The organism is Pseudomonas sp. NPDC090233, from assembly GCF_044772285.1.
Lineage (GTDB): Bacteria > Pseudomonadota > Gammaproteobacteria > Pseudomonadales > Pseudomonadaceae > Aquipseudomonas.
In genome coordinates this window covers 169,067-226,737 of the sequence record NZ_JBIVYQ010000006.1, presented here as the reverse complement: position 1 = coordinate 226,737, position 57,671 = coordinate 169,067, and the positions used below count along the sequence as shown (strand labels likewise).

Here is a 57,671-nt window from a genome sequence, read left to right as displayed (position 1 = left end):
CAGGCTGTCCAGGGTCTCGCGGGCGTACGGGAACAGGATGTTCGGGCAGAACGCGCCGAGGGTGTGGCTCATCGAGGCCGCGTCGAGATTCTTGATCAGGAAGATACCGGCCTGCTGAACTTCAGCGATGAAAGCCACTTCGTCACCGTTCTTGACGGTTACCGACAGGGTCAGCACCACTTCATGGAAGTCGCCTTCCAGGGCTTTCTGCTTGGTGTTCAGGTCCAGGCCAACGCTCGGCTCCCAGGTCTGGCGGAAGATCTGCGGGCTTTTCGGGGCCTCGAACGACAGGTCGCGCACGTAGATGCGCTGCAGGGAGAACTGAGGGCTGGTGTCTTCGGCGGCGGCGCCGTTGGTCTGTTGGTCAGTCATGGCAGATCCTTATCCTAATGTTTTTGAATGCAGTGCAAATCAGGCCGCCAGTAGCGCGTCGAGCTTGCCGGCGCGCTCCAGGGCGTAGAGGTCATCGCAGCCACCGACGTGGGTACTGCCGATCCAGATCTGCGGCACCGAAGTACGGCCGGCCTTCTGGCTCATCTCGGCGCGAACCTGCGGTTTGCCGTCGACCTTGATTTCCTCGAAGGCCACGCCCTTGCTCTCGAGCAGGTACTTGGCACGCATGCAGTAGGGGCAGTAGTCGCTGGAGTAGACGATGACGGGCTTCATATCACTTCACCAGGGGCAGGTTATCGGCTTTCCAGCTGGAAACGCCACCGCTCAGCTTGGCGGCGGTGTAACCGGCCTTGAGCAGCTCGCGGCAGTGGCTGCCGGACTGCTGGCCCATCGCGTCGACGACGATCAGGGTCTTCTCTTTGTGCTTGTCCAGCTCGCTCATGCGCGCGGCCAGTTTGTCCTGCGGAATGTTGATCGCACCGACGATGTGGCCAGCGGAATATTCCTTGGCGGTACGGATGTCGACCACCAGGCCCTTGTCGGCGTTGACCAGAGCAGTCAGCTGGCCATTGCTCAGGCTCTGGCCACCCCGTTTGAGTTCATTGAGCAGCAGCAGAACCAGCAGAACAACGAAGATCGCAACCAGGATGTAGTGATCTGTCGCGAATTGAATCAGGTGAGCAACCATCAGCGGTGTTCCAGGCGATTGAAAATGCCGGCCAGTATACACAGCCCCCCAGTGCCACCAAAGCCCGACGGGCCGGTGGCAAAGGTACCTTCATGTTGCCGCAGGCGCCGCGCCTGTCAGGGAACAGGACGAATATTCGCCGCACATGGCGCATTTGCCCTAAAATGCGTGTCTTTATCATCTTTGAACAACCGTGAGTTTGATTGATGACGAGTACGCCCAAACCCCTGGTCCTGATCATCCTGGATGGATTCGGCCACAGCGAAAGCCCCGAATACAACGCCATCTATTCCGCCAACACCCCGGTCTATGACCGCCTGCGCGCCAGTCAGCCGAATGGCTTGATTTCAGGCTCGGGGATGGATGTCGGCCTGCCGGACGGGCAGATGGGCAACTCTGAAGTCGGTCACATGAACCTCGGCGCCGGCCGTGTCGTCTACCAGGACTTCACCCGCGTCACCAAGGCCATCCGCGATGGCGAGTTCTTCTCCAACCCGGTGCTGACCGGCGCGGTCGACAAGGCAGCCGGTGCCGGCAAGGCCGTGCACATCCTCGGCCTGCTCTCCGACGGCGGCGTGCACAGCCACCAGGACCACCTGATCGCCATGGCCGAACTGGCCGCGCAGCGTGGCGCCGAGAAGATCTACCTTCATGCCTTCCTCGACGGTCGCGATACCCCGCCGCGCAGTGCACAGTCGTCCATCGAACTACTCGACGCGACTTTCGCCAAGCTGGGCAAAGGCCGCATTGCCAGCCTCATCGGCCGATACTTCGCCATGGACCGCGACAACCGCTGGGACCGCGTCAGCGCTGCCTACAACCTGATCGTCGACAGCGTCGCCGACTACACCGCGGACACCGCCCTGGCGGGCCTGAAAGCCGCTTACGCCCGTGAAGAGAACGACGAGTTCGTCAAAGCCACGCGCATCGGCGAAGCGGTCAAGGTCGAAGACGGCGATGCCGTGATCTTCATGAACTTCCGTGCCGACCGTGCCCGCGAGCTGTCGCGTGCCTTCGTCGAGCCGGACTTCAACGAATTCCCCCGTGCGCGCCTGCCGAAGATGGCCGCCTACATCGGCCTGACCCAGTATTCGGCGAAAATCCCGGCACCGGCGGCCTTTGCGCCTTCCAGCCTGGACAATGTCCTCGGCGAGTACCTGGCCAAGCACGGCAAGACCCAGCTGCGCATCGCCGAAACCGAGAAGTACGCCCACGTCACCTTCTTCTTTTCCGGCGGGCGCGAAGAGCCGTTCGAAGGCGAAGAGCGCATCCTGATCCCGTCGCCGAAGGTCGCCACCTATGACCTGCAGCCGGAGATGAACGCACCGGAAGTCACCGACCGCATCGTCGAAGCCATCGAGCAGCAGCGTTTCGACGTGATCGTGGTCAACTACGCCAACGGCGACATGGTCGGCCACACCGGTGTGTTCGAGGCTGCGGTCAAGGCCGTCGAAGCGCTGGATACCTGCGTCGGGCGCATCGTCGAGGCCCTGGAAAAGGTCGACGGCGAGGCGCTGATCACCGCCGACCACGGCAACGTCGAGCAAATGGAAGACGCCTGCACCGGCCAGGCGCACACCGCCCACACCACCGAGCCAGTGCCGTTCATCTATGTCGGCAAACGTAAGGTCAAGGTCCGCGAAGGCGGCGTGCTGGCTGACGTGGCACCGACCATGTTGAAGCTGCTGGGCCTGGAAAAACCTGCCGAAATGACCGGCACTTCGATCCTCGTCGACGCCTGATAACAGCAATTCCAGACAAACGCCCCACCGCATCTGCCGTGGGGCGTTTTTTTTGCCGCCCCAGGCGGGCATACTAGGCCAGTCTCCATCCTTGGTACGCCAGACCTCATGCTTCGCGCCCTGATCCTCCTAGCCCTGTCTTGCCTGCTCAGCCCGGCCTTCGCCGACGAGCGCGCGCAGACCCAGCAACAACTGGACGCCACCCGCCAGGACATCGCCGAGCTCAAGAAGACGCTGGGCAAGCTCCAGGAAGAAAAGGCCGGTGTGCAAAAGGACCTCAAAACCACCGAAACCGATATCGGTAACCTGGAGAAGCAGGTGGAGGCCCTGCAACAAGAACTAAAAAAGACCGAGGGCGATCTGGAGCGCCTTGATACCGAGAAAAAAAAACTCCAGAGCTCCCGCGTTGAACAGCAGCGCCTGATCGCCATCCAGGCGCGTTCCGCCTACCAGAACAACGGTCGCGAGGAATACCTCAAACTGCTGCTCAATCAGCAGAACCCCGAGAAGTTCGCCCGCACCCTCAGCTACTACGACTACCTGAGCAAGGCGCGCATGGAGCAACTGCGTGCCTTCAACGAGACCCTGCGCCAGCTGGCCAATGTCGAGCAGGATATTTCCCGCCAGCAAGAACAGTTGCTGGCCCAGCGCGCCGACCTCGACAGCCGCCGCCAAGCGCTTGAAGCTGAACGCGGCAAGCGCCAGCAGGTACTGGCCAAGCTCAACAGCGACGTCAAAGACCGAGGCCAGAAGCTGCAGGCCCGCGAGCAGGACCAGGCCGACCTGGCCAAGGTGCTCAAGACCATCGAAGAAACCCTGGCCCGCCAGGCCCGCGAAGCCGAAGAGGCGCGCCAGAAAGCCCTGCTGGCCCAGCAGGAGGCAGAGAAGCGCCGGCAGCAGGAAGCCCTGGCCAAACGCGACGAACCTTCCGAGCCGCCGAAAAAGGCCCGCACTACCCTTGGCCCACTGGTTTCCAGCGACAGCGCCAGCTACGGCGGGGCTTTTTCTTCGGCCAGGGGAAAACTTCCGTGGCCGGTCAATGGTCGACTGCTGGCACGCTTCGGCGATGCCCGTGGCAGCGATGCCCGGGCCAAGTGGGACGGGGTGATGATCAGCGCCAACCCCGGCACCCAGGTGCGCGCCGTTCACGGCGGGCGCGTGGTGTTCGCCGACTGGTTGCGCGGTGCTGGACTTCTGGTCATTCTCGACCATGGTAATGGTTACCTGAGCCTCTACGGCCACAACCAGAGCCTGCTCAAGAGCGCCGGGGACATCGTCAAGGCCGGCGAGGCCATTTCCACCGTTGGCGACAGCGGCGGCCAGGATGCCGCAGGCTTGTACTTCGCCATCCGCCAGCAGGGCCGGCCCACCGACCCTTCGCAGTGGTGCCGAGGTTAAGGCTTAGTTCACTTTTTACGGCATGGCGCAAGGCGCTACGCCGATGCTCCCCCGGGAGCGCCTACAGGATCAGGAGTTCGTTCGACATGCTGCACTCGCCTAGTCTCACCCAGCTGGCCCTGACCATCGCCCTGGCGATCGGCGCGCCCTTGGCCCTCGCCGCCGAGCCGGCGCCGGCCAAGACAGCCAAGCCTGCGGCGGTGCCGGCCACCGAAGTGACCGCCAAGGCGCCGCTGCCGCTGGAAGAACTGCGCACCTTCGCCGAGGTCATGGACCGTATCAAGGCGGCCTATGTCGAACCTGTGGACGACAAGACCCTGTTGGAAAACGCCATCAAGGGCATGCTCAGCAACCTCGACCCCCATTCGGCCTACCTCGGCCCCGAGGACTTCCAGGAGCTGCAGGAAAGCACCAGCGGCGAGTTCGGCGGCCTTGGCATCGAAGTGGGCCAGGAAGACGGCTTCATCAAGGTGGTTTCGCCCATCGACGACACCCCGGCTTCGCGTGCCGGTGTGCAGGCGGGCGACCTGATCGTCAAGATCAACGGCGCCCCGACCCGTGGCCAGACCATGACCGAAGCCGTGGACAAGATGCGCGGCAAGGTCGGTGAAAAAATCACCCTGACCTTGGTCCGCGATGGCGGCAACCCGTTCGACGTGACCCTCGCCCGCGCGGTGATCCAGGTCAAGAGCGTGAAGAGCCAGCTGCTGGAAAACGACTACGGCTACATCCGTATCACTCAATTCCAGGTCAAGACCGGCGAAGAAGTGGGCAAGGCTTTGGCCAAGCTGCGCAAAGACAACGGCAAGAAGCTGCGCGGCGTTGTGCTGGACCTGCGCAACAACCCAGGCGGCGTGCTGCAATCGGCGGTGGAAGTGGCCGACCATTTCCTGACCAAAGGCCTGATCGTCTACACCAAGGGCCGTATCGCCAACTCCGAACTGCGCTTCTCCGCCGACTCGGCCGACGCCAGCGAAGGCGTGCCATTAGTGGTGCTGATCAACGGCGGCAGCGCCTCGGCCTCGGAAATCGTCGCCGGTGCCCTGCAAGACCAGAAACGCGCCGTGCTGATGGGCACCGACAGCTTCGGCAAGGGCTCGGTGCAAACCGTGCTGCCGCTGGCCAACGACCGTGCGCTGAAGCTCACGACCGCGCTGTACTTCACCCCCAACGGCCGCTCGATCCAGGCCCAGGGCATCGTCCCCGATATCGAAGTGCGCCCGGCCAAGCTGACCGCCGAAATCGACACCGACAACTTCAAGGAAGCCGACCTGCAAGGCCACCTGGGCAACGGCAACGGCGGCGCCGACCGTCCGACTGGCAGCAGCAAGCGCAAGGAACGCCCGCAGGACGATGACTTCCAGCTGAGCCAGGCCCTGAGCCTGCTCAAAGGCCTGAACATCACCTCGGGCAAGTGATCATTCCAATGCGTTTTCTGCTGTGCCTGCTGTTCTGCCTTACGGTCGGCGTCGCCCAAGCGGCGCCGACCAGCAAGGCCTACATGAGCATCATCATCGACGACCTGGGCCAGAGCAGCGAGCGCGACAGCCGTACCCTCGCGCTGCCTGGCCCGGTCACCATGGCGATCATGCCCGATACCCCGCATGCCACGGAATTCGCCCGCCAAGCGCACAAGGCCGGCAAGACCGCAATCCTGCACATGCCGATGGACCCGGCCACCGGGCCTTATGCCTGGCATCCCGGTATCCCTGTCGAAACACTGGCCCAGCGCCTCGATGCGGCATTGGCCAAGGTGCCCTTCGCCGCCGGCATCAACAACCACATGGGCAGCCGCATGACTGCCCAACGCGAGCCGATGACGTGGCTGATGGGGGAGCTGCAGCGGCGCCACCTGTTCTTCGTCGACAGCCGCACCAGCGCCGCCACCGTGGCGGCAGCCGAGGCGCAGGCACAAGGGCTGGCGCACGTATCGCGGGATGTGTTCCTCGATGACGTGCGCACCGTCGAGGCGATCGACGGGCAGTTGCAGCAAGGCATAGCCCTGGCCCGCAAGCAAGGCTCGGCAGTGCTGATCGGCCACCCCTACCCACAAACCCTCGAAGTGCTGGCGCGCGAACTGCCCCGCCTGAAAAGCCAGGGCATCACGCTCATCAGCCTGCAGCAGATGATCGCCGAGCGGGGTAACCAGGCCATGCCGGCACACGGCAAGCATGGCCGCTACAGCAACCGCTGACTGAACCCTTCACTTATGTACCGCCTGGCACAGGCGTAGTGCTTTCACCCTGCGTGCTCCATCCCAAGGAGATACGCCATGCATAAGCACATGTTCCTGGCAACGCTGGGCCTGACAGTGTTCAGTCACCTGGCCAACGCCAATGAGGTGCCCAGCCCCACCCGTGCACCCGCAATCCTGCACAACAGCGCTGGCCAGAACAGCCAATGGAGCGGCGTCGGCCGGCTGTCCTTCGGAAACCACCAATGCATCGCGACCTTGCTGGACAGCCGTGACCCACAAGCCCAGGCAGAGGGTCCAGCCTATATCCTGACCGCCGGCCACTGCGCGGGTGGCGTCAATGGCAAGATCCTCGTCGACCAGCCCGTCACCGGCACTATTGCCTTCAACTATTTCGTCGACACACCCGCACAACGCCTCGTTGTCCCCCTCAAGCGTATCGTGTGGAATAGCTCGCAGGGGGCGGACTTGGCATTACTGGAGTTGGATGCAACGCATGAGGGTTTGCTTACGCTGGGCGTCTCACCCATCAAGCTCGGGCCTTCTCCCGCTTCCGGAAGCAGTGTTCAGGTGATTGGTGAACCCAGTGCAATCGGTAAGGGCCTGCGGTTGTCAGCATGCACCGAGCGCTATCAGGACATCTCGCGAGCCGGCAACTGGGTGTGGCGTAATGTGCGGCGCAACGATTGCCAGGGCCTCGGTGAGGGAGCGTCCGGTAGCCCGGTCGTGGAAAGCGGCAGCAATCGCCTGGTAAGCGTAGTCAACAGCCTGCATGACGATGGCGTGGGGGCAATACCCGCCGAGCGGGTACAAGGGTGCTTCATCGCGGGCAAGGCAGACCTCGAACTGGACACCTGCCAATTGCTGCCGGGCTTCCAACTGGAGCAACAAGGCAGCCGCTTCCCCCCCTTTAGAAAAGCCAAGACCTTGGCAGATGGCTCCCTCGAACAGCCAGGCTGGAACTTCGAGTTCCTCATCGACACCCCGCGTTACCGCTACAAGACGAGTACCGACGCACTCGCCTGCGAGGATCCGAACGGCTACAGCGGCACTATCCCTTCCAGTGAAAACGTGATCGATGACCCCATTGGCCCTGCACCGGGAACCCACTATCTATGCCTGGTCGGCGTGCAAGCTCCGGATCAGTTACCTTCCAGTGCCCTTATGGCCAACAGCCTGAGCATTGGCGTCGAGTTGCTTGCTCCCGGCAAACCCAGTGCCCAGGTGACAACCGAGCAGCTGGCCAACGGCAACCTCCGCGTCACCTGGCAGAAAGCGCCCGACGTGGCATTTTATCGGGTCAAACGCGGCGCACCCGAGACGACCGACTGCAACGATCTTGCAGGGTATCGCGTGTTACCTGGCAACACGCGTGAGGTCCAGGCATCTGCATTGCCGGTGAAGCTGTGCAGCGTTGCTATCGACCTGAACCTACAAAGCTCTGATTTTCGCACCGACCTGTTGCAGGCAAACGCACCGTGATATAGCCATGAACCTGCCGCAGCCAAGTGTTACTGCATAGCTGCGGCAGTACCCGGCATCACGTCAGAACGGAATGATGCCTTCTGCCTGCTCGAGCGTCAGTCTACCCCGATGAACCCGTCCGCCCTCGTCTTCGCGCCCACTGCGACGCCGTTGGGACCATTTCTTAAGGTGCCCAACGGTAAATTCACGTGAGTACGACTTACCTGACGGCATATGGAAATGGGCCGCCCACAAGGGACGTCCTTTCTGGTCGCCCGGATTGGCCAGGCGAATTATCTTGTATTCATCGAACGTGCTGCCGTCCTCCATTTCCCGCCTTTCGACGTAGTCAGCCTTGATCAAGCCTTTCGCGTGCATGAACTGCAAACCGTCGGGATAGGGGTAGTGCGTATCGGTATAGAGCTTGATCAACTTCAAACCCTTTTGCGAGCGCAGCTTGTCCAGTTCCTCTTCCAGGCGTTTGACCAGTGCATCTGGCAGGCTCTCCTCGCCCTGCGCAGCGATAGCGTTGCGAAGCTTGTCGATATGCCTGTCGAACAGCAGGGACAGCTTGCGCCCCCTCAAATCGTTCCTGATAAAGTCATCCGCCCTCGCCAATAGCTCATCGCTTTCATCGACCAACGCTTGAACGCTCATGGCAGCGTCAGTCACAACGTCATCGTCCATCGGGGCTGTCGGTGCTGATGGGTCTTGGCGGTCTTGCCAGATACCGTCCTCCAGCTCGTAGATTGAACGCACCTCCTTGCTGACAGGGTCAACGACCTGCAGGATCTCCTGCCCGTTCTCTTGCACTCTGGTGGCGATGACAATCAACCCATCAGCCGTACGCAGCACCTGTTGGTGCTGCATCGTGGGCGGGTACGGCTGACGCTCCGGTTGCGTGTTTGCGCTTTCTTGAGCCTGGATGGCCCTGACCAGTCGCTGCCCGGCATCAAGTTTGAGTATCTCGATGTGTTCGCGATAACGCTGCAGCCAGTGGGAATCGACCACGGAGTCGCCGCGGCTCAGAATGGTCGCGCTGTTGACCAGCGCAGCCGCATACTCGTCCCACGCTTCCTGAAAGATGGAAATCCGATCGTCCAGCGACACATTGGCGAAGGAGAGCTCGCCATGGGCGCTGGCAGCGGCAAGCAGTGACTGGCCCGCCAGGCTCTCTCGAAGTTCAGCGATACGTGCCTGCCGCACAGGGCTATCCATGTGCAGCACCAGATCCGCCAGGTTCATCACGTGGTGCACGCGTAACTGAACCGTACTGTAGCTTCGCAAACCAATGATCTGGTCCACGGTAGGCCCCTGACCTGCGATATCAGCTTCAACCACCATGTTGCCAGGCGCGTCCGTCAATAGCTGGTCAAAGTGGGCTTCCGCCACCAACATCCGCTCTTGATAGGCCACAACATTCTCAAGCGCCTGACGATACTCGGCATACGCGTCTTTGACAGCCCCAACCACTTGGCCCGTAACTTTCGCTCTCAGCCTATCGAGATGAGGATAGTCGACCAGTTCGGTAAACTGGACGAGCATGATGTCGGTATTCCTGATCATGCAAGTCAGATTGAGTGCCTTCATCGATTCCAGGGTGTCCAACTGCGCTGCGCTGCGATAACTGTTGTACTTGTCCTCAAGCAAGCTGCTCAGCAGGGTAAAAAGTTTCTTGTCATACGAGAGGGTCTCCTCGAGGGCTTCTACGGACTGGATGTCCAGTTTCTTTCCAATGCCCCGCAGCTCTGCAATCTTCTCATCCCATATCCCGAGTAACTTCTCATCATCCTGGTTGGCCTTCTGGTTCTCTGCGGTGCGTGCGCGACCATCAAGCCGCGCTTGCACAGCGGCCCTGAGTTTTTGAAAACTATCGAACTTGTTATTGGTCTCGAGCTTCTTGTCTATGACCGCGTTATAGCGTGCCGTCGAAACGCGTGCTTGCTCGGAAATAACCTGGGACTGCTCGTACATACCAGCGAATTTCGTCTTGAGGCGGCTGGCCAACGTATCACGCGGCATTCCCGCCCTCAGGCGCAAGGCACTGTCTATGCGCCACTCGCCGTGTTCGTACTTCAGCCAAGGCCCCCGCTCCCCGCGCGCGCCCACGATTTGCACACCACCAGGCACCTTTTCGACACGATAACTCTCGCCAGCCAGCGCCGCGTAGTAGTGCCCATCCACACGATAAAGCCCTTGGCTGTCGCCACTGGCCACAGGATTCTGGTCGTGCAATGACAGGCTGGATCGCATCGCATTCAAGGCTGCGCGATGGGAAGCGGGCAGCCAATTGACACCCTGGTTCGCACGCCAGGCAAAGTCCAGACGCCGCCGTTGTTCGCCTGCGAAGGCACCGCTGCCCTGCAACGTGCCGGCGTCCGGCGTGATGGCCACTTCGGCAAAAGCGCCCCGCTGTTCCGGCAGCCCCTCGAACTGGGCCGCAAGCGGCGAGCGCGGACGAGGGACGTTGAGGGGAGGCGGCTGCCGTATATGCAACAACGCCATGCCAAGGTTCAACAGCAGGTTGGCGACTGCCGCGCTGCGCGTTACCCCTTCCTCTTGTTCCACTACGGTCATCTCACTTTCAAGTGAGCCGAGCAGTTGCAGCAGCCAGGCAGCACTGGCCACTGGCCCCTGTAGCACGACCGTAACAGTATTGAACAGCAGCCAGGCAAACTCGGCCAAAGACGCCCAGTAGCTCTCGGCATCGGAAGTGGATTGCAAATCCGCAAGTTCGACCAGCAGGTCGCGGTTGGCCGAATAGAGTTTTTCATCCAAGTCCGCGAGCCAAAACTCAGTGGCCAATACCGGGGGCTTCGGTCGTTCAGGGATTGCGTACGGGTCGATGCCGAAGCTGGCGACATGCGGTTCCTTGAAACCACCGTTGGCATAAATATGCCGAACCGCGGGCTCAAGCCATTGCACGATACTGTCCTGCAGCAGCGCCGACTCACCAATGTGCTCCAGCAATGCCGCGAGGCTGGCATATTCGCGAATAACATCCTGTTGGTAGAGAGGGCGGTACAACAGCACCAGCCGGGGCTCCGCGCAATACAGGACATACATGCAGCGAACACGATCCATGTGCTGGGACTTCGGTTGACGCTTGAACGCCAGCGGCATCATCGTAGCCCTGGGCGTCACCTCGTCCATCCGCCCTGCGCAGAAGTCCACCACGCACTGCAACCCCGCCTCCGTCAGTTTGCCGTCGACTTTCGCCTGCAGCGCGCTGAACACCATGGCACTGCGCCACTCACGGGCAAAACGCTTCAGCCGATCGGGGCGCTTGACCGGAGCATCCAACGCATCGGCCACATAGCGTGGGTATCGGCCGCCAATGTCCGCTTCGCTGACGAGCGCCCTCACGCTGTCGGCGTTCAGCCAAGTGGGGCCGTCGCTGCCGTCCTGGTGCTTGATACTCAGGATGGCAGCCCCCTTCAGTGAATTGAGATTGCCGATGGCGAACGCATTCAAGGTTTTCTGGCTGATTTCCAACGGCTCTCCACCGCCACTGCCGGTCGCCGCGCCGCCTGGTATGCCGCGCGCCAGGCCCAGCTCCAGCACAAAGTCGTCCACCGAGCCGTGGTAGCCATGCTTCTCGCGCATCAACTCCGCCAGCCGTTGGCGGGTGTAGCCGGTGAGGTCCTGTATCCCGTCGAGGGTTCCAAGGCCATCAACCTCCATTTGTTCGAGGCCAAGCTGCAGCAGCGCTTCGCAATAAGCGAAACTGTCGCTGCCACGGCTACCGACAAGCCCTGGCGGTGCAGGCACCTTCGCTGTGTCGGTAATGAAACTGGCGAACCACTGGCCGGGGTCGCTCAAGTGATCGAACAGCTGCTCCAACTGCGCCAGGTCAGCAATGGGGGAGTAACGCAGCCGCTCAATCCGCTCAAGCTGGATTTCCAGCAGCAGCCCAGCGTACTGGGCGAAGACATTGCCCTCTATCGGGTAGCGACTCCAGCCCATGCTGTCGAATGAATAGCGCTGCGCCAGCCCATTACGCAGGCCCAGGGAAAATGCCTGCAGTGAGTCGAACCCACGTACGTCGCCAGTGGGCTCACACCACAACAACACACGCTGTTCGTCCCATTCGCCGCTCACCAGCAAACCGGCTTGCGCTTCAACCAGGGTCTCGGTAGCCGAACCCAGCTCTACCTCGACCAGATAGACCTCGGGTTGCTCCCTGCCCCCACGGAGCAATCCGCGCAAGCACGCTTGCTGGTGCAAATTTAGCCCTTGTGAAGGCAGGCGAAAGGCCAGTGCCGCCTTGAGCAGCCATTGCAGCCAAAGGTCGCGGCTGACGCCGGCAGCGCCGAGCTTGCTCCAGTACTCGACTTGCGCCTCGCCAAACAGGGTTGGCAGCCGGCCCAGCAAATCGTTGAGTGGGCCGCTCAGACCGGAGGTCTGGCGCGTATCCAATTCACTCTGCGAACCGGCGAATCGATAGGCCCCGGTAAGCCCCAGGTTGTGATGACGCCCCTCCACAGGCTCGACATCCAGCGGGCTGCTGTCCAGGAGCGCACTCAATACATGATCGACCAGCGATTGCGTGGTCCAGTGATCTGTCCCGGGGGCCGGGCTGTCCAGCATCAGAGGATCAGCAGAGCCCAGCACCGGCTCTACCGCTGCCAACCACGGCAGTTCTTTTAACAGCACCTCAAGCAGGTGCTTGCTGGCAACCTGCCGCAGCGTCGGGCGATCACTGAAATGCAAGGCAGCAGCGCTTTTGAAGTCGAACGTTGACGTATCTGGGGCGGGCATGTGCTTGGTTCTCTGGAAAGTGAACCAGGAAGGTCGCGCAAGCCCTTGCGCGGCAGGCGTTACATGTTGCTGGGCATAAAAAAACCCTGCTCACATCAGCAGGGTTTTTTTTGGTTGCAGCCGCAAATCAGCTGTACACACGCCCCAGCAACTGGCGGTGGCTTTCGAACTGATCCAGTACATCACGCACGATCTGCTCCGGCGCAAAGCCCATCAGGTCGTACTCCTGGCTGCCGTCATGCAGGTACACCTCGGCGCGGTAGAAGCGCTGGCGCACTTCCGGCTCGCCCTCGACCGGCGCTTCGCTTGGCGCGGCCATGTAACCATCAAGGCTGACTTCGTAAACGAACGGGTTACCCTCGTCCATCATCACCCGCAGGCCCATCATGTTTCGCGACTGGCCGACGCGGCTTTCGACTTCGAAGCCCAGGGTCTGCAGCTGCGCAGCGGCTTCCTTGAGTGCCGGGCTGACCTGCTTGTCCATGAAGCGCTGCACCACCGCCTGAGTCGGCTGCAGTTCCAGTTGGGTCAGGCGCTCGCTGAAGCCGCGGCGGCCACGGGCGGCCAGTTCGGCGCGCTCCTGCTCCACGGCGACGTCCTGCTTCATGGCCTTGTACAGGCCGAACATGAACAGCACCAGCACCACCGAGAACGGCAGGCCGGCCAGCACCACCATGGTCTGCATGGCTTCGAAGTTACCGGCGAACAGCAGGCCGATGGTGACCAGGGTGATGACCACCGACCAGAACACCACCATCCAGTGCGGGGCATCTTCGTCGACCTTGCCGCCTTTGCACGACAGGTTGGCCATCATCACCGCGCCGGAGTCGGCCGGGGTGAGGAACAGCACGAAGCCGACGAACACCGCCACACCGATCACGATCTTGGCCGCCGGGAAGTATTCCAGCAGCTGGTAGATCGACATCGACGGCTGTTCCAGCGCGGTCTTGCCCAGCTCCACGGCGCCCTGGTTGATCACCAGGTCCAGCGCGGTGTTGCCGAAGATCGACAGCCAGGCCAGGGTGAAGCCCAGGGGGATCAACAGCACGCCCATGACCAGCTGGCGCACAGTGCGGCCCTTGGAAATACGGGCAATGAACATACCCACGAATGGGCCCCAGGAAATCCACCAGGCCCAGTAGAACACGGTCCACAGGCCCAGCCAGCGCTCGGACTTGCCCGCCTCGCCTTCATACACATACAGGTCGAAGGTTTTCAGCACGATGCCATTGAGGTAGTCGCCAACGTTCTGCACGAAGCCGTTGAGCAGGTGCAGGGTTTCGCCGCCCAGCAATACGAAGATCAACAGGCCGCTGAACAGTGCGATGTTCAGGTTGGACAGGCGGCGAATGCCGTTTTCCACACCCGACACCGCCGCCACGGTGGCCACGCCCGCCATGACCAGGATCACCACCAGCAGGTTGGTCTTGCTGTGGTCCATGCCGAACAGGTATTCCAGGCCCGACGACACCTGCATCGAGCCGATACCGAGGTTGGTCACCAGGCCCAGCAGGGTGACGAACATGCCGAAGATGTCCACGGCATTGCCGGCAGCGCCCTTGACCCAGCGCTCACCGACCAGCGGGTACAGCGCCGAGCGCAGGGCCAGCGGCTGGTTGTGGCGGTAGGCGAAATAACCCACGGCCAAACCGACCAGGGCGTAGATCGCCCAGCCATGCAGGCCCCAGTGCAGGAAGGTCAGCTGCAGGCCCTGGCGCGCAGCTTCGAGGCTGGCAGGGGTGCCTTCCGGTGGGTTGAAGTAGTGGTCCAGCGGCTCGGAGGCGCCGAAGTACAGCAGCGAGATACCGATACCGGACGAGAACAGCATGCCGGCCCAGGCGCCGTAGCTGAAGTCCGGCTGGTCGTCCTTGCCGCCCAGCTTGAGGCTGCCGTAGTCGGAAAACGCCAGGTAGACGACGAACACCAGGTAACCGCAGATCACCAGCATGTAGTACCAGCCGAAGGTACGCGTCAGCCATTTCTGGGCAACGCCCAGCACCTGGCCGGCGGTTTCCGGTACAGCGATCAGCAAGGCAGTCAGAACGAGGATCATCAGCGCGGAGGTGAAGAACACCACGCGGTTGACCCGTACCCTCTCGGCGGGGGGTTTGGTAAGGGAGGCAGAACTCATTGCACGAATGCTCCGGGCAGTACGGCTTGTGGAGGCTAATCAGTCTTTCCCGAGCAATTGGTGCAATAGCCCCACTGCATCAGGTGTTATAAAAGCACCTTGGAAACCGTGATCCCGAATCGATACGTTGCAAAAAAACAGACAGGTGACCTGCTGAAAATGCCCCGCACTTGCTCGAAGTGCGCGCATTCGCCACAGAGCACCCCGCCCGCTCCAAGGGCCTGCCGCAGGTCGTCGACCGCTCGGCAGAATCTGAATTTCGCATCGCTGATGCCCGTCAACGCCTTGTATTCCGGGGGTTACACGATTTCCTGGGGTGTCAATAAGTGCCTTCGAAACAGCCTTGAAAACTGTCAATGGCACAAATTGTCGCAGAGCTTATTCTTTATTGATTGAACGTTCAATCAAAACAAAATAGACTGGCCTTCGCCGAGTCAGCCGCCTGTCGTCTGCTCGCAGGGCCTGAGGAGATAGCAAGATGCCCAAGGTCGGTATGCAACCCATCCGCCGCCAGCAGTTGATCGAAGCCACGTTGCAGGCGGTCGATCAGGTAGGCCTGGGGGACGCCAGCATTGCGCTTATTGCCCGTTTGGCCGGTGTGTCGAACGGCATCATCAGTCACTACTTTCGGGACAAGAACGGCCTGATCGCAGCGACGATGGGTTACATCATGAACATGCTCAACGAAGGCGTTCGAGCACGTCGCCAGGCCCTGACGGACGACAGCCCGCGTGCCCACCTGAAAGTGATCATCGAGGGCAACTTCGATGCCAGCCAGGTGAACGGCCCGGCAATGAAAACCTGGTTGGCCTTCTGGGCTTCCAGCATGCACCAGCCCGATTTGCACAGGTTGCAGCGGATCAACGATCACCGCCTTTACTCCAACCTGTGTTGTCAGTTCCGCCGCGCCCTGCCGCTTTACCATGCGCGCAAGGCAGCCCGCGGCCTGGCGGCCCTGATCGATGGCTTGTGGCTGCGTGGCGCCCTGTCGGGTGATGCATTCGACACCGACCAGGCGATACGGATTGCATACGAATACATGGATCTACAACTGGCTAAGCAGCACACCCTGGACAGCACAGACCAGGCTGCTGAACAAGCGCGCATGGCCCTTCCCAACCCGGCAGGAGCGTGACGCGCACGCCAACCACACACTGCACTTGCGAGGACACTATGGCCCGTTTCGGAACGCAAAAACTCTACATTGATGGCGCTTACGTCGACGCTGGCAGCGATGCCACCTTTGAAGCCATCAACCCGGCTACCGGCGAAGTCCTCGCCCACGTGCAACGTGCCACCGAGGCTGATGTCGAGAAAGCCGTCGAAAGCGCCGAGCGTGGCCAGAAAGTCTGGGCCGCGATGACCGCCATGCAGCGTTCGCGCATCCTGCGCCGCGCCGTCGACATCCTGCGTGAGCGCAACGACGAGCTGGCCATGCTGGAAACCCTGGACACTGGCAAGTCGTACTCGGAAACCCGCTACGTCGACATCGTCACCGGCGCCGACGTGCTGGAATACTACGCAGGCCTGGTACCGGCCATCGAAGGCGAGCAGATCCCGCTGCGCGAATCGTCCTTCGTCTACACCCGCCGCGAGCCGCTGGGCGTGACCGCCGGTATCGGCGCCTGGAACTACCCGATCCAGATCGCCCTGTGGAAATCCGCCCCGGCCCTGGCCGCCGGCAACGCGATGATCTTCAAGCCGTCGGAAGTCACCTCGCTGACCACCCTGAAACTGGCCGAGATCTACACCGAAGCCGGCCTGCCGAACGGCGTGTTCAACGTCCTGACCGGCAGCGGCCGCGAAGTCGGCACCCTGCTGACCGAGCACCCGCGCATCGAGAAAGTCTCCTTCACCGGCGGCACCACCACCGGCAAAAAAGTCATGGCCAGCGCTTCGAGCTCCTCGCTCAAGGAAGTCACCATGGAACTGGGCGGCAAGTCGCCGCTGATCATCTGCGCCGACGCCGACCTGGACAAGGCAGCCGACATCGCCATGATGGCCAACTTCTACAGCTCCGGTCAGGTCTGCACCAACGGCACCCGCGTGTTCATCCCGGCTGAAATGAAAGCCGCGTTCGAAGCCAAGATCGCCGAACGCGTTGCCCGCATCCGCGTTGGCAACCCGGAAGACGAAAACACCAACTTCGGCCCGCTGGTCAGCTTCCAGCATATGGAAAGCGTGCTCGGCTACATCGCCAAGGGCAAAGAAGAAGGTGCCCGCGTACTGTGCGGCGGCGAGCGTCTGACCGAAGGTGAGTTCGCCAAGGGCGCCTTCGTGGCCCCGACCGTGTTCACCGACTGCACCGACGACATGACCATCGTCAAGGAAGAGATCTTCGGCCCGGTGATGAGCATCCTCACCTACGAAACCGAAGAAGAAGTCATCCGCCGCGCCAACGACACCGAATACGGCCTGGCCGCCGGTGTGTGCACCAACGACATCAGCCGCGCCCACCGCATCATTCACCAGCTTGAAGCCGGTATCTGCTGGATCAACGCCTGGGGTGAGTCGCCGGCCGAAATGCCGGTTGGTGGCTACAAGCAGTCGGGCGTTGGCCGTGAAAACGGCGTCAGCTCGCTGGCTCAATACACTCGCATCAAGTCGGTCCAGGTCGAGCTGGGCGGCTACAACTCGGTCTTCTAAGGCCCAGTCCAGCCACGCCCGTGCCGCCGTGCACGGGCGTTTCCGCTCCCTGATCACCGCCAACACGAGGGTACGTTCATGTCCCAAGAATTCGATTACATCATCGTCGGCGCAGGCTCGGCCGGTAACACCCTGGCCACCCGCCTGACCGAAGACGCCAGCGTCACGGTCCTGCTGCTGGAAGCCGGTGGCCCCGACTACCGCTTCGACTTCCGCACCCAGATGCCAGCCGCCCTGGCCTTCCCGCTGCAAGGCCGCCGCTACAACTGGGCCTACGAGACCGACCCAGAGCCGCACATGGACGGCCGCCGCATGGAATGTGGCCGCGGCAAGGGCCTGGGTGGCTCTTCGCTGATCAACGGCATGTGCTACATCCGCGGTAACGCCATGGACTTCGACGGCTGGGCAGAACTGCCAGGCCTGGAAGACTGGACCTACCTGGATTGCCTGCCGTACTTCCGCAAAGCGGAAACCCGCGACATCGGCCCCAACGACTACCACGGTGGCGAAGGCCCGGTCAGCGTTGCCACGCCAAAAGCGGGCAACAACCCGCTGTTCCACGCCATGGTCGAGGCCGGCGTGCAGGCCGGTTACCCGCGCACTGAAGACCTCAACGGTTACCAGCAGGAAGGCTTCGGCCCGATGGACCGTTCGGTGACCAAGAAAGGTCGCCGTTCCAGCACCGCACGCGGCTACCTGGACCAGGCCAAGAAGCGCCCTAACCTGACCATCGTCACCCATGCCCTGAGCGACCGCGTGCTGTTTGACGGCAAGCGTGCCGTTGGCGTGACCTACCTGGTTGGCGACAGCGAAGAGCGCGTCGAAGCCCGCGCCCGCAAGGAAGTCATCGTCAGCTCCGGCGCCATCGCCTCGCCGCAACTGCTGCAGCGCTCCGGCGTTGGCCCGCGCGCCCTGCTGGAAAGCCTCGACATCCCGGTGGTGCACGACCTGCCGGGCGTTGGCGAAAACCTGCAGGACCACCTTGAACTGTACCTGCAGTACGCCTGCACCCAGCCGGTGTCGCTGTACCCGTCGCTGCTGTGGTGGAACCAGCCGGCCATCGGCGCCGAGTGGCTGTTCAACGGCACCGGCATCGGCGCCAGCAACCAGTTCGAGGCCGGTGGCTTCATCCGCACCCGCCCTGAATTCGAGTGGCCGAACATCCAGTACCACTTCCTGCCGGTGGCGATTAACTACAACGGCTCCAACGGCGTGAAGGAACATGGTTTCCAGGCGCACATGGGTTCGATGCGTTCGCCAAGCCGTGGCCGCATCCAGGCCAAGTCGAAAGACCCACGCCAGCACCCGAGCATCCTGTTCAACTACATGGCCACCGAGCAGGACTGGCAGGAATTCCGCGATGGCATCCGCCTGACCCGCGAAATCATGGCCCAGCCGGCGCTGGACCCGTACCGTGGTCGCGAGATCAGCCCGGGCGCGCACGTGCAAACCGATGAAGAGCTGGACAAGTTCATCCGCGAGCACGCCGAAACCGCCTTCCACCCGTCCTGCTCGTGCAAGATGGGCACCGACGACTTGGCGGTGGTCGATGGCGAAGGCCGCGTGCATGGCATGCAGGGCCTGCGTGTGGTCGATGCGTCGATCATGCCGATCATCATCACCGGCAACCTCAACGCCACCACGATCATGATCGCCGAGAAGATCTCCGACAAGATCCGCAACCGCAAGCCGCTGCCGCGCAGTACTGCCAAGTACTACAAGGCCAACGGTGCGCCGGTTAAAGGCAAGCCGATGCGGGAAGTGTAGGAGCGGATTCATCCGCGAAGCGCCCGCCCAGGCAACCCACCAAAAGGCACCCTCCGCGGTGCCTTTTGCACATCTGCAGAAACGCTTTACATCCCGCCAATTCATCAGGTTAGAATCGATTGGCACGCGACTTGCCAGTCATATCCCTTTCCCGCGCGACCCCGGAGTACCTGCCTTTGGATGCCAGCACCATCAACAGCCTGTTTCTGATCGGCGCATTGCTGGTGGGTGCAAGTATCCTGGTCAGCTCGCTGTCGTCGCGCCTGGGCATCCCGATTCTGGTCATCATCCTCGCCGTCGGCATGGTTGCTGGCGTGGACGGTGGCGGCATCATCTTCAACAACTACCCGACCGCCTACCTGGTGGGCAACCTGGCGCTGGCCGTCATCCTGCTCGACGGCGGCCTGCGCACGCGGGTGGCGAGCTTCCGCGTGGCCTTGTGGCCGGCGCTGTCGCTAGCCACGGTCGGGGTGATGATCACCACCGCCCTCACCGGCATGGTGGCCGCCTGGCTGTTCGACCTGAGCTTGATCCAGGGCCTGCTGATCGGCGCCATCGTCGGCTCCACCGACGCCGCGGCGGTATTCTCGCTGCTCGGCGGCAAGGGCCTGAACGAACGGGTCACCGCCACGCTGGAGATCGAATCCGGCAGTAACGACCCGATGGCGGTGTTCCTCACCGTCACCCTGATCGACATGATCGCCAGCGGCCAGACCGGCCTGCACTGGAGCCTGCTGACCCACCTGCTACGCGAATTCGGTATCGGTGGCCTGCTCGGACTGGGCGGCGGCTGGCTGATGCTGCAGCTGGTCAACCGCATCAACTTGGCCAGCGGTCTGTACCCGATCCTGGTGGTCGCCGGCGGCCTGGCAGTGTTCTCGGCGACCAACGCCCTGCACGGCAGCGGCTTCCTCGCCGTATACCTGTGCGGCCTGGTGCTGGGCAACAAGCCGATCCGCAGCCGCCACGGCATCCTGCACATGCTCGACGGCATGGCCTGGCTGGCGCAGATCGGCATGTTCCTGGTGCTGGGCCTGCTGGTCACGCCGCACGACCTGCTGCCCATCGCCCTGCCGGCACTGGGCCTGGCGCTGTGGATGATCCTGGTCGCGCGGCCGTTGTCGGTAATTGCCGCGCTGCTGCCATTCAAGGCCTTCCATGGCCGCGAAAAGGGCTTCATCGCCTGGGTTGGCCTGCGCGGCGCGGTGCCGATCATTCTGGCGGTGTTCCCGCTGATGGCAGGGCTGCCGGATGCGCAGCTGTTCTTCAACCTGGCGTTCTTCATCGTGCTGGTGTCGCTGCTGGTGCAGGGCACCAGCCTGCCGTGGATGGCCAAGCTGCTGAAGGTCACGGTACCGCCGGACCCGGCGCCGATATCGCGCTCTGCGCTGGAGGTGCACATCACCAGCGAGTGGGAGCTGTTCGTCTACCGCCTGGGTGCGGAAAAATGGTGCATCGGCGCCGCCCTGCGCGAGCTGAAAATGCCTGAAGGCACCCGCATCGCTGCGCTGTTCCGTGGCGAACAGCTGCTGCACCCCTCGGGCAGTACCGTACTGGAAGTCGGCGACATGCTCTGCGTGATCGGCCACGAACACAACCTGCCGGCGCTGGGCAAGCTGTTCAGCCAGGCGCCGCAACGCGGCCTGGACCTGCGCTTCTTCGGCGATTTCGTGCTCGAAGGCGATGCCGAACTGGGCGCGGTGGCAGCACTGTATGGCCTGAAACTCGACGGCCTGGACGCGAAAATGCCGCTGGCGCAGTTCATCCGACAGAAGGTCGGAGGCGCTCCAGTAGTAGGTGACCAGGTCGAATGGCACGGCACCATTTGGACCGTGGCGACCATGGACGGGAACAAGATCCAGAAAGTGGGCGTCAGATTCCCCGAAGGAACGCGACCCGGACCAGGATTGTTCCTCTAAACTCCGTTATCGCCCGAGCTACAGTAGTCTGCCTATGTCCCTGCGCGTGTACCTTCGCACAGCCCTGTTCGGGCTGTGCCTGTCCCTTTCGTTCGCGGCTGCCGCGGCCGAAGCTCCAACCGCTGCCAGCATCCAGCACAGCCTCGACAAGATCGCCGAACGCAAGCTGCCCGAAGCCGACCAGAAGGCCCTGCAGCAGGTGCTCGAACAGACCTTGAGCCTGCTCGCCAGCAAGGAAGACAGCGAGAAGAAACTGGCCGCGCTCAAGCAGCAGCTGGCCAGCGCGCCGAAAGAGACCAGCGACAGCCAGAAAGAACTGGCCAAGCTCAAGGACAGCAAGCCGCAACCGGTGGCCCAGCGCTACGCCACACTCAACGTGCCGCAGCTGGAACAGATGCTCAGCGAGCGCAACACCCAGCAAGGCGAGCTCCAAAAAGCCCTGTCGGATGCCAACAGCCTGATCATCAACTCGCAGACCCGCCCCGAGCGCGCCCAGGCCGAGATCAGCAACAACCAGACCCGCACCCAGCAGATCAACAACATCCTCAAGAGCGGCAAGGACGGCGGCAAGTCGATCAACGCCGACCAGCGCAACCAGCTCGCTGCCGAGCTGGCCTCGCTCAACGCCGTGACCCTGCTGCGCCGCCAGGAACTGGCCGGCAACGGCCTGCTGCAGGACCTGGGCAATGCCCGCCATGACCTGCTGATCGAGCGCGCCGCGCGCCTGGAGCAGGAAATCCAGGACCTGCAGACGCTGATCAACGAAAAGCGCCTGGCCCAGTCCCAGCAAACCGTTACCCAGCAGTCGATCGAAGCGCAGAAAGCCGGTGGCAGCAGCCTGCTGGCCAGCGAAAGCGCAGCCAACCTCAAGCTCTCCGACTACCTGCTAAAAAGCACCGACCGCCTCAACGAACTGACCCAACAGAACCTGCGCACCAAGCAGCAGCTCGACAGCCTGACCCAGGCCGACCAGGCGCTGGATGAGCAGATCAGCGTGCTCAAGGGCAGCCTGCTGCTGTCCAAGATCCTCTACAAGCAGAAGCAGGCGCTGCCACACCTGAAGCTCGACCGCGACCTGGCCGACCAGATCGCCGACATCCGCCTGTACCAGTTCGAGATCAACCAGCAGCGCGAGCAGATGAGCAGCCCCGTGACCTACGTCGACAAGCTGCTGGCCAACCAGCCGCAGGAAGACGTCACTCCGGCGCTGCGCAAAGCCCTGCTGGAAGTGGCCATAACCCGCAGCGACCTGCTCGAACGCCTGAACCGCGAACTGTCGGCACTGCTCAACGAATCGATCACCCTGCAGCTCAACCAGAAGCAGCTGCTCGGCACCGCCCAGGGCCTGCGCACCACCCTCGACGAGCAGATGTTCTGGATCCCCAGCAACAAGCCGCTGGACTGGGACTGGTTGAAATATGTACCCGAGCGCTTCGCCAAGCAGGTCGCCGACCTGCCCTGGGGTTCCGGCATCAAGGAACTGGCCGACGGCCTGAGCCAGCGCCCGCTGCTGTTCCTGCCGTTGCTGCTGGTGATCGGCGCGCTGCTGTGGCGGCGCAAATACCTGTACCAGCGGCTGAGCAAGGTGCACCAGGACATCGGCCATTTCCGCCGTGACAGCCAGTGGCACACACCCCAGGCGATCCTGATCAACATCCTCCTGGCGATGCCGGTGAGCCTGGGCCTGGCCCTGTGCAGCTACGCCCTGCAGATCGACGCCCGCGGGCAGAATGCCAACCTGGGCGCCGCGCTGTGGCAGCTGGCCCAGGCCTGGCTGGTGTTCTACACCGCCTACCGCATCCTCGCCCCCGGCGGCGTGGCGGAAATCCACTTCCGCTGGCACAAACCGCAGGTCGAGTTCCTGCGCGGCTGGGTGCGCCGGCTGGGCACCGTGGTGCTGGCGTTGGTCGGCGTGGTGGCGGTCGCGGAGCACCAGCCTTCGGCGCTGGCCGACGACGTGCTGGGCATCGGCGTGGTGCTCACCTGCTATGCGCTGATGGCCTGGCTGCTCAGCCGCCTGCTGGCGAGCAGCCCGGCGCACCGCGATACTTCGCTGTTCCGCCGAGCGGTCGGGGTGGCCTTCACCGCCTTGCCGATCGCCTTGTTCGTCGCCGTGTGCTTCGGCTACTACTACACCGCGCTCAAGCTCACCGACCGGCTCATCTACACCCTGTACCTGCTGATGTTCTGGCTGGTGATCGAGGCCGCGTTCGTCCGTGGCCTGTCGGTGGCCGCGCGGCGCCTGGCTTACCAGCGCGCCCTGAGCAAACGGGCGGCGGCCAAGGAAGGGCTGGATGGCGAAGTCATCACCGAAGAGCCGACCCTGGACATCGAACAGGTCAACCAGCAGTCGCTACGCCTGATCCGCCTGGCCCTGCTCGGCGGCTTCATCGCAGGCCTGTACTGGGTGTGGGCAGACCTGATCTCGGTATTCGCCTACCTCAACAACTTCACCCTGTACGAATACACCAGCGGCACCGGCGCCGCCGCCAGCATGGTGCCGATCAGCCTCGGCGACCTGCTCGGCGCGCTGGTGATCGTCGGCATCACCTTCGCCCTGGCCGGCAACTTGCCGGGTTTGCTGGAAGTACTGGTGCTGTCGCGGTTGAACCTGGCCCAGGGCAGCGCCTATGCCACCACCACGCTGCTGTCGTACACCATCGTCGGCATCGGCATCGTCAGCACCCTGTCGACCCTGGGCGTCAGCTGGGACAAGCTGCAGTGGCTGGTGGCCGCGCTGTCGGTGGGCCTGGGCTTCGGCATGCAGGAGATCTTCGCCAACTTCATCTCCGGCATCATGATTTTGTTCGAGCGCCCGGTGCGCATCGGCGACACCATCACCATCGGCAACCTGTCCGGCACGGTGAGCAAGATCCGCATCCGCGCCACCACCATCACCGACTTCGATCGCAAGGACATCATCGTCCCCAACAAGACCTTCATCACCGGCCAGCTGATCAACTGGTCGCTGACCGACACGGTCACCCGGGTCACGCTGAAGCTGGGCATCGACTACGGCTCCGACCTGGACCTGGTGCGCGACCTGCTGCTCAAGGGCGCCCACGAGAACCCACGGGTGCTCAAGGACCCGGAGCCGCTGGTGTACTTCCTCAACTTCGGCGAAAGCTCGCTGGACCACGAGCTGCGCATGCACGTACGCGACCTCGGCGACCGCAACCCGACCCTGGACGAGATCAACCGCTACATCAACCGTGAGTTCAAGGCGCACAACATCAAGATTTCGGTCCGCCAGGTCGAGGTGTTCCTGATGGACACCAAAGGCGGCAAGCAGCAGCTGATTCCCGTGGAGCAACCCAAACCGGATGGCACTGCGCCGGCCTGATGCGGTTCGAATGCTTTATTCTGTGCTGAACCCCAGGAGCAGCCCGTGAAAGCCCTCGACCAACTCACCTTCGACAACCGCTTCGCCCGCCTGGGCGACGCGTTCTCCACCCAGGTCCTGCCCGAGCCCATCGCAGAACCGCGCCTGGTGGTAACCAGCGAGTCGGCCATGGCCTTGCTCGACCTCGACCCGGCGCAGGCCGAATTGCCGGTGTTCGCCGAGCTGTTCAGCGGCCACAAGCTCTGGGAAGAAGCCGATCCGCGGGCGATGGTGTATTCCGGCCATCAGTTCGGCTCGTACAACCCGCGCCTGGGCGATGGCCGCGGGCTGCTGCTGGCCGAAGTGCTCAACGAAGCGGGCGAGCACTGGGACCTGCACCTCAAAGGCGCAGGCCAGACGCCTTATTCGCGCATGGGCGATGGCCGCGCAGTACTGCGTTCGTCGATTCGCGAATTTCTCGCCTCCGAAGCCCTGCATGCCCTGGGCATCCCCAGCAGCCGCGCGCTGTGCGTGATCGGCTCCAGCACCCCGGTATGGCGTGAAACCCGCGAAAGTGCTGCCATGCTCACCCGCCTGGCACAGAGCCACATTCGCTTCGGCCACTTCGAGTACTTCTATTACACCAAGCAGCCTGAACAGCAACGGGTGTTGATCGATCATGTGCTGGAGCAGCACTACCCCGAATGCCGCGACGCCGAGCAGCCGTACCTGGCCATGTTCCGCACCATCGTCGAGCGCAACGCCGAACTGATCGCACGCTGGCAGGCCTACGGCTTCTGCCACGGGGTGATGAACACCGACAACATGTCGATCCTGGGCATCACCTTCGATTTCGGCCCCTTCGCCTTCCTCGACGATTTCGACGCCAACTTCATCTGCAACCATTCCGATGATCGTGGCCGCTACAGCTACGCCAACCAAGTGCCGATCGCCCACTGGAACCTCAGCGCACTGGCCCAGGCCCTGACCACGGTGATCGAGGTCGAGCCGCTGAAAGAAGCCCTGGGGTTGTTCCTGCCGCTGTATCAGGCGCATTACCTGGACCTGATGCGTCGACGGCTGGGGCTTACCACGGCTGAAGACGACGACATGGCGATGGTCGAGCGCCTGCTGCAGCGCATGCAGAGCGGCGGTGTGGATTACACCCTGTTCTTCCGCAGGCTGGGCGAGCAACCGGTGGCCGAGTCGCTGAAGGTTGTGCGCGATGATTTCATCGACCTGGCCGGCTTCGATGCCTGGGGCGCCGACTACCTGGCCCGCTGTGAGCGTGAAACGGGTAATGCAGAAGGCCGCCGAGAGCGGATGCATGCGGTCAATCCGCTGTATGTGCTGCGCAACTATCTGGCGCAGAAAGCCATCGAAGCGGCGGAAGGCGGAGATTACAGTGAGGTGCGGCGGTTGCATCAAGTACTGAGCAAGCCGTTCGAAGAACAACCCGGCATGCAGGCTTACGCCGAGCGGCCACCGGAGTGGGGCAAACATCTGGAGATCAGCTGCTCTTCCTGATTGAACACCTAGAGCGGTGAACACCGGGCGCATGCCTTGAGGAATGTGCTGCTCTTCAGATCGAGCGCCGCCCGCGCGGCGCTCGGTCTAATAGGCGCAGAAGATGCCCTGACGAACCCCCTCAATCACGCATTCTCCTCAAGCAACGAATGCAACTCCACAAACTGCTGCGTCAGCTTGTGCCGCGGCTCCAGATGAATCAGCGGCAGGCTGGCATGGTGCGACTCACGCATCTTCACCGAGCTGTTCAGGTACACCGGCAGCACCGGCAACCCCTCAGCAAGCAACTCATCGAGCATCTGCTGCGGCAGGCTGGCACGTGACTGAAACTGGTTGACCACGATGCCTTCGACCATCAGGTCCTCGTTGTGGTCATCCTTCAATTCTTCAATTTCGGCCAGCAGCCCATAGAGCGCCTGGCGCGAGAAACTGTCGCAATCGAAGGGGATCAACACCCGATCAGCCGCGATCAACGCAGAAACCGCGTAAAAATTGAGCGCGGGCGGCGTATCGATGTAAATCCGCTCGTAATCCTCGTCCAACTCATCGAGCAATTTACGCAGCTTGTTGATCTTGTGCTTGGCCTCAAGCTTGGGCTGCAGGTCGGCCAGCTCCGACGTGGCGGTCACCACGTGTAGGTTGTCGAACGGGGTTTCGTAGATATCGACCTTGTTCTTCTTGCTGAACGGCCCGCTGGACAGGCTCTGCTTGAAGAAATCGGCAATGCCCATGGGGATGTCTTCGCCGGTCAGGCCGGTCAGGTACTGGGTCGAGTTGGCCTGGGCATCCAGGTCGATCAACAGGGTCCGATAGCCTTCGCTGGCGCTCACCGCCGCCAGGTTGCAAGCGATGCTCGACTTGCCTACACCGCCTTTCTGATTGAACACCACGCGCCGCATGAGAGACCTCCGTGTATCAACGAATGCCCGAGTATGTGGCGACGCTGCGGCATTGGCCAGCACCTCTTGGCGTAACGGGCGCAAACGGCGACCAGCAGCCGCTTTGCACCGCCCATCGGAAATCACTTACAGCCTCTACAGGCATTGACGTAATCACGCATGGCAATTGTCTGATGGCAATCATGTAACCTGTGTTTGCTACACACCCCCGGCACCGGGATAATTGCGCGCCATTCGGCACATGCGCCAACCCGGTTTCGAGTTACTCCCTGCGCAGGAAACCCCATAGGGCGGGAAGTCAGAAAACATCGTGATCACCTTCGATATCAGCCAATGGCGCGCCTGGGCCCCGGGCCTACAGACGCCTGCCGAGTGGCAGGCCTGGGCGCAGGGCAGCCTGTGCCCTGCAGTCGACGGGCCGTCCCCGGACGTGTCGTTCCTGCCCGCCCTGCAGCGTCGTCGCCTCAGCCACCTGGCGCGCATGGCATTCGCCGTGGGCTGGCCGTTGGCCGAGGGGCGCGAGGCTTTGCCGCTGGTGTTCGTCTCGCGCCATGGTGAAACACCCAGAACCTTCGCCATGCTCTGCGAACTGGCCGAGAAGCAACCCCTGTCGCCGACCCAGTTCAGCCTCTCGGTACACAACGCAGTGATCGGCCTGTGGTCGATACTACGCGGCGAAACCAGCGAAATGACCGCCCTGGCCGCGGCCGGCGATGGCTTCGAGCACGGTGTGCTGGAAGCTGCCGCGCTGCTGGCCGAAGGCGCGCCTGCGGTGCTGCTGATCGTCACCGAAGAGCTGCCGGCCGAGGCCTACCGCCCATGGATCGACGATGTGCCGTTTGGCTATGCGGTTGGCCTGCTGCTGACCCCAGGCGAGCAATGGCGGCTGGCCGCGCAGCCCTCCTCGTCGGCTCAAGCGACCGAACTGCCCCATGCCCTGAGCTGGTTGCACGCCATGCTCACGGGCCAGGATTTCTTCACTCATTCGTGGATGCGCCGCGCATGGAACTGGCAACGACAGCCGTGAGTAGGTTTCGCGATGCCTACTACTGGCGCCTGCTGGCCACCGCCGCGAGCTTTTTCGTGTTCGGCCTGGGCAGCCTGGGCCTCGGGCTGCTGGTGTTTCCGCTGCTGGCCTGCTTGCCTGGTGGCGCGGTGCGCCATCGCCAACGTGCCCGCCATACCATCAGCTGGTTGTTCTGGCGCTTCATTCGCCTGATGCGCGGACTGGGTGTGCTGACTTATCGAATCGACGGCGCAGAACGTCTGGGCCGACCAGGCCAGTTGATCATCGCCAACCACCCCTCGCTGATCGATGTGGTGTTCCTGATCGGCCTGGTGCGTCAGGCCAACTGCGTGGTCAAGCACAGCCTGTTCGCCAACCCGTTTACCCGTGGCCCGATCACAGAAGCCCAGTACATCGGCAATGACGGCAGCGTGGATATGCTCGACAATGCCGTGGCGTCACTAAACCAGGGCCAGCCGCTGATCATTTTCCCCGAGGGCACGCGCACGCCGCCCGGCCAGATGCCGGCCTTTCATCGCGGCGCCGCGGCAATTGCCTTGCGCGGTGCGAAAATCATCACGCCGGTGACCATCAAGGTCAGCCCCACCACCCTGACCAAAAACGAGCCCTGGTACCGCATACCAAGCCGCCGCGTGCACTTCACACTTCACGTCGGCGCCGATATCGACCCCCAGGCGTTCGCCGCGCAGGGGCCTGCGCCGCAGGCGTCGCGCAAACTCAACGACTACCTGCACCAGTACTACATCAAGGAGCTCGCCACCGATGAGCGTGCCACAACAAGACCTCAACCGTGACCTCAAGCAATTGATCATCGACGCCCTGGGCCTCGAAGATATCAGCGTGCAGGACATCGACGACCAGCAACCGCTGTTCGGCGAAGGCCTGGGCCTGGACTCGGTCGACGCCCTGGAGCTGGGCCTGGCCCTGCAGAAACGCTACGGCATCAAGATCGATGCCGAGGCCAAGGACACCCGCAACCACTTCAGCAACGTCGCCGCTCTGGCCGCGTTCGTCACTGCCCGTCAGGCCGCCTGAGACCGCACCATGCAAACCCGCGAAGACATCTACGACATCCTCAGCGACGCCCTGGTCGAACTGTTCGAACTCGACCCCAAGGCCATCAGCCTGCAATCCAACCTGTACCAGGACCTGGAAATCGACAGCATCGACGCCATCGACCTGCTCGACCACATCAAGCGCCAGACCGGCAAGAAGATCGCCGCTGATGACTTCAAGTCGGTGCGTACCGTCAATGATGTGGTCGAAGCCGTGTTCCGCCTGGTCAACCCGGCGGCATGAAGCGCCTGCTCGGCCTCGGCCTGCTGCTGGCAGGTGTGCTGTACCCGTTTGCCGTCTACTTTGGCATGGCCCACTTCGCCCCCTGGCAGTTCGGTCTACTGCTCGGCGCGCTGTGGCTGGCCCGTGCACTGGGCACACGGCGGCCGGGCAACCTGTGGATGGCCGTCGCGGCGCTGGCATTCTGCGTGCTGCTGGGGCTGTCCGACAGCGCGCAGCTGCTGCGCTGGTACCCGGTGCTGATCAACAGCTTCCTGCTGGCCCTGTTCGGCGCCAGCCTGCTGCGCGGCATGCCGATGGCCGAACGCCTGGCGCGCCTGCGTGAACCGCAGCTGCCGCCCCGGGCGGTGCGCTACACGCGCCGTGTAACTCAGGTGTGGTGCAGTTTTTTCCTGGTCAATGGCCTGATCGCTGCCGGCCTTACCCTGTGGGCACCACTGAGCTGGTGGACCCTGTACAACGGCCTGATCGCCTATGCCGCAATGGGCCTGCTGTTCGCCGTCGAGTGGCGGATCAGACAACGTGTACGAGCGGGCTCATGAACTGGATCAACCTCGAACACCTGCTGCAGCCCACCGCCGCGCCGCGCCCGGTCACCCAGGCACCGGCACTGACCCATGCCGAGTTGTGCGACCAGGCGCTGCGCCTGGCCGGTGGCCTGCAACAGCGTGGCGTGCAGCGCCTGGCCGTCCACCTGGAAGATGCCGCGCAGCTGGCCATCGCCCTGCTCGGCGCCTGGCGCGCGGGCGTCGAGGTGCTGCTGCCGGCAGACCTGCAGCCAGGCACCCGCGTGCGGTGGAGCGCTCAGGTCGACCTGTGGCTCAGTGACCAGCCTGGTGACGCCACCCTTGCCGACCTTCAAGCCGCGCCGCTGGCGCCCGCCGACCTGGATCTGCAGCGATGCCGGATCAGCCTGTGTACCTCAGGCTCCAGCGGCGAGCCCAAGCGTATCGACAAGCAACTGCGCCAGCTGGCCAACGAGGTGCTGGCCCTGGAACGCTTGTGGGGCGATGCGTTGGGCCAGGCCTGGATCATCGGCAGTGTCGCCACCCAGCATATCTATGGCCTGCTGTTTCGCGTGCTCTGGCCGCTGTGCGCAGGGCGCGGTTTCGAGCGGCGCCAGCTGCCCTTCCCCGAAGACCTGCAGCGCGCCAGCAGCGCCCACCCGGCCTTCGCCTGGGTGGCCAGCCCAGCCCTGCTCAAGCGCATGGGCGATAACCTCGACTGGCCGGCCCTGAGCCGCGTGCGCAAGGTCTTCTCCTCAGGCGGCGAACTGCCGGCCGAAGCCGCGCAAAGGCTGCACCAGCGCCTCGGCCAATGGCCCACGGAGATCTTCGGCAGTTCGGAAACCGGCGGCATCGCCTGGCGCCAGGGCGCCGCCCTGTGGCAGCCGTTTGCCGATGTGCAACTGAGCCTGGATGCGCACGGCGCCTTGTGCATCGCCTCGCCGTACTTGCCAGCAGGCCATATCGAATGCAGCGCAGATGCCGCCGACATCGCCAGCGACGGACGCTTCACATTGCTTGGCCGCCTTGACCGCATCGTCAAGCTGGAAGAAAAACGCATTGCCCTGCCGCTGCTTGAACAGGTGCTGTGCGACCACGCCTGGGTTGCTGATGCGCGTTTAGGTGTGATCGAGCAAGGCCGCGCCTACCTCGGCGCCCTGCTGGTGCTATCGCCCGCCGGCCTGCACGCTTTGCGCAATCAAGGGCGGCGCGCCTTGATCGGCAGCTTGCGCGAACACCTGGCGGGCCACTGCGAGGCCACGGCCCTGCCTCGGCGCTGGCGCCTGCTACGCGAGCTGCCGCACAACGCCCAGGGCAAACTGCCCCAGGCTGACGTGCAAGCGCTGTTGCTGGCCGCCCGCTGCATGGCCCCGGAGGTACTGGGGCAAGCGGTGCAAGGCGATGAACTGCAGCTGCACTTGGCCGTGCCGCCGGATCTGGCCTGCTTCCCCGGCCATTTCCCGCAAACCCCAGTGCTGCCTGGCGTGGTGCAAGTCGACTGGGCGATTGCCTTGGCCAGTGAACGGCTCACGCCCGGACAGCGGTTCGCCGGCATGGAAGTGATCAAGTTTCAGCACGTGGTGCGCCCAGGTGATGAACTGACGCTGAACCTGCGCTTCGATGCCGAACGCGGCAAGCTCTATTTCAGTTACCACTGCGCCGAGCAGGTCTGCGCCAGCGGCCGAATTCTGCTGGAGGCCGATCATGCATAAGCCCTGTGCGGTGATCCCGGTGTACGACCACGAAGACGCTGTGCCAGCCGTGGTCGCCGAGCTGCTGCGCGCCGGCCTGCCCTGCGTGCTGGTCGACGACGCCAGCCATGCGCCCTGCGCCCAGGTGTTGCGGCAACTGGCCGAACAGCCGCGGGTTTTCCTGGTCACACTGGCGGTCAACCAGGGCAAGGGCGGCGCGGTCATGGCCGGGCTGCGCGAAGCGGCGCGGCTGGGTTTCAGCCATGCCCTGCAGGTGGACGCCGATGGCCAGCACGACCTGGCCGACATCAGCCATTTCCTGGCCCGTTCGCAGGCTTGTCCACAGGCCCTGGTGTGCGGTTATCCACAGTACGACGCCAGCGTGCCCAAGGGGCGCCTGTATGCCCGCTACCTCACCCACGTATGGGTGTGGATCAACAGCCTGTCGCTGCAGATCCCCGATTCGATGTGCGGTTTCCGGGTTTACCCGTTGCCTGCCACCCTGGCACTTATCGACAGCGTGGCACTGGGCCGACGGATGGATTTCGACCCCGAGATCCTGGTCCGCCTGGCCTGGCGCAACCAGCCCATGTGCTGGCTGCCGACCCGCGTGCATTACCCGCAGGACGGCCGTTCGCATTTCCGCCTGGTGCATGACAACGCGCTGATCTCGAAAATGCACGCCAAACTGTTTTTCGGCATGCTCGTGCGCGCCCCGCTGATCCTCTGGCGCAGGTGGCGCCGATGAACCAGCAGCATTGGGCCGAGCAGCAGGAGCGTGGCAGTTTCTGGCTGATGAAACTGACCGCCGCCCTGCTGCGCCTGCTCGGCCGCCGCGCGCTGAGCCCGCTGATCCACCTGATCGTCGGCTATTTCTTCCTGTTCGGCCGCCGCGCCCGGCGCAGCGCCTGGCAATACCAGCAACGCCTGCAGCAGTGGAGCGGCGGGCAGACTGCGCGCCCCAGCCATTGGCAGGTGTTCCGCCAGTTCATGGCCTTCGCCGATGCCCTGCTGGACAAGCTCGACGTATGGCATGGCAAGCTTAGCCTGGCCGACATCGACATCGACGACCCCGGCCAGCTGCGCCGGCAGTTGCGTGGCGAGCGTGGGCAGATGCTGGTGGGCGCGCACCTGGGTAACCTGGAGGTCTGCCGCGCCCTGGCCGAACTTGGCGAGCAAGTGCCGATGAACGTGCTGGTGCATACCCGCCACGCCGAACGCTTCAACCGCCTGCTCGGTGAAGCCGGGGCGAACAATGTGCGGCTGATCCAGGTCAGCGAGCTGGACCCGGCGATCATGCTGCAACTGGCCGAGCGCCTGGAGCATGGCGAGTGGCTGGCCATCGCCGGCGACCGCGTGCCGCTGCATGGCGCCCGCACCGTCGAGGTGGACTTCCTCGGCCACCGGGCGGCCTTCCCGCAAGGCCCGTGGTTGCTGGCCGGCATGCTCGAATGCCCGATCAACCTGCTGTTCTGTCTCAAGCACCAGGGCCGCTATCGCATCACCCTCGAACCCTTTGCCGAACGCCTGCAGTGGCGCCGCGGCCAGCGCGATCAGCTGATCGCCGAGTGGACCACACGCTATGCCGAACGCCTGGGTCATTACTGTACCCAGGCGCCCTTGCAGTGGTTCAATTTCTACCCCTTCTGGAAGACCGATGACGATGCATCCGCATGAGCCTGTAACGTTCGGCGAGTCGCCGCTGGCAATCGAAGATGTCCTGGCCCTGGCCGAGCGCCGGGCAACGGTGCGCCTGCAGGATGACGCCGCCTACCGCGAGCGCATTGCCCGTGGCGCGCGCTTTCTCGACACCTTGCTCGACAAGGAAGGGGTGATCTACGGCGTGACCACCGGCTACGGCGACTCCTGCGTGGTGGCCGTGCCGCTGGAGCATGTCGAAGCCCTGCCCCGCCACCTGTACACCTTCCATGGCTGCGGCCTGGGCAAGCTGCTCGATGCCGCCGCCACCCGCGCCGTACTCGCCGCCCGCCTGCGCTCGCTGAGCCACGGCGTATCGGGTGTGCGCCTGGAACTGCTGGAGCGGCTGCGCGACTTTCTCGCCCACGACATCCTGCCGCTGATCCCCGAAGAGGGCTCGGTGGGTGCCAGCGGCGACCTGACGCCACTGTCCTATGTGGCCGCGACCCTGTCGGGCGAGCGCGAGCTGATCTACCAGGGCCAGCGCCGCAGCAGTGCCGAGGTGCACCGCGAACTGGGCTGGCAACCTTTGGTGCTGCGGCCCAAGGAAGCCCTGGCGCTGATGAACGGCACTGCGGTGATGACCGGCCTGGCCTGCCTGGCCTTCGCCCGCGCCGACTATCTGCTGCAGCTGGCCACGCGCATCACCGCACTCAACGTCATCGGCCTGCAGGGCAACCCCGAGCACTTCGACGAACGCCTGTTCGCCGCCAAACCGCACCCCGGCCAGACCCTGGTCGCCGCCTGGTTACGCCGGGACCTCGCCATCGACGCCCCGCTGCCGCCGCTGCACCGCCTGCAGGACCGCTACTCGCTGCGCTGTGCCCCGCATGTGCTGGGCGTGCTGGCCGATAGCCTGGGCTGGCTGCGTGGCTTCATCGAGACCGAACTGAACAGTGCCAACGACAACCCGATCATCGACGGCGACGCCGAGCGAGTGCTGCATGGCGGGCACTTCTACGGCGGCCACATCGCCTTCGCCATGGACAGCCTGAAGACCTTGGTAGCCAACGTCGCCGACCTGCTCGACCGGCAACTCGCGCTGCTGGTCGACACCCGCTACAACCACGGCCTGCCGAGCAACCTGTCAGGGGCCGACGCTGACCGGGCGATGCTCAATCACGGCTTCAAGGCCGTACAGATCGGCGCCAGCGCCTGGACTGCCGAAGCCCTCAAGCAGACCATGCCGGCCAGCGTGTTCTCGCGCTCCACCGAATGCCACAACCAGGACAAGGTGAGCATGGGCACCATCGCCGCACGCGACGCCCTGCGCGTGCTGGAACTGACCGAACAGGTCGCCGCCGCCGCCCTGCTGGCGGCCAACCAGGGCGTCTGGTTGCGCACCCGACAAAACCCGGCAAACATCCTGCCCCCGGCGCTGGCAAGCATGCACGAAGCGTTGCTCGCAGACTTTGCCCCGGTCGTCGAAGACCGTGCCCTGGAAAGCGACCTGCGCCTGTGCCTCAAGCGCATCGGCGAACGCCACTGGAGGCTGCATGCGTAACCCCGGTGTGTTCCATGTCGACAGCGAAATCGTCGTGCCTTTTTTCGATGTCGACAGCATGCACGTTGTCTGGCACGGGCATTACGTCAAATACCTCGAAGTGGCCCGCTGCGCCTTGCTCGACCGCCTGGCGCACAACTACCTGCAGATGCAGGCCAGCGGTTATGCGTGGCCGGTGATCGACCTGCAGTTGCGCTATATTCGCGGCGCCACCTTCGGCCAGCGCCTGACCGTGCGCGCCAGCCTGGTGGAATGGGAGAACCGCCTGAAGATCCACTACCTGATCAGTGACGCCGGCACTGGCGAGCGCCTGACCCGCGCCAGCACCGTGCAAGTGGCCGTGCACATCGAAAGCGGCGAGATGCAACTGGCCTCGCCGCAGGTAATGCTCGATGCGGTGCAGCAGGTGCTGGCATGAAGCGCCTTGTGGTGCTGCTTGGCCTGCTGATCATCAGCCCATTGGCCTTGGCCTTCGGCCTCGACGGCCTGCAAAAACAACTGAGCGAACCGGCCGTTGTCAGCGGCCCGTTCGTGCAGGAAAAACACCTGCGCGCCCTGCCCCAGCCGCTGATCAGCAAAGGCCGCTTCGTCCTCGCCCGCGATCACGGCCTGCTGTGGCAACTGCAAACGCCACTGCGCCAGGATTACCGCATCACGGCCACTGGCATCGACCGCCGCGACCCGAGCGGCTGGCAAACCCTGCCCAGCCGCAGCGCGGGGGCCGAGCAGAACCGCTTGTTCTTCGCCGTGCTGCAAGGCGACAGCAGTGGCCTTCAACGGGACTTCGAACTGGCCCTGTCGGGTACCGCGCAGCAATGGCAGTTGCGCCTGACACCGCGTTCGCTGCTGCTCAAGCAGATCTTCACGCGCATTGACATCAATGGCGGGCAGTTCGTCGAACGCATCGAACTGAGCGAAACCCAGGGCGACAGCACCGTGCTGCGCATGCCCGAAAGCCACGGCGCAGCGGTATTGAGCGATGCGCAGCGCAATGACTTTGCCAACTGAACGTCTGCTGCCGCGCCTGTTCCTGGGGCTGCTGCTGGTCATTCTGGCGCTCGCTGGCTGGCAGTGGCACCGCGCAGCGCCGTTGTCGGCAGACCTGATGACGCTCGTCCCCGGTGCCACCGAGGACCCGCTGCTCAAGCGCGCCGAACAGCGCATGCAGGAACCGCTCAACCGCGAACTGCTGGTGCTGGTAGGCCACAAGGACCGCCAGCAAGCGTTGACTCTGGCGCAATCACTGGCTGAGAAATGGCAGGCCAGCGGCCTGTTCGAAACGGTGCAGTGGAGCCTGCAGACCGACCTGCAGGCCGTGCGCGAACAACTGCTGCACGGGCGCCTGGCGCTGCTGGCGGCCAGCGATCGCCGGCAACTGGTCGAGCAGCCCGATGCTTTTATCGAGCAGCGCGTGCAAAGCCTGTTCGATCCCTTCGCAAGCTTCAGCCTGGTCCCTAGCCAGGACGACTGGCTGGGCCTGACCGGGCGCATTCAGAACAGCCAGCCGAAGCCCGCCAATGTGCAGCTGGACACCGCCAGTGGCGCGCTGATTGCTGAAGCGGACGGCCAACACTGGGTGCTGCTGCGCGCCCGCACGCTGGGCAATGCTTTCGATCTGAACCTGCCATTGCAGGTCGCCGAACTGCTCGCAAAAGGCCGTGTGCAGGCGGATCAATCCGGCGCCCACCTGCTGGCGGCCAGCGGCCTGCTGCATGCCGCCGCCGGGCAGCAGCAAGCCAGCCGGGAAATCACCTGGGTAGGCGGCGGCGCCACACTGGGCATCCTGCTGTTGCTGCTGCTGGCGTTCCGCCGCTGGCGGGTGCTGCTGGCCTTCGTGCCGGTGCTGGTGGGCATGCTGTTCGGTTCGGTGGTATGCGTGGCGCTGTTCGGCCAGATGCATGTGATGACCCTGGTGCTCGGTTCAAGCCTGATCGGCGTAGCCGTGGACTACCCGCTGCACTACCTGTCCAAGAGCTGGAGCCTCAAACCCTGGCGCAGTTGGCCGGCCGTACGCCTGACCGCACCCGGCATGAGCCTGAGCCTGGCGACCAGTTGCATCGGCTATCTGGCGCTGGCCTTCACGCCCTTCCCGGCGCTGACGCAAATTGCCGCGTTCTCGGCGGCCGGCCTGATCGGCGCGTACCTCAGCGCGGTGTGCCTGCTACCGGCGCTGCTCGCTGGCATGCAATTGCAGCCTGCACGCTGGCCCTTGCGGATCGCCGAGACGCTCACCCTCTGGCGCGAACGGCTGCTGTGCAAAGTGCCGAGTGCCGTGCTGTTGGGGCTGCTGATGGTCTTCTGCGCGGCGGGCCTGTGGCGCCTGAGCAGCCACAACGATATTCGCCAATGGGTCGCCAGCCCGCCGCAGTTGCTCGAAGAAGCGCAAGCTGTCGCACGCATCACAGGCTATCAGCCCACCAGCCAGTTCTACCTGGTGCGAGGCGCCGATCAGCAACAGCTGCTCGAGCGCCTGAAGCGGCTGTCGGGCAAGCTCGATGAACTGATCGAACTGGGCAAGCTCAAGGGTTACATGAGCCTCGGCCAAGTGGCCGCCAGCCCGGCGGAACAGGCCCAGGCACGCCAAGCCCTGTCGGCGTTGCCGGAACATTGGCAGCCGTTGCTCGACCTGGGCGTGCCGCAGGCGGCGCTGCAAGCTGAGTTGCAGCGGTTGCAGCAATTGCCGACGCAAACCATCGAACAACTGCTGGCTGGGCCATTGGCCGAAGCCTGGCGACCGCTATGGCTGGGCGCCGATGGTGCGGGCGTTGCCGCCATCGTCAGCTTGCAGGGCCTGGGCGATGCGGCATTGCTGCGCCTGCAGGTCGAAGACCTCGACGGCGTGCAGCTGGTGGACCGCCTGGGCGAGCTGAACCACTTGTTCGCCGCCACTCAGGTGAGCGCCGCCGAGCTGAAGTTGCTGTCCTGCGCGCTGATCCTGGTCCTGCTGGTGCTGCCGTTCGGCCTGCGTGGCGCACTGCGCATCGTCGCATTACCGCTGCTGGCGGCACTGTGCAGCTTGGCCTGCATGGGCTGGCTGGGCCAACCGCTGACCCTGTTCAGCCTGTTCGGCCTGCTGCTGGTAACGGCCATCAGTGTCGACTATGCGATCCTCATGCACGAACATATTGGAGGCGCCGCAGTGAGCCTGCTCGGCACCTTGCTGGCAGCAGTCACCACCTGGCTTTCGTTCGGTCTGCTGGCGCTGTCGGCTACCCCAGCCGTCAGCAACTTCGGCCTGGCGGTCAGCCTGGGGCTGGCTTTCAGTTTCCTGCTGGCGCCTTGGGCTGCGCCGCGCCCAGCCCCCCAGGAGCAGCCATGAAATACCTGACGACCCTCGCCCTATGCCTGCTGCTCGGTGCCTGCAGCGCACGTCCACCCTTGCCGGCCCGCGAACCGACGCTCGAACTGCCACAGCAGTTGCATGTGCTGCGTGAGCAGGCCGGCCAGCGCCAGGACTGGTTGCTGGTGATACAGCGCGAAGATCAGCGCCTGCGCTGGTCGCTGCTCGACCTGCTGGGCATGCCCCAGGCGCGCCAGTTGCTCGACGGCCAGCAGTGGCAAGCCGACGGCCTGCTGCCGCCCAACCCGGCGGCCCGTGAGCTGTTCGCCGCCGTGCTGTTCGCCCTGACGCCCACTGAGCAGTTGTCGCAGCTCTACCCCGACGCACGCCAGCAGGGCCGGCAGCGCTGGCTGGGCGAGCGCTGGCAGGTCAGTTATCAGGGGCCGCGCACGTTCGCCTTGAAACTCGGCCAGGGCCTGAGTTATCGAATCGATCCAATGCCCAGCGAGAACGCGCCATGACCGCCTACCTCAATGCCCTGGGCCTGGTCTGCGCCCTCGGTCGCGGCCAGGCCGACGTCGCCGCCCGGTTGCTGGCCGGCGATTGCTCAGGCATGCAACCTGCGGCCGACTGGGTGCCCGGACGTTGCCTGCCGGTCGGCGCAGTGCGCGGCGTATTGCCCACGGTGCCTCTGGCCGAGCATCACAGCCGCAACAACCAGTTGCTGTACGCCGCTGCCCTGCAGATCGAGCCGGCCATCCGGGCGGCGATCGAGCGCCATGGCCCGCAGCGTGTCGCTGTGGTCATCGGCACCAGCACCTCAGGCATCGATGAGGCCAGCGCAGACATCGCCTACTCTCTAAAGGCGGGTCAGTTTCCCGCACACTATCGCTACGACCAACAGGCGCTGAGCGCACCCGCCGAGTTTCTCGCCGACTGGCTGCAACTGAGCGGGCCGGCCTATGTCATTTCCACGGCCTGCACCTCCAGTGGCCGGGCCTTGATGAGCGCGCGCCGGCTGTTGCAGCTGGGGCTGTGCGATGCGGTGCTGTGCGGTGGCGTGGACACCCTGTGCGGCCTGACCCTCAACGGTTTCAGCGCGTTGGAAGCGGTCAGCGATCAACGCTGTAACCCGTTCTCGGCCAACCGCGCCGGGATCAATATCGGTGAGGCGGCTGCGCTGTTCCTGATGACCCGCGAGGCCAGTGCCGAAGGCCCATCCATTGCCCTGCTGGGCGCTGGCGCCAGCTGCGATGCCCACCACATCTCGGCGCCGGACCCTACCGGCAACGGCGCCTTGCAAGCCATGGCCAAAGCCCTCGACAATGCCGGCCTCACAGCGGCGCACATCGGCTACCTGAACCTGCATGGCACCGCCACGGCACACAATGACGCCATGGAAAGCCAGGCCGTGCACCACCTGTTCACTGGCGGTGTGCCGTGCTCGTCGAGCAAGCCCATGAGCGGCCACACCCTGGGCGCAGCAGGCGCACTGGAAGCGGCGTTCTGCTGGCTGGTGCTCAGCGGACACAACCCGCTAGGCTTGCTGCCGCCGCACGTCTGGGACGGCCAGGCCGACCCGCTGCTGCCAACACTCGATCTGGTGACCGGGCAGCACCGTCTGAGCACCGATCGGCCCCGCCGCTTGATGAGCAACTCGTTCGCCTTCGGCGGCAACAATGTCAGCCTGATTCTCGGAGATGCCCCATGATCCCCTGGCCACTGGCCGAACTGTTGCCCCACGCTGGCGAGATGATCCTGATCGATCAGGTCGACAGTTGTGACGACGAGCAGATCCACACCCGCACCCTGGTGCGCCCAGGCGGCCTGTTCAACCGTGCCGACGGCAGCCTGCCGGCTTGGCTCGGCATCGAACTGATGGCGCAAAGCGTGGCGGCCTTCGCCGGTTGTCGCGCGCGCCGCAACGGCCAACCGGTCGCGCTGGGCTTTTTGCTCGGGACACGCAAATACCAATGCGACGTCGAGCACTTTGCGCTGGGTGCCGAGCTGCACGTTCACGCCACGCGCTCTTTGGAAGACGACAACGGCATGGGCGTGTTCGAATGCCACCTGCGCGGCCCCGGTATCCATGCCAGCGCTCGGCTGAATGTGTTTACCCCGCCACAACCTACCCGTTACCTGGCAGAAGCCGGCCCTGAGGACCCCTCCCATGACTGACACCATCCTCGTCACAGGCTCCAGCCGAGGCATTGGCCGGGCCATCGCCTTGCGCCTGGCACGGGCCGGTTACGACCTGGTCCTGCATTGCCGCAGCGGCCGCGCCGAAGCCGATGGCGTGGCCGCGCAAGTCCGCGAACTGGGCCGCCAGGCACGGGTCCTGCAGTTCGATGTCGCCGACCGCGCGGCGTGCAGGGCAATCCTCGAACAGGATGTGGAAAGCCACGGCGCCTATTACGGCGTGGTGTGCAACGCCGGCCTGACCCGTGACGGCGCGTTCCCGGGGCTCAGCGAAGAGGACTGGGACCAGGTGCTGCGCACCAACCTCGACGGCTTCTTCAATGTCCTGCAACCGCTGACCATGCCGATGATCCGCCGCCGCGCGCCGGGGCGCATCGTCTGTATCACGTCGGTGTCCGGCCTGATCGGCAACCGTGGCCAAGTCAACTACAGCGCCTCCAAGGCCGGGCTGATCGGCGCGGCCAAGGCGCTGGCGATCGAGTTGGGCAAGCGCAAGATCACGGTCAACTGCGTGGCACCCGGGCTGATCGACACCGCCATGCTCGACGAGCACGTGCCGGTCGGCGAGCTGTTGAAGATGATCCCCGCCGGGCGCATGGGCACGCCTGAAGAAGTGGCCGGGGCAGTGAATTTCCTGATGTCGCCGGAGGCTTCGTACATCACCCGCCAGGTGCTGGCGGTCAATGGAGGGTTGTGCTGATGCGCCGCGTCGTGGTCACCGGCATGGGCGGCATCACCGCCCTGGGCAACGACTGGTCAACGATCGCAGGGCATTTTGCCGCGCAGCGCAGCGGCATCCGCCGCATGCAGGAGTGGGACCGCTTCGCCGAACTCAATACCCGCCTGGCCGGCCCCATCGACGACTTCGAAGTGCCCGCCCACTGGACCCGCAAACAGCTGCGCAGCATGGGCCGGGTCTCGCGCCTGGCTGTGGCTGCCGCCGAACGCGCCCTGGCCGACGCGGGGTTGCTCGGCGACCCGAGCATCCGTGACGGGCGCATGGGCGTGGCCTGTGGCTCTTCGACCGGCAGCACCGACGAGATCAAGACCTTCGGCAACATGCTGATGAACTCGGTGGCAGACGGCCTGAATGCCAATTCCTATGTGCGCATGATGCCGCACACCACCGCCGCCAACATCAGCATCTTCTTTGGCCTGACCGGGCGCCTGATCCCCACCTCCAGCGCCTGTACCAGCGGCAGCCAGGGCGTCGGCTATGCCTACGAGGCGATCAAGTACGGGCGCCTGCCGCTGATGCTCGCCGGCGGCGCTGAAGAGCTGTGCCCGACCGAGGCGATGGTGTTCGATGCGCTGTACGCCACGAGCCTGAAGAACGACACCCCGCACCTGACCCCACGGCCCTACGATGTCGCCCGCGACGGCTTGGTGATCGGCGAAGGGGGCGGCATGCTGGTACTCGAAGAACTGCAGCACGCCCTGGCCCGCGGCGCGAGGATCCATGCCGAAGTGGTCGGCTTCGGCAGCAATGCCGACGGCCAACACATCACCCGGCCAGAGCAGGTCACCATGGGCCGGGCCATGCAGCTGGCACTGGACGATGCCGGGCTGGCCGCCGACGCCATCGGCTACGTCAACGGCCACGGCACCGCTACCGAACAGGGCGACATCGCCGAGACCCAAGCCACCAGCAGCCTGTTCGGCCAGCGCATGCCGATCAGCTCGCAGAAGAGCTTCCTCGGCCACACCCTGGGGGCCTGCGGCGCGCTGGAGTCGTGGTTCAGCATCGAGATGATGAACAGCGACCGCTACGTGCCCACGCTCAATCTCGACCAGGTCGACCCGCTGTGCGGCGAGCTGGACTACCTCACCGGTGACTTCCGGGTGATGAGCAATGAGTTCGTGATGAACAACAACTTCGCCTTCGGCGGGGTCAACACCTCGCTGATTTTCCGTCGTTGGGCCTGACCGTTCAGCCCGTCATCAACCCGGTCAGCAGCTCGGCGAAGGCCTTGGCCATCGCTGAGCTGCCCCGCTCGCGCTGCACCAGCCACACCGCCGATGTGGCGCCTTCATCCAGCAAGGTGCGGTAGACCACGCCCTCGATGCGCATGCGTTGGAACGAGGCCGGCAACACCGAAACCCCCAACCCCGCCGACACCAGCCCGATGATGGTCATGGCCTCGCCCGCCTCCTGGGCGAAATGCGGGCTGAACCCGGCCTGCCGCGCCAGCCCCAGCAACTGCGCATACAGTCCACTACCGTAGCTGCGCGGGAAGAACACGAACGGCTCATGGGCCAGCGCGGCCATGTGCACACCGTGCTCGGTGCCCTCGGCCAGCGGGTGCGACGCATTGATCACCGCCACCAGCGGTTCGCGGAACAGTTCGGTGGCCACCAGGCCGTCCGGCAGCGGCATCGGCCGCATCAGCCCGACTTCGATGGACTCGTCGACCACGCCCTCGGCGACATCGCGGCTGCTCATCTCCTTGAGGTTCAGGTGCACGGCCGGGAAGCGCTGGCGAAACGCATGAATCGCCTTGGGGATTTTCGAAGTGAACGGCGCCGAGGAGGTAAAACCGATTTTCATCTCGCCCAGCTCGCCCAATTGCGCACGGCGCGCCACGTCGGCGGCCTTCTCCACCTGCGCCAGCACCTGGCGAGCCTCTTCCAGAAACAACCGCCCGGCCTCACTGAGTTCGACCCGACGATTGGTACGTTCGAACAGGCGCGCACCCAGCTCCTGCTCCAAGGCCTGGATCTGCTGGCTCAGGGGTGGCTGAGAGATGCCCAGCTGCTGGGCCGCGCGGCCAAAGTGCAGCTCTTCGGCAACGGCGATGAAATACCGCAGGTGGCGCAGTTCCATGTCAGGCTCCAGAACAGGTCGTAGAACGTCTTAAATAGGTCGAACAATATATTGGATCTAATCATTAGCCAGCTATATGCTTTTTTCATTGCGCCAGAGGTACCCACCCGTGAAAACTGCTGTATCGCCCCTCCCCGTCGACCCCGAACCTGCCCCGCTGAACGACATCTGGATCGAAAAAGGCACGCCGGCCTTCATGAAAACCGTGCTGGCCCTGTTCAGCGGCGGCTTCGCCACCTTCGCCCTGCTGTATTGCGTGCAACCCATGATGCCGCTGCTGTCGCAGGAGTTCTCGATCAACGCCGCGCAGAGCAGCCTGGTGCTGTCGGTGTCGACTGCCATGCTGGCGTTCGGCCTGCTGATCACCGGGCCGATTTCCGACCGCATCGGACGCAAGCCGGTGATGGTCTTCGCGCTGGTCTGCGCCGCCTTGTCGACCATGGTCAGCGCAGTAATGCCGACCTGGGAAGGCGTGCTCGCCACCCGGGCGTTGGTCGGCCTGTCGCTGAGCGGCCTGGCGGCGGTGGCGATGACTTACCTGAGCGAAGAAATCCACCCGCAGCACATTGGTCTGGCCATGGGTTTGTACATTGGCGGCAACGCCATCGGCGGCATGAGCGGGCGGCTGATTACAGGGGTGCTGATCGACTTCGTCAGCTGGCACACGGCGATGTTGACCATCGGCGGCCTGGCGCTGATCGCAGCCCTTGTGTTCTGGAAGGTGTTGCCCGAATCGCGCAATTTCCGCACGCAGTCGATGAACCCGCGCAATCTGCTGGACGGCTTCGTCATGCATTTCAAGGATGCCGGCCTGCCGTGGTTGTTCCTCGAAGCCTTCCTGCTGATGGGCGCCTTCGTCACCCTGTTCAATTACATCGGCTACCGTTTGCTGGCCGAGCCGTACCACATGAACCAGGCGCTGGTCGGCTTGCTGTCGGTGGTTTACCTGTCGGGTATCTACAGCTCGGCGCAAGTCGGTGCACTGGCCGACAAGCTGGGACGCCGCCGGGTGTTCTGGGCCAGTATCGTGGTCATGGCGGCCGGCCTGTTGATGACCCTGGCCGCGCCACTGGTGCTGGTGATTCTCGGCATGCTGGTGTTCACCTTCGGTTTCTTCGGCGCGCATTCGGTGGCCAGCAGCTGGATTGGCCGCCGGGCCTTGAAGGCCAAGGGGCAGGCTTCTTCGCTTTACCTGTTCTGCTATTACGCGGGGTCGAGTGTGGCGGGGACGGCGGGCGGGGTGTTCTGGCATGAATGGGGGTGGAATGGGATCGGGCTGTTCATTGGCAGCCTGCTGGCGGTGGCGTTGCTGGTGGCGTTGCACTTGAGCAAGCTGGCGCCGAAATCGGTGTGAAGCCTTCGCGGCTGAAGCCGCTCCCACAGGTATTGCACTGCTGCTAATTCCTGTGGGAGCGGCTTCAGCCGCGAAGAGGCCTCGGGATCAGTTCACAATCTCGACGATATCCACATCCACCTCACGGCTCATCAGGTGCTTCTCCACCTCACCGGTCAGCTTGACCTTGGTCTTGTCGTTGAACGGCGTCGGTGGCAGGTCTTCATCGTCGATCTCGACAGTAATGGTGCCGGTGTTGTCTTTGAATTCGTACTTGTCGTCGTTGTTGATCTTCTTGATCACATACCCCTGGAGTACCACCGGGGTGTCATCGGCTGCATCATTGGCGGCGGCGACTGTGGTGACCGACTGGGCACCCGGCCCGGTATAGCCAGCAGCCAGGGCAGCGGTGCTGATGAAAGGGGCAAGGATCAATGCGAGATAACGAGTTTTCATGAGGATCGGGTCCTGTTCCGGTTTCGATGGGACCAGATTAACGACGATCGCTGAATTCAAACTTAATCCAACCAAAAACCGGCCCTGAGGCCGGTTTCCTGTTTGCTGCATCACATCACTGGTGATACTGCGCCGACAGCTCGTGCACGGCATTGATGAACACGCCGGCATGTTCCGGGTCGACTTCCGGGGTGATGCCATGGCCGAGGTTGAACACGTGGCCGGTGCCTTTGCCGTAGCTCGCCAGAATACGCGCCACTTCCTGGCGGATGGCCTCGGGCTTGGCGTAGAGCACGGTCGGGTCCATGTTGCCCTGCAGTGCCACCTTGTCGCCGACCCGGCGGCGGGCATCACCAATTTCGCAGGTCCAGTCCAGGCCCAGGGCGTCGGCACCGGCCTCGGCGATGCTCTCCAGCCACAGGCCGCCGTTCTTGGTGAACAGGATCACCGGCACCTTGCGGCCCTCGTGCTCGCGGATCAGGCCGCTGACGATCTTGCGCATGTAGGCCAGGGAGAACTCCTGGTACGCGGCCGCCGACAGGTTGCCACCCCAGGTGTCGAAGATCTGCACGGCCTGGGCGCCGGCCAGGATCTGGCCGTTGAGGTAGCTGGTGACCGACTGGGCCAGCTTGTCCAGCAGCAAGTGCAGGGCTTGCGGGTTGTCGTAGGCCATCGCCTTGGTCTTGCGGAAGTCTTTCGACGAGCCGCCTTCGACCATGTAGGTTGCCAGGGTCCACGGGCTACCGGAGAAGCCGATCAGCGGCACACGGCCGTTGAGTTCGCGGCGGATGGTGCTGACCGCGTCCATGACGTAGCCGAGGTCTTTTTGCGGATCAGGGATCGGCAGGGCTTCGATGTCGGCCAGGGTGCTGATGACTTTCTTGAAACGCGGGCCTTCGCCGGTTTCGAAGTACAGGCCAAGGCCCATGGCGTCAGGGATGGTGAGGATGTCGGAGAACAGAATCGCCGCGTCCAGCGGGTAGCGGTCCAGCGGCTGCATCGTGACCTCGCAGGCGAACTGCGGGTTCATGCACAGACTCATGAAGTCGCCGGCCTTGGCGCGGCTGGCACGGTATTCCGGCAGGTAGCGGCCAGCTTGGCGCATCATCCACACCGGGGTGACGTCCACGGGTTGCTTGAGCAATGCACGCAGGAAACGATCGTTCTTCAGGGCAGTCATGTCGGCATCCAGCAAAAAAGTGCGGGCATTTTCTCAGACGCCAGCGCAAAAGGCACGGTCGATACCATGCGTTTTGTCTATTGGGTGCCGTAGATCAAGCGATTTTGTATACAAAAAGCTTCGCGGGGCGATCCGGCTTGCCCCGCGAATACAATGGTTCAGACTTCGAGGTAATCCAGAATACCTTCAGCAGCCGTGCGGCCTTCAAAGATGGCAGTCACCACCAGGTCCGAACCGCGCACCATGTCGCCACCGGCGAAGATCTTCGGGTTGCTGGTCTGGTGCTTGAACTTGCCTTGCTCCGGTGCCACCACGCGGCCCTGGCTGTCCATCTGGATACCATGCTGCTCGAACCACGGCGCTGGGCTTGGGCGGAAGCCGAAGGCGATCACCACGGCGTCGGCCGGCAGGATCTCTTCGGAGCCCGGGATCGGCTCGGGGCTGCGGCGGCCACGGGCGTCCGGCTCGCCGAGACGGGTCTCGACCACCTTCACGCCCTCGACTTTGTCTTCACCGACAATGGCGATCGGCTGGCGGTTGTAGAGGAACTTCACGCCTTCTTCCTTGGCGTTCTTCACCTCTTTGCGCGAGCCCGGCATGTTCGCTTCGTCACGGCGATAGGCACAGGTCACGGCCTTGGCGCCCTGGCGGATCGATGTGCGGTTGCAGTCCATCGCGGTGTCGCCACCGCCCAGCACCACGACCTTCTTGCCCTGCATGTCGACGAAATCTTCCGGCGACTTCTCGAAGCCCAGGTTGCGATTGACGTTGGCGATCAGGAAGTCCAGCGCGTCATGCACGCCCGGCAGGTCCTCGCCTGGGAAACCGCCCTTCATGTAGGTGTAGGTGCCCATGCCCATGAACACCGCGTCGTACTCGGCGAGCAGCTGTTCCATGGTGATGTCGGTGCCCACCTCGGTGTTCAGGCGGAACTCGATGCCCATGCCGGTGAAGACTTCGCGGCGGTTGCTCAGCACGGTCTTTTCCAGCTTGAACTCGGGGATGCCGAAGGTCAGCAGGCCACCGATCTCGGGGTTCTTGTCGAACACCACCGGGGTCACGCCGGCACGCACCAGGACGTCGGCGCAGCCCAGGCCCGCCGGGCCTGCGCCAATGATGGCGACGCGCTTGCCGGTCGGTTTGACCTTGGACATGTCCGGGCGCCAGCCCATGGCGAACGCGGTGTCGGTGATGTACTTCTCCACCGAGCCGATGGTCACCGCGCCAAAGCCGTCGTTCAGGGTGCAGGCACCCTCGCACAGACGGTCCTGCGGGCACACGCGGCCGCACACTTCCGGCAGGGTATTGGTCTGGTGCGACAGCTCGGCGGCGGCCAGGATGTTGCCTTCGGAGACCAGCTTCAACCAGTTGGGGATGAAGTTGTGTACCGGGCACTTCCACTCGCAATATGGGTTACCGCAGCCCAGGCAGCGGTGCGCCTGTTCCACGGACTGGGCAGGCTTGAACGGTTCGTAGATTTCCACGAACTCTTTCTTGCGCTGGCGCAGCAGCTTTTTCTTCGGGTCCTTGCGGCCCACTTCGATGAACTGGAAGTCGTTACTCAGACGTTCAGCCATTTTTCTAAACCTCTTTACCGCAGTTGCCAGCCTCAGGCTGCAAGCTGCAAGACGATCACTTGAGCACGACGGCCCCCGCGTACGGGGCCCGTCACTTGCAGCTGTTTTTACTGCGGGTTGGCACGGGTGCTGGACAGCAGTTGCTTGAGGTTGGCCGCCTTCGGCTTGACCAGCCAGAAGCGCCGCACGTAGTCGTCCAGGTTCTCCGAGAGCTCACGCCCCCACTCGCTGCCGGTCTCTTCCACGTATTCGCCAAGGACCCGCGCCAGGTGGCTGCGGTAGGCTTCCATCGCTTCACCACTGATCCGCTGGATTTCCACCAGTTCGTGGTTGAGCTTGTCGACGAAGCTGTTGTCCATGTCGAGCACATAGGCGAAGCCGCCAGTCATGCCAGAACCGAAGTTGTAACCGGTCTTGCCCAGGACGCAGACAAAGCCACCGGTCATGTATTCACAGCAGTGATCGCCAGTACCCTCGACAACAGCGTGGGCGCCGGAGTTACGCACAGCGAAGCGTTCGCCCGCGGTGCCGGCGGCGAACAGCTTGCCGCCGGTGGCGCCATACAGGCAGGTGTTGCCGACGATGGCGCTGTGCTGGGTTTCGAAGGGGCTGCCGGCAGGCGGCACGATGGTGACCTTGCCACCGGTCATGCCTTTGCCGACGTAGTCGTTGGCGTCGCCTTCCAGGTGCAGGTTCAGGCCACCGGCGTTCCACACGCCGAAGCTTTGGCCAGCGGTACCCTTGAAGCGGAAGGTAACCGGCTTGGCAGCCATGCCCTGGTTGCCGTACAGCTTGGCGATTTCGCCAGAGATACGCGCACCGATGGAACGGTCGCAGTTGCAGATGTCGAGGCTGAACTCGCCACCGGCCTGGTCGCGGATGGCCGGCAGGGCCATTTCGACCATTTTCTCGGCCAGCTCGCCCTTGTCGAACGGCGGGTTCTTGTCCACTTCGCAGAACTGCGGCTTGTCCGCCGGGATGTGCGAGCTGCCCAGCAGCGGCGACAGGTCGAGGTACTGCTGGCGCTCGGTGTCACCCGGCAGCATGTCGAGCAGGTCGGTACGGCCGATCAGCTCGCCCAGGCTGCGTACGCCCAGCTTGGCCAGCCACTCGCGGGTTTCTTCAGCGACGAAGGTGAAGAAGTTGATCACCATATCGACGGTGCCGATGTAGTGGTCCTTGCGCAGCTTGTCGTTCTGCGTGGCTACGCCAGTGGCGCAGTTGTTCAGGTGGCAGATGCGCAGGTACTTGCAGCCCAGGGCGATCATCGGCGCGGTGCCGAAGCCGAAGCTTTCGGCGCCGAGGATGGCCGCCTTGATCACGTCCAGGCCGGTTTTCAGGCCGCCGTCGGTCTGTACCCGGACCTTGCCGCGCAGGTCGTTGCCCCGCAGGGTCTGGTGGGTTTCGGCCAGACCCAGTTCCCACGGCGCGCCAGCGTACTTGATCGAGGTCAGCGGCGAAGCGCCGGTGCCACCGTCGTAACCGGAGATGGTGATCAGGTCGGCATAGGCCTTGGCCACGCCAGCGGCGATGGTGCCTACGCCGGCTTCTGCCACCAGCTTGACCGATACCAGGGCCTGCGGATTGACCTGCTTGAGATCGTAGATCAGCTGGGCCAGGTCTTCGATCGAGTAGATGTCGTGGTGCGGCGGTGGCGAGATCAGGGTCACGCCTGGCACCGCATAGCGCAGCTTGGCGATCAGGCCGTTGACCTTGCCGCCTGGCAGCTGGCCACCTTCGCCGGGCTTGGCGCCCTGGGCCACCTTGATCTGCAGCACTTCGGCGTTGACCAGGTATTCCGGGGTGACGCCAAAGCGGCCCGTGGCCACCTGCTTGATCTTCGAGCTGCGGACGGTGCCGTAGCGTGATGGGTCTTCACCACCCTCACCGGAGTTGGAGCGCGCGCCCAGGCGGTTCATCGCCTCGGCCAGGGCTTCGTGAGCCTCTGGAGACAGTGCACCCAGCGAGATACCGGCGGAGTCGAAGCGCTTGAGAATGGCCTCCAGCGGCTCGATCTGCTCCAGCGGCAGCGCCTCGTCGGCCACTTTCACTTTCAGCAGGTCGCGGATCATCGACACCGGGCGCTGGTCGACCAGCGTGGTGTATTCCTTGAACTTGGCGTAGTCGCCCTGCTGCACGGCAGCCTGCAGGGTGTTGACCACATCCGGGTTGTAGGCGTGGTATTCGCCACCGTGGACGAACTTCAGCAGGCCACCTTGCTGGATCGGCTTGCGCGCGCTCCAGGCCTCGGCGGCGAGCAGCTTCTGGTCGCCTTCGAGGTCGACGAAGCGTGCGCCCTTGATGCGGCTGGACACGCCTTTGAAGCTCAGGCCAACCACTTCCTCGGCCAGGCCCACGGCTTCGAACAGCTGGGCACCACGGTACGAGGCAACGGTGGAGATGCCCATCTTCGAGAGGATCTTCAACAGGCCTTTGGAGATGCCTTTGCGGTAGTACTTGAAGACTTCGTCCAGGTCGCCCAGCACTTCGCCTGTGCGGATCAGGTCGGCCAGCACTTCATAGGCCAGGTACGGGTACACGGCCGAGGCGCCGAAGCCCAGCAGCACTGCGAAGTGGTGCGGGTCGCGCGCAGTGGCGGTTTCGACAAGGATGTTGCTGTCGCAACGCAGGCCCTTCTCGGTCAGGCGGTGGTGCACCGCGCCGACGGCGAACGAGGCGTGTACCGGCAGCTTGCCCGGCGCGATATAGCGGTCGCTGAGTACCAGCTGGGTCTTGCCTGCACGTACCGCTTCTTCGGCCTGGTCGGCGATGTTGCGAATGGCAGCTTCCAGGCCGATGCTTTCCTCGTAGTTGAGGTCGATCAGCTGGCGGTCGAAGCCTTCGCGTTCCAGGTTCATCAGCGAACGCCACTTGGCGGGCGAGATGACTGGCGAGCTGAGGATCACCCGCGAGGCGTGCTCAGGGGATTCCTGGAAGATGTTGCGCTCGGCGCCCAGGCAGATTTCCAGGGACATGACGATCGCTTCGCGCAGCGGGTCGATCGGCGGGTTGGTGACCTGAGCGAACTGCTGACGGAAGAAGTCGTATGGCGAACGCACGCGCTGCGAGAGCACGGCCATCGGCGTGTCGTCACCCATCGAGCCGACCGCTTCCTGGCCCTGCTCGCCGAGGGGGCGCAGCACCTGGTCACGCTCCTCGAAGGTGACCTGGAACATCTTCATGTATTGCTTGAGCTGGTCGCTGTCGTAGCTGGCAGCGCCCTGGTCGTCGGTCAGCGTCGCCTGGATACGCAGGGCGTGCTGACGCAGCCAGCGCTTGTACGGGTGGCGCGACTTCAGGCGGTTGTCGATGGCATCGGTGTCGAGGATATGACCGGTTTCGGTGTCGACGGCGAGGATCTGGCCCGGGCCGACACGGCCTTTGGCAAGAACTTCTTCAGGCTTGTAGCCCCATACGCCGATTTCCGAGGCGATGGTGATATAGCCGTTGGTGGTGGTCACCCAGCGCGCCGGGCGCAGGCCGTTACGGTCGAGCAGGCACACCGCGTGGCGGCCTTCGGTCATGACGATACCGGCCGGGCCGTCCCAGGGCTCCATGTGCATGGAGTTGTATTCGTAGAAGGCGCGCAGGTCGGCATCCATGGTTTCGACGTTCTGCCAGGCTGGCGGTACCAGCATGCGCACGCCACGGAACAGGTCGATGCCGCCGGTGACCATCAGCTCCAGCATGTTGTCCATGCTCGATGAGTCGGACCCGACGCGGTTGACCAGCGGGCCGAGCTCTTCGAGGTCGGGGATCTGGTCATTGGCGAACTTGGTGCGACGGGCCATGGCCCAGTTGCGGTTGCCGGTGATGGTGTTGATCTCGCCGTTGTGGGCGAGGAAGCGGAACGGCTGCGCCAGCGGCCATTTCGGCAGGGTGTTGGTGGAGAAGCGCTGGTGGAACACGCAGATCGCGGTTTGCAGGCGCTCGTCATCCAGGTCCGGATAGAACGCCGCGAGATCGCGCGGCATCATCAGGCCTTTGTAGATGATGGTCTTGTGCGAGAAGCTGCAGATGTAATGGTCGGCGTCGTGGGCGTTGGCCACGGACGAGCGGCGACGGGCACTGAACAGCTTGATGGCGAATTCCTGATCGCTCAGGCCTTCACCGCCAATGAACACCTGTTCGATCTGCGGCAGGCGCTCCAGGGCCAGGCGACCGAGCACGCTGGTGTCAATCGGCACTTTGCGCCAGCCAACCAGGTTCAGGCCGGCAGCCAGGATTTCGCGGTCCATGTTGGCGCGAGCGGCTTCTGCTTTCACCGGGTCCTGGTTGAAGAACACCATGCCGACGGCGTACTGCTTGGGCAGCTCGACGGCGAAGTGTTCCTGAGCCATGGCACGCAGGAATTGATCAGGCTTCTGCATGAGCAGGCCGCAACCGTCACCGGTCTTGCCGTCGGCGTTGATGCCGCCGCGGTGGGTCATGCAAGTCAATGCCTGCATGGCGGTTTGCAGAAGGTGGTGGCTCGGTTCGCCCGTCATATGGGCGATCAGGCCAAAACCACAGTTGTCCTTGAATTCTTCGGGATGGTACAGACCTGTTTTCATAGACACTTTCTCACCAGGTTCACCTCTCAACCGGAGGCAAATCTCTTTTTTAACAACCACTTACCATCCACGCCGATCAAATGCCAGCTTTTTTGCGGTGGCCATGGAAAACCATTGTTGCACAGCGACAGCGATACCCACAAATTTTCATGTCTCACCATTGAAAATTTATGTCGCAATTTTGAATGTTTTTGCGCCATGCGCCGTGATAGCGGCTTGGCTCGAGTCTGAAGCGTTTCAGCCATGACTGCAAGGTGGGCTTGTGGCCGGCAGCCTGGGACAGAAAAGCCTGCCGCGCTCGGGCGCAGCAGGCTAGACGAAAGTCAGTGTTCGCTCAGCAACTGGGCAGCGGGGTGGTGCCGCCCGGAAGGTAATCAGCGAGCCGTGGCCAGCTCTTGTTGGACGCTGGCGACGGTACGTGGCCAAGGTTTACCAGCCTGGACCTTCGCTGGCAAGTTCTTGATTGCCGCAACCGCTGCGTCACGGTTGGCGAAACTGCCGTAAGTGACCACGTACAGCGGCTTGCCCTGCAGGTTTTTCTTGAAGTAGCGATAGTCGCCACCCTGCGCCTTGACGAAGGCCTGGGCCGACGCTTCGGAGCTGGTGCCGAGGATTTGTACGACATAATTGCCAGGTTTCTGGCCCGAGTACCAGCCACCGGCACTGCCGCCAGCGGCCGGTTTTTCAGCCGGTTTGGCGGCGGGCTTGGCCGTGGCCACCTGGGTCGGCGCAGGGGTCGGCTTGGCAGGTGCAACCGGCTTGGCCGGCTGGGTTGCGACCGGCTTCTGGGCAGGCGCTACCGGCTGGGCTGGGGCAGTGTTGGTGGTGGCTTGCGCCATGCTCGGCGCAGGGCCAGCCGTCGCACCTTGCGGTGGCGCGACGGTGGTCACGGTCGGTGGGTTGCCAGGCTGCAGTGCGGTGTCGCCTGCCGGGCTGCCTTCCTCACCCTCGCCCATGCCAGCCGCCTGAGCCAGTGGCTCACGCATCACCGGCTGCGACTGGCCAACCAGGGGCAGTGGCATCGGCTGCGACGAGCCAGAGAATTCGATGGACGGGTCTTTCGACTTACCATCGCCCAGCGGCAACTGCGCCTGGGCGGCTGGCGCGTCAGTCGGCGCCTTGTCGCCTTTCTTCGGCATGAGCACTGCGGCAGCAACTGCCACCACAACCACAGCAGACAGCGCGAGCACGTGTTTCTTAGGCATTTTGAACCCCATGGTTGGTCGCTTGGCCGTGGTACGGCTGGCGATCATGGCTTCGATCAAGGTATCGCGGGCGACCTGGTTGATGTTGCCAGGCCAACCGTCGGAGTTTTCATGGATATCGACGAGCTGCTCACGGGTGAACACCTCGATGCCCCGGCCGGCGCCCTCCAGGCGCTGTTCCAGGTACTCGCGGGTCTCTTCCTCGCTGTAGGGGGCAAGTTCGATGACGTGGAAGCGTTCTTCCTCGACCTGAATCTCGTCCAACCCTGCGATCAGTGACGGTTCGCCGAACAGGAACACGTGCGGGCGCCCTTCCGGGACACCTGCCGCCAGCTCCAGCAACGCTTGGAGTGCCGACTCGTCAAGTTGTTCCGCATCGTCCACCAGCAAGTAGACTTCCTGCCCGGTCAGGGCAAGCTGCACCACCTTGGATAGAATCGCCTGCACTTCAGGCTGGGCCACTTCCAGCGACTGGGCCACCTGGCCCAGCACACTGGCGGCATCGCTGGCGCCGCGGGCCGAAACCACAGTGCTTTGCACCGACTGTTTGTTGGTGCTGGCCACCAGGGCCTGGCGCAGCAGTGTCTTGCCACTGCCTACAGGCCCCGTGACCACCAGCATCAGCTGGCTGTAGCGCGCCAGGTGATGCAACTGGCCGAGCACAGGCTTGCGCTGGGCGGGGAAGAACTTGAAGCCGGGCACTCGCGGCGCGAACGGATCGTGGCTCAACTGGTAGTGGTCGAGAAACGCCTCATCGGCATGCAAACTGGTCATTGCGCTGTCACAACCTCAAAGCTGGGCCACGATCGCGCGGTAATCCGCCGACAACGTGGCCTGAAGAATCTCTTTCGGATAGTCGTCGGTGACCACGGCTTCGCCCATCTGGCGCAGCAGCACCAGGCGCAGGCGCCCATCGATCACCTTCTTATCGACCGCCATATGCTCCATGAAATGCGCCGGGGTCATTTCCTGTGGTGGCACCACCGGCAAACCTGCATCCTGCAGCAGGCGGATTGCGCGATCACGCTCGGACTGGTCGATCCAGCTCAGGCGCATGGACATTTCCAGGGCCATTACCGTGCCCGCTGCCACGGCTTCGCCGTGCAACCAGACACCGTAGCCCATATGGGTTTCGATGGCATGCCCGAAGGTATGCCCCAGGTTCAGCGTGGCGCGCACGCCGGACTCACGCTCATCGGCGCCAACCACGGCAGCCTTGGCTGCGCACGAACGGCGGATCGCCTCGGTCAACGCTGCAGGCTCCAGGGCACGCAGCGCCTTGATATTGTCTTCGAGCCAACCGAGGAAGGGCTTGTCGCAGATCAGGCCATATTTGATCACTTCGGCCAGGCCAGCAGACAGTTCGCGATCGGGCAGTGTCTTGAGGCTGGTGGTGTCGATCAGCACCGCGTTGGGCTGATAGAAGGCACCGACCATGTTCTTGCCCAGCGGGTGGTTGATGCCGGTCTTGCCACCGACCGATGAATCCACCTGGGACAGCAGCGTGGTCGGCACCTGGATGAAGTCGACACCCCGCTGGTAGCAGGCTGCGGCAAAACCGGCCATGTCGCCGATAACACCGCCACCGAGGGCCACCACGGTGGTACGGCGGTCATGCCGGGCGCTGAGCAGGCCGTCGAAGATCAACTGCAGCGTTTCCCAGTTCTTGTAGGCTTCGCCGTCCGGCAGGATCACCGGCAGCACCGAGTAGGCACCGAGGGTCTTGCTCAGGCGTTCGAGATACAGGGGCGCGACGGTCTCGTTGGAAACGATGGCGACCTGCCGGCCGGCAATATGCGGCGCCAGCAGTTCCGGCTGGTCCAGCAGGCCTTCGCCAATGTAGATCGGGTAGCTACGCTCGCCCAGGTCGACCTTTAGTGTCTGCATGTATCCCCACAATGTACTAGGGCGCGGCGCCGGCTGATCGACCCACGCGGTAACGTTGAACCTCGCCTCGGCGCTGGCCGAGAATAGTCCCGGCTTAGCGGGGCGGCAACTGCTGCAAGCGTTCGAGAATATCGAGCACTACCATGCGCGGCGGCCGTTCGTCGGTTTCCACCACCAGGTCGGCGATCTCGCGATAGAGCGGGTCACGTGTTTCCAGCAGGTTGCGCAACGTCGCCTCCGGATTGGCGGTACGCAGCAACGGCCGGTTGCGATCGCGCGCGGTACGCCCGACCTGCTGTTCAACCGAGGCATGCAGGTAGATCACCCGGCCGCCCTTGTGCAGCGCCCTGCGGTTGGCCTCGCGCATCACCGCGCCGCCACCGGTGGCCACGACCACGCCATCGAGCTCGCAGAGCTCGGCGATCATCGCCTCCTCACGGTCACGAAAGCCCGGCTCGCCTTCCTTATCGAAGATCCACGGGATGTTGGCGCCCGTTCGCAGTTCGATTTCCTTGTCGGAATCTTTGAACAGCAGGCGCAACTCTTTGGCCAACAGGCGCCCGATGGTGCTTTTTCCAGCGCCCATAGGCCCAACAAGTATCAAATTTCGCACAGAATCAACGACTCACAGCAATCGCCTGGTCACTCATGATACGCGGAGTCAGGAAGACCAGCAGCTCGGATTTTTTCTCTTGTAATGCATCGCGTCGAAACAGCCGCCCAACATACGGCAGATCGCCGAAAAATGGCACCTTGTCGACCACATTGTTTTGCGTGGTCGAGTACACGCCCCCTATGACGATGGTCTCGCCATCGGCTACCCGAACCTTGGCGTTGACCTCGTTCTTGCGGATCGGCGGCACATCGTTCAAGGCGTTGACGAAGTCGGGCTCATCCTTGGTTACCTTGACCGTCATGATGACTTTGCCGTCGGGCGTGATCTGCGGGGTGACCTCCAACGACAGCGACGCCTCGCGAAATGCCACCGACGTAGCGCCACTTCTTGTGGTTTCCTGGTAGGGCACCTCGGTGCCCTTGAGTATCCGCGCAGTTTCCTTGTCGGCAGTGACTACCTTGGGCTGGGAGATGATTTCCCCATTGCCGGTCTTTTCCATGGCACTGAGTTCCAGATCCAGCAGCACACCACCGCGCAACACCCCCAGGCCTATGCTGGAGCCGGCCCGCTCCACGCCCAGGTCGATGAATACGTCCTTGCCCAATTGCGGCGCCTCGCCATAAAGCCCCCGCCCCCAACGCACGCCAAGGCTTTTTTCGTAGTCGACATTGGCCTCGACGATTCGCGCTTCGATCGCCACCTGTCGCACCGGCACGTCCAATTGCGCGACCAACTGACGCAACGCGACCAGACGATCCTCAGGCTGATGCGCCACCAAGGTGTTGGTGCGCGTGTCGACACTGAGACTGCCGCGCCCCGTCAGGATGCCATCGTCGGCCAGTGTTGCCAGCAACAACTCGGCAAGCTCGGAGGCTTCGGCGTGGTGGATCGGCAGCAACTCGCGACGCAAAGGCTGCGCCTGGGCATCCAGCTCCTGCCCTAGCCACGCGCCCAGGGATTGCTCGGCCAACTCCGCTGCCGGGGCCACCAGTAGCACATTGCCCTCTTCCCGCCGGGCCAACCCTTTACTGCGCAATACCAGTTCCAGGGCCTGGTCCCAGGGAACGTCCTGCAGGCGCAGCGTCACGTTGCCCTGTACCGTGTCGCTGGCAACCAGGTTGATGCCCGCGTAATCGGCCAGTACCTGTAGCACCGAGCGCACTTCGACATCCTGGAAGTTCAGCGAAATCGGCTCACCTCGGTAGGGCGTTGCCGCCAGCAACGGCATCGGCAACATCGTCACCATCAACCACTTCATCAACCCTTTCATCGTCCTCCTTGACCTCCCTGTCCACGCCCTTCCTGAGCGTCAGTGTCACCCTGCGTTCGCGCCAACTACCGCCCACGAACAGCCGTTCAAGCACCTCGACCTGCTGCTCGTCGACATGTACCACCACGCCCTCATCGCGCCCCAACCGATCACCTACACGCACACGGTACAAGCGCCCGGCATATGACAGCAGTGCTTCGAACGCCAAGCCGCGCGACAAACTACCAACCATGTCCAGCTGCGCCAGTGGAACCTTGGCCAGCCCTTCGCGGACAGTGCGGCCAGAACGGGTTGAAAATGGATCGACCGCGGGCGGCAAAACTTCGTCTCGGGCAGGCAGCAAGGCCAGTGAGGCTGGCTCCGGCACAGGCCCGTCAGCCTGAAAGGTATTCACCCTCAGGCGCAAACGCAGCAAGCCCGGCCTGTCTATAGCGTTGGTTATCTGCAGATCGCCGGCACGCAGCAGGCGAAGCTGGCCAAGCCATTCGTCCAGCCACATGCGCAGCGTCGTATATCGACCAACCACTTGCACATCCAGAGGGGTTTGCCGGATACCTGACTGCTTGAGTTCATCCAGCACATCAAGTTGCTCGAAGTGCAGCCCGTGCGCATGCCCCGAGGCCGACAACTGGTCGAGCAAGTCGCTGAGATCACCGCCTGCGGCCAGGCGCCAGCGGCTTTCCTGCAGGTATTGTGTGGCTTGACCCAGAGCCTCCTG

At 63.6% G+C, this 57,671-nt stretch carries 45 protein-coding genes (2 of these 45 running past the window's edge); 29 read left to right on the top strand and 16 right to left on the bottom strand.

Annotation, left to right across the window (positions count from 1 at the left end; genetic code table 11):
- The 3 genes in view from secB to ACIQUF_RS18295 are tightly spaced (at most 39 nt apart) and all read right to left on the bottom strand, a layout consistent with a single transcriptional unit that may run on beyond the window.
- A protein-coding gene (gene secB, locus ACIQUF_RS18305; protein ID WP_400796456.1) for a protein-export chaperone SecB crosses the window boundary here: on the bottom strand, window positions 1-372 show its 5' portion. 114 nt of this gene lie to the left of the window's left edge; only the first 372 of its 486 coding nucleotides appear in the window; it begins with the start codon at window positions 370-372; its stop codon lies off the left edge, out of view.
- 39 nt (window positions 373-411) lie between these two features.
- Window positions 412-666, bottom strand: coding sequence for a glutaredoxin 3 (gene grxC, locus ACIQUF_RS18300; protein ID WP_003249204.1), 255 nt, complete (start codon window positions 664-666; stop codon window positions 412-414).
- A 1-nt stretch (window position 667) separates the two neighbouring features.
- Window positions 668-1,081, bottom strand: coding sequence for a rhodanese-like domain-containing protein (locus tag ACIQUF_RS18295; RefSeq protein WP_403133944.1), 414 nt, complete (start codon window positions 1,079-1,081; stop codon window positions 668-670).
- Between the two features lie 206 nt (window positions 1,082-1,287).
- Here ACIQUF_RS18295 and gpmI point away from each other — a divergent pair, with 206 nt between their 5' ends.
- The 5 genes from gpmI (at window position 1,288) to ACIQUF_RS18270 (ending at window position 7,897) form a co-directional block, all read left to right on the top strand.
- Window positions 1,288-2,823: a 2,3-bisphosphoglycerate-independent phosphoglycerate mutase gene (gene gpmI, locus ACIQUF_RS18290; RefSeq protein ID WP_403133941.1), complete on the top strand. Its 1,536-nt coding sequence runs from the start codon at window positions 1,288-1,290 to the stop codon at window positions 2,821-2,823.
- 108 nt (window positions 2,824-2,931) lie between these two features.
- Entirely contained in the window at window positions 2,932-4,221 is a 1,290-nt protein-coding gene (locus tag ACIQUF_RS18285; RefSeq protein WP_403133938.1) for a murein hydrolase activator EnvC family protein, read from the top strand.
- An 86-nt stretch (window positions 4,222-4,307) separates the two neighbouring features.
- Window positions 4,308-5,639, top strand: coding sequence for a S41 family peptidase (locus ACIQUF_RS18280; RefSeq protein WP_403133936.1), 1,332 nt, complete (start codon window positions 4,308-4,310; stop codon window positions 5,637-5,639).
- An 8-nt stretch (window positions 5,640-5,647) separates the two neighbouring features.
- The gene (locus ACIQUF_RS18275; RefSeq protein WP_403133934.1) at window positions 5,648-6,415 is read left to right on the top strand and encodes a divergent polysaccharide deacetylase family protein; all 768 of its coding nucleotides are present in this window, start codon (window positions 5,648-5,650) and stop codon (window positions 6,413-6,415) included.
- Between the two features lie 78 nt (window positions 6,416-6,493).
- The gene (locus ACIQUF_RS18270) at window positions 6,494-7,897 is read left to right on the top strand and encodes a trypsin-like serine peptidase (protein WP_403133932.1); all 1,404 of its coding nucleotides are present in this window, start codon (window positions 6,494-6,496) and stop codon (window positions 7,895-7,897) included.
- A gap of 63 nt (window positions 7,898-7,960) precedes the next feature.
- Here the strand turns inward: ACIQUF_RS18270 and ACIQUF_RS18265 are convergent, their stop codons facing one another.
- Together ACIQUF_RS18265 and ACIQUF_RS18260 are read right to left on the bottom strand one after the other, a co-directional pair.
- Window positions 7,961-12,640, bottom strand: coding sequence for a dermonecrotic toxin domain-containing protein (locus tag ACIQUF_RS18265; protein WP_403133930.1), 4,680 nt, complete (start codon window positions 12,638-12,640; stop codon window positions 7,961-7,963).
- Window positions 12,641-12,767: 127 nt separating this feature from the next.
- Window positions 12,768-14,771: a BCCT family transporter gene (locus tag ACIQUF_RS18260; RefSeq protein WP_403133928.1), complete on the bottom strand. Its 2,004-nt coding sequence runs from the start codon at window positions 14,769-14,771 to the stop codon at window positions 12,768-12,770.
- A gap of 478 nt (window positions 14,772-15,249) precedes the next feature.
- On the opposite strand from ACIQUF_RS18260, the gene betI reads away from it, so the two are divergent.
- From betI to selO, 6 genes are all read left to right on the top strand, one after another.
- On the top strand, window positions 15,250-15,906 hold the full coding sequence (gene betI, locus ACIQUF_RS18255; protein ID WP_403133926.1) for a transcriptional regulator BetI: 657 nt from the start codon (window positions 15,250-15,252) through the stop codon (window positions 15,904-15,906).
- Window positions 15,907-15,944: 38 nt separating this feature from the next.
- Window positions 15,945-17,417, top strand: a complete 1,473-nt coding sequence (betB, locus tag ACIQUF_RS18250; RefSeq protein WP_400796427.1) for a betaine-aldehyde dehydrogenase — start codon at window positions 15,945-15,947, stop codon at window positions 17,415-17,417.
- 78 nt (window positions 17,418-17,495) lie between these two features.
- Window positions 17,496-19,184, top strand: coding sequence for a choline dehydrogenase (gene betA / locus ACIQUF_RS18245; protein ID WP_403133923.1), 1,689 nt, complete (start codon window positions 17,496-17,498; stop codon window positions 19,182-19,184).
- Window positions 19,185-19,360: 176 nt separating this feature from the next.
- Entirely contained in the window at window positions 19,361-21,103 is a 1,743-nt protein-coding gene (locus ACIQUF_RS18240) for a potassium/proton antiporter (protein WP_403134458.1), read from the top strand.
- 34 nt (window positions 21,104-21,137) lie between these two features.
- The gene (gene mscK / locus ACIQUF_RS18235; RefSeq protein ID WP_403133919.1) at window positions 21,138-24,446 is read left to right on the top strand and encodes a mechanosensitive channel MscK; all 3,309 of its coding nucleotides are present in this window, start codon (window positions 21,138-21,140) and stop codon (window positions 24,444-24,446) included.
- Window positions 24,447-24,491: 45 nt separating this feature from the next.
- Window positions 24,492-25,952, top strand: coding sequence for a protein adenylyltransferase SelO (gene selO / locus ACIQUF_RS18230; RefSeq protein ID WP_403133915.1), 1,461 nt, complete (start codon window positions 24,492-24,494; stop codon window positions 25,950-25,952).
- Window positions 25,953-26,077: 125 nt separating this feature from the next.
- Here the strand turns inward: selO and ACIQUF_RS18225 are convergent, their stop codons facing one another.
- On the bottom strand, window positions 26,078-26,851 hold the full coding sequence (locus ACIQUF_RS18225; protein WP_403133913.1) for a ParA family protein: 774 nt from the start codon (window positions 26,849-26,851) through the stop codon (window positions 26,078-26,080).
- 310 nt (window positions 26,852-27,161) lie between these two features.
- Here ACIQUF_RS18225 and ACIQUF_RS18220 point away from each other — a divergent pair, with 310 nt between their 5' ends.
- From ACIQUF_RS18220 to ACIQUF_RS18140, 17 genes are read left to right on the top strand one after another with little or no spacing between them, the layout of a single operon-like run.
- A complete protein-coding gene (locus ACIQUF_RS18220; RefSeq protein WP_403133911.1) occupies window positions 27,162-27,878 on the top strand; it encodes a beta-ketoacyl synthase chain length factor in 717 nt (238 codons plus the stop codon).
- Complete coding sequence (locus tag ACIQUF_RS18215; RefSeq protein ID WP_403133909.1) at window positions 27,854-28,672, top strand: lysophospholipid acyltransferase family protein; 819 nt, start codon at window positions 27,854-27,856, stop codon at window positions 28,670-28,672. Before ACIQUF_RS18220 ends, ACIQUF_RS18215 begins: the two co-directional genes overlap by 25 nt.
- A complete protein-coding gene (locus ACIQUF_RS18210; protein WP_403133906.1) occupies window positions 28,641-28,913 on the top strand; it encodes a phosphopantetheine-binding protein in 273 nt (90 codons plus the stop codon). The genes ACIQUF_RS18215 and ACIQUF_RS18210 overlap by 32 nt, the downstream gene beginning before the upstream one ends.
- A 9-nt stretch (window positions 28,914-28,922) precedes the next feature.
- Window positions 28,923-29,177 carry an acyl carrier protein gene (locus ACIQUF_RS18205; RefSeq protein WP_403133905.1) on the top strand — a complete coding sequence of 85 codons (255 nt, stop codon included), beginning with the start codon at window positions 28,923-28,925 and terminating at the stop codon, window positions 29,175-29,177.
- Window positions 29,174-29,716 (top strand): hypothetical protein, encoded by a 543-nt coding sequence (locus ACIQUF_RS18200; RefSeq protein WP_403133903.1) that lies wholly within the window; start codon window positions 29,174-29,176, stop codon window positions 29,714-29,716. Before ACIQUF_RS18205 ends, ACIQUF_RS18200 begins: the two co-directional genes overlap by 4 nt.
- Complete coding sequence (locus ACIQUF_RS18195) at window positions 29,713-31,392, top strand: AMP-binding protein (RefSeq protein WP_403133901.1); 1,680 nt, start codon at window positions 29,713-29,715, stop codon at window positions 31,390-31,392. The genes ACIQUF_RS18200 and ACIQUF_RS18195 overlap by 4 nt, the downstream gene beginning before the upstream one ends.
- Complete coding sequence (locus ACIQUF_RS18190) at window positions 31,385-32,119, top strand: glycosyltransferase family 2 protein (RefSeq protein ID WP_403133897.1); 735 nt, start codon at window positions 31,385-31,387, stop codon at window positions 32,117-32,119. The genes ACIQUF_RS18195 and ACIQUF_RS18190 overlap by 8 nt, the downstream gene beginning before the upstream one ends.
- Window positions 32,116-33,048 carry a glycosyl transferase gene (locus ACIQUF_RS18185; protein WP_403133896.1) on the top strand — a complete coding sequence of 311 codons (933 nt, stop codon included), beginning with the start codon at window positions 32,116-32,118 and terminating at the stop codon, window positions 33,046-33,048. Before ACIQUF_RS18190 ends, ACIQUF_RS18185 begins: the two co-directional genes overlap by 4 nt.
- A complete protein-coding gene (hutH, locus tag ACIQUF_RS18180) occupies window positions 33,029-34,573 on the top strand; it encodes a histidine ammonia-lyase (protein ID WP_403133894.1) in 1,545 nt (514 codons plus the stop codon). The genes ACIQUF_RS18185 and hutH overlap by 20 nt, the downstream gene beginning before the upstream one ends.
- Window positions 34,566-34,991, top strand: coding sequence for an acyl-CoA thioesterase (locus ACIQUF_RS18175; protein WP_403133892.1), 426 nt, complete (start codon window positions 34,566-34,568; stop codon window positions 34,989-34,991). The genes hutH and ACIQUF_RS18175 overlap by 8 nt, the downstream gene beginning before the upstream one ends.
- On the top strand, window positions 34,988-35,581 hold the full coding sequence (locus ACIQUF_RS18170; protein ID WP_403133889.1) for an outer membrane lipoprotein carrier protein LolA: 594 nt from the start codon (window positions 34,988-34,990) through the stop codon (window positions 35,579-35,581). Before ACIQUF_RS18175 ends, ACIQUF_RS18170 begins: the two co-directional genes overlap by 4 nt.
- On the top strand, window positions 35,565-37,892 hold the full coding sequence (locus tag ACIQUF_RS18165; protein ID WP_403133888.1) for an MMPL family transporter: 2,328 nt from the start codon (window positions 35,565-35,567) through the stop codon (window positions 37,890-37,892). Before ACIQUF_RS18170 ends, ACIQUF_RS18165 begins: the two co-directional genes overlap by 17 nt.
- Window positions 37,889-38,374, top strand: coding sequence for a hypothetical protein (locus tag ACIQUF_RS18160; RefSeq protein ID WP_403133886.1), 486 nt, complete (start codon window positions 37,889-37,891; stop codon window positions 38,372-38,374). Before ACIQUF_RS18165 ends, ACIQUF_RS18160 begins: the two co-directional genes overlap by 4 nt.
- Entirely contained in the window at window positions 38,371-39,564 is a 1,194-nt protein-coding gene (locus ACIQUF_RS18155; RefSeq protein WP_403133883.1) for a beta-ketoacyl-[acyl-carrier-protein] synthase family protein, read from the top strand. Before ACIQUF_RS18160 ends, ACIQUF_RS18155 begins: the two co-directional genes overlap by 4 nt.
- Window positions 39,561-40,031 (top strand): 3-hydroxylacyl-ACP dehydratase, encoded by a 471-nt coding sequence (locus ACIQUF_RS18150; RefSeq protein WP_403133881.1) that lies wholly within the window; start codon window positions 39,561-39,563, stop codon window positions 40,029-40,031. The genes ACIQUF_RS18155 and ACIQUF_RS18150 overlap by 4 nt, the downstream gene beginning before the upstream one ends.
- The gene (fabG, locus tag ACIQUF_RS18145) at window positions 40,024-40,752 is read left to right on the top strand and encodes a 3-oxoacyl-ACP reductase FabG (protein WP_403133879.1); all 729 of its coding nucleotides are present in this window, start codon (window positions 40,024-40,026) and stop codon (window positions 40,750-40,752) included. Before ACIQUF_RS18150 ends, fabG begins: the two co-directional genes overlap by 8 nt.
- Window positions 40,752-41,978: a beta-ketoacyl-ACP synthase gene (locus ACIQUF_RS18140; RefSeq protein ID WP_403133876.1), complete on the top strand. Its 1,227-nt coding sequence runs from the start codon at window positions 40,752-40,754 to the stop codon at window positions 41,976-41,978. Before fabG ends, ACIQUF_RS18140 begins: the two co-directional genes overlap by 1 nt.
- A gap of 4 nt (window positions 41,979-41,982) precedes the next feature.
- On the opposite strand, the gene ACIQUF_RS18135 is transcribed toward ACIQUF_RS18140, so the two are convergent.
- Window positions 41,983-42,876, bottom strand: coding sequence for a LysR substrate-binding domain-containing protein (locus ACIQUF_RS18135; RefSeq protein ID WP_403133874.1), 894 nt, complete (start codon window positions 42,874-42,876; stop codon window positions 41,983-41,985).
- Between the two features lie 196 nt (window positions 42,877-43,072).
- On the opposite strand from ACIQUF_RS18135, the gene ACIQUF_RS18130 reads away from it, so the two are divergent.
- Window positions 43,073-44,230: an MFS transporter gene (locus ACIQUF_RS18130; protein WP_403134456.1), complete on the top strand. Its 1,158-nt coding sequence runs from the start codon at window positions 43,073-43,075 to the stop codon at window positions 44,228-44,230.
- Window positions 44,231-44,317: 87 nt separating this feature from the next.
- On the opposite strand, the gene ACIQUF_RS18125 is transcribed toward ACIQUF_RS18130, so the two are convergent.
- The 9 genes from ACIQUF_RS18125 to ACIQUF_RS18085 form a co-directional block, all read right to left on the bottom strand.
- Window positions 44,318-44,665, bottom strand: a complete 348-nt coding sequence (locus ACIQUF_RS18125; RefSeq protein WP_403133872.1) for a YgiW/YdeI family stress tolerance OB fold protein — start codon at window positions 44,663-44,665, stop codon at window positions 44,318-44,320.
- A gap of 115 nt (window positions 44,666-44,780) precedes the next feature.
- The gene (gene hemE / locus ACIQUF_RS18120) at window positions 44,781-45,845 is read right to left on the bottom strand and encodes a uroporphyrinogen decarboxylase (protein WP_403133869.1); all 1,065 of its coding nucleotides are present in this window, start codon (window positions 45,843-45,845) and stop codon (window positions 44,781-44,783) included.
- A gap of 158 nt (window positions 45,846-46,003) precedes the next feature.
- Window positions 46,004-47,422 (bottom strand): FAD-dependent oxidoreductase, encoded by a 1,419-nt coding sequence (locus tag ACIQUF_RS18115; RefSeq protein ID WP_400796351.1) that lies wholly within the window; start codon window positions 47,420-47,422, stop codon window positions 46,004-46,006.
- Between the two features lie 107 nt (window positions 47,423-47,529).
- Window positions 47,530-51,975 carry a glutamate synthase large subunit gene (gltB, locus tag ACIQUF_RS18110; RefSeq protein WP_403133866.1) on the bottom strand — a complete coding sequence of 1,482 codons (4,446 nt, stop codon included), beginning with the start codon at window positions 51,973-51,975 and terminating at the stop codon, window positions 47,530-47,532.
- Between the two features lie 374 nt (window positions 51,976-52,349).
- Complete coding sequence (locus ACIQUF_RS18105) at window positions 52,350-53,954, bottom strand: AAA family ATPase (RefSeq protein ID WP_403133864.1); 1,605 nt, start codon at window positions 53,952-53,954, stop codon at window positions 52,350-52,352.
- Between the two features lie 15 nt (window positions 53,955-53,969).
- Window positions 53,970-55,067: a 3-dehydroquinate synthase gene (gene aroB / locus ACIQUF_RS18100; protein ID WP_403133861.1), complete on the bottom strand. Its 1,098-nt coding sequence runs from the start codon at window positions 55,065-55,067 to the stop codon at window positions 53,970-53,972.
- Between the two features lie 94 nt (window positions 55,068-55,161).
- Entirely contained in the window at window positions 55,162-55,680 is a 519-nt protein-coding gene (aroK, locus tag ACIQUF_RS18095; protein ID WP_403133859.1) for a shikimate kinase AroK, read from the bottom strand.
- Window positions 55,681-55,684: 4 nt separating this feature from the next.
- The gene (locus ACIQUF_RS18090) at window positions 55,685-56,953 is read right to left on the bottom strand and encodes a type IV pilus secretin PilQ (protein WP_403133856.1); all 1,269 of its coding nucleotides are present in this window, start codon (window positions 56,951-56,953) and stop codon (window positions 55,685-55,687) included.
- Window positions 56,877-57,671, bottom strand: the 3' portion of a protein-coding gene (locus tag ACIQUF_RS18085) for a pilus assembly protein PilP (protein ID WP_403133854.1). It continues 222 nt past the right edge of the window; 795 of the gene's 1,017 nt are visible here — the last part of the coding sequence; its start codon lies beyond the right edge, outside the window; it ends in the stop codon at window positions 56,877-56,879. The genes ACIQUF_RS18090 and ACIQUF_RS18085 overlap by 77 nt, the downstream gene beginning before the upstream one ends.

Coding starts and splice junctions, on each gene's coding strand:
- ACIQUF_RS18175 (WP_403133892.1), top strand. CDS start 34,566: ATGCGTAACCCCGGTGTGTTCCATGTCGACAGCGAAATCGTCGTGCCT.
- ACIQUF_RS18105 (WP_403133864.1), bottom strand. CDS start 53,954: ATGACCAGTTTGCATGCCGATGAGGCGTTTCTCGACCACTACCAGTTG.
- ACIQUF_RS18280 (WP_403133936.1), top strand. CDS start 4,308: ATGCTGCACTCGCCTAGTCTCACCCAGCTGGCCCTGACCATCGCCCTG.
- ACIQUF_RS18170 (WP_403133889.1), top strand. CDS start 34,988: ATGAAGCGCCTTGTGGTGCTGCTTGGCCTGCTGATCATCAGCCCATTG.
- ACIQUF_RS18225 (WP_403133913.1), bottom strand. CDS start 26,851: ATGCGGCGCGTGGTGTTCAATCAGAAAGGCGGTGTAGGCAAGTCGAGC.
- ACIQUF_RS18160 (WP_403133886.1), top strand. CDS start 37,889: ATGAAATACCTGACGACCCTCGCCCTATGCCTGCTGCTCGGTGCCTGC.
- gltB (WP_403133866.1), bottom strand. CDS start 51,975: ATGAAAACAGGTCTGTACCATCCCGAAGAATTCAAGGACAACTGTGGT.
- ACIQUF_RS18295 (WP_403133944.1), bottom strand. CDS start 1,081: ATGGTTGCTCACCTGATTCAATTCGCGACAGATCACTACATCCTGGTT.
- mscK (WP_403133919.1), top strand. CDS start 21,138: ATGTCCCTGCGCGTGTACCTTCGCACAGCCCTGTTCGGGCTGTGCCTG.
- ACIQUF_RS18165 (WP_403133888.1), top strand. CDS start 35,565: ATGACTTTGCCAACTGAACGTCTGCTGCCGCGCCTGTTCCTGGGGCTG.
- betB (WP_400796427.1), top strand. CDS start 15,945: ATGGCCCGTTTCGGAACGCAAAAACTCTACATTGATGGCGCTTACGTC.
- ACIQUF_RS18135 (WP_403133874.1), bottom strand. CDS start 42,876: ATGGAACTGCGCCACCTGCGGTATTTCATCGCCGTTGCCGAAGAGCTG.
- ACIQUF_RS18260 (WP_403133928.1), bottom strand. CDS start 14,771: ATGAGTTCTGCCTCCCTTACCAAACCCCCCGCCGAGAGGGTACGGGTC.
- gpmI (WP_403133941.1), top strand. CDS start 1,288: ATGACGAGTACGCCCAAACCCCTGGTCCTGATCATCCTGGATGGATTC.
- ACIQUF_RS18125 (WP_403133872.1), bottom strand. CDS start 44,665: ATGAAAACTCGTTATCTCGCATTGATCCTTGCCCCTTTCATCAGCACC.
- ACIQUF_RS18090 (WP_403133856.1), bottom strand. CDS start 56,953: ATGAAAGGGTTGATGAAGTGGTTGATGGTGACGATGTTGCCGATGCCG.
- ACIQUF_RS18130 (WP_403134456.1), top strand. CDS start 43,073: ATGAAAACCGTGCTGGCCCTGTTCAGCGGCGGCTTCGCCACCTTCGCC.
- hutH (WP_403133894.1), top strand. CDS start 33,029: ATGACGATGCATCCGCATGAGCCTGTAACGTTCGGCGAGTCGCCGCTG.
- ACIQUF_RS18265 (WP_403133930.1), bottom strand. CDS start 12,640: ATGCCCGCCCCAGATACGTCAACGTTCGACTTCAAAAGCGCTGCTGCC.
- ACIQUF_RS18205 (WP_403133905.1), top strand. CDS start 28,923: ATGCAAACCCGCGAAGACATCTACGACATCCTCAGCGACGCCCTGGTC.
- fabG (WP_403133879.1), top strand. CDS start 40,024: ATGACTGACACCATCCTCGTCACAGGCTCCAGCCGAGGCATTGGCCGG.
- ACIQUF_RS18200 (WP_403133903.1), top strand. CDS start 29,174: ATGAAGCGCCTGCTCGGCCTCGGCCTGCTGCTGGCAGGTGTGCTGTAC.
- ACIQUF_RS18155 (WP_403133883.1), top strand. CDS start 38,371: ATGACCGCCTACCTCAATGCCCTGGGCCTGGTCTGCGCCCTCGGTCGC.
- ACIQUF_RS18115 (WP_400796351.1), bottom strand. CDS start 47,422: ATGGCTGAACGTCTGAGTAACGACTTCCAGTTCATCGAAGTGGGCCGC.
- ACIQUF_RS18195 (WP_403133901.1), top strand. CDS start 29,713: ATGAACTGGATCAACCTCGAACACCTGCTGCAGCCCACCGCCGCGCCG.
- betI (WP_403133926.1), top strand. CDS start 15,250: ATGCCCAAGGTCGGTATGCAACCCATCCGCCGCCAGCAGTTGATCGAA.
- aroB (WP_403133861.1), bottom strand. CDS start 55,067: ATGCAGACACTAAAGGTCGACCTGGGCGAGCGTAGCTACCCGATCTAC.
- betA (WP_403133923.1), top strand. CDS start 17,496: ATGTCCCAAGAATTCGATTACATCATCGTCGGCGCAGGCTCGGCCGGT.
- hemE (WP_403133869.1), bottom strand. CDS start 45,845: ATGACTGCCCTGAAGAACGATCGTTTCCTGCGTGCATTGCTCAAGCAA.
- ACIQUF_RS18215 (WP_403133909.1), top strand. CDS start 27,854: ATGGAACTGGCAACGACAGCCGTGAGTAGGTTTCGCGATGCCTACTAC.
- ACIQUF_RS18210 (WP_403133906.1), top strand. CDS start 28,641: ATGAGCGTGCCACAACAAGACCTCAACCGTGACCTCAAGCAATTGATC.
- ACIQUF_RS18150 (WP_403133881.1), top strand. CDS start 39,561: ATGATCCCCTGGCCACTGGCCGAACTGTTGCCCCACGCTGGCGAGATG.
- ACIQUF_RS18185 (WP_403133896.1), top strand. CDS start 32,116: ATGAACCAGCAGCATTGGGCCGAGCAGCAGGAGCGTGGCAGTTTCTGG.
- grxC (WP_003249204.1), bottom strand. CDS start 666: ATGAAGCCCGTCATCGTCTACTCCAGCGACTACTGCCCCTACTGCATG.
- ACIQUF_RS18270 (WP_403133932.1), top strand. CDS start 6,494: ATGCATAAGCACATGTTCCTGGCAACGCTGGGCCTGACAGTGTTCAGT.
- ACIQUF_RS18190 (WP_403133897.1), top strand. CDS start 31,385: ATGCATAAGCCCTGTGCGGTGATCCCGGTGTACGACCACGAAGACGCT.
- ACIQUF_RS18275 (WP_403133934.1), top strand. CDS start 5,648: ATGCGTTTTCTGCTGTGCCTGCTGTTCTGCCTTACGGTCGGCGTCGCC.
- ACIQUF_RS18140 (WP_403133876.1), top strand. CDS start 40,752: ATGCGCCGCGTCGTGGTCACCGGCATGGGCGGCATCACCGCCCTGGGC.
- ACIQUF_RS18285 (WP_403133938.1), top strand. CDS start 2,932: ATGCTTCGCGCCCTGATCCTCCTAGCCCTGTCTTGCCTGCTCAGCCCG.